The organism is Enterobacter sp. MGH 38 (assembly GCF_000492855.1).
Classification (GTDB): Bacteria; Pseudomonadota; Gammaproteobacteria; order Enterobacterales; family Enterobacteriaceae; genus Enterobacter; species Enterobacter hormaechei_C.
The window spans coordinates 1,620,759-1,678,429 of sequence record NZ_KI535608.1; the positions used below are offsets into that span (position 1 = coordinate 1,620,759).

Genomic DNA, 57,671 nt, shown 5'->3' on the forward strand with positions numbered 1-57,671 from the left:
CTCTGCGGGCGCTAACCCTATTCTCTCCAGCCAGAAATCATAGTAGCATCCCGCCTGAAGTCTTCAGTTACGAGTTTAAAAACAATGACAACAAATGACGCCCCACAGGGCGAACTGGTTTTACGCACACTGGCAATGCCTGCGGATACGAATGCCAATGGCGATATTTTTGGCGGCTGGTTGATGTCGCAGATGGATATGGGCGGTGCAATCCTGGCAAAAGAGATTGCACACGGGCGCGTGGTAACCGTCCGGGTCGATGGCATGACCTTCCTGCGTCCTGTCGCGGTGGGGGACGTGGTGTGCTGTTATGCACGCTGCGTAAAACGCGGCAATACGTCTGTCTCCATCAACATTGAAGTCTGGGTGAAAAAAGTCTCTTCTGAACCGATTGGTCAGCGCTATAAGGCGACGGAGGCATTGTTCATCTATGTGGCGGTGGATAGCGACGGTAAGCCCCGCCAGCTTCCACGGAGCTGATCCTCAGGTAAAAAAAAGCCTCCTTGCGGAGGCTTCTTTTATTCCATCTGTGCCCCGCCGTTCAGGCGGAAGACAATGTTCACAATCAACCCATTGCCGGGTTTACCGGCTTCATAGCGCCACCTGCGCATGGCCGATTTAACTTCACGTTCAAACATATTCGCCGGCTGTGCGGACAGGATTTCCACGTTATCGACACGTCCATCGGCCGTAACGTCGAATTTCACCCGTACACGCCCTTCAATACGTAACGCCTGAGCTCGTGCCGGATACTGCGGCTGGTTACGGCTCAGCGCGCGCGGGCCCGCGGGCGCCGTTACCGTCGGTTTTGTCGCGGTCGTGGTGTTATTCATCAGCGGACGTGACGGGGCGGCATTTTCAACCGGCTGCGTGGCGCGTGGCTCAACCGGACGCACTTCGCGTTTCGGCCGCTCTTCCACCTTTTTGACCGGCTTGGGTTTTGGCTTCGGCTTAGGTTTCGGCTCCGGCTTATGGATCACCACCGGCGCTTCTTTCGGCGGTTCAGGAACCGGCTCTGGCTCCGGCTCGGGTTCAACAACGGGCTGTGGTGGCGGCGGCGCAACCTGCGGCGGCTCAAGATCCGCAGGCGATACCATGGTCACAGAAATTGGCTGTGCTGGCGCCGGCATTTCAATAACCTGATGAACCGAGGTATAGAGCAGTCCCGCCACGACAGCACCGTGAATAACGACAGAAAGCAGCGTCGGCCATGGAAAGCGGCGAGGTAAATCAAGGGTCATCGAAGTCATAATCATCAACGTTAAAAAACCGAACCTCGATTTTAAATGCAAATAGCAATCATATTCAATAAGACACTTTGTCCTGGCGCAATTTAAGCATACATGAGGGCAAAAAAGGGGCATCCAGATCAGGGTTTTAACATTGTTATTATCTTTACATTGCAGTCATTTGTGCTTTCACATAACGTAATTGTCACTTTTACCGGTTAAGGAGCTTTGCCGTGCTTTACGTGATTTACGCTGAAGATGTACCTGATTCTCTGGAAAAACGTCTTTCCGTTCGCCCTGCCCATCTGGCGCGTTTACAGTTGCTACAGGATGAAGGTCGGTTGCTGACCGCAGGCCCGATGCCTGCCGTTGACAGCAACGATCCGGGCGCGGCGGGTTTTACCGGCTCCACGGTGATTGCCGAGTTTGAATCTCTTGAAGCCGCGCAGGCCTGGGCAGAAGCAGACCCGTACGTCGCAGCCGGCGTGTACGAGAAAGTCACGGTTCGTCCGTATAAAAAAGTATTCTGAAACGAAAGGCTCCCTCGGGAGCCTTTTCTTCATTCAGTGCAGCGACGCCAGCCTCGCCGCAAATCCGACAAACAGCAGACCTATCAGCCCGTTCCCCAGCTTCGCCAGTTTCTTTTTGGTTTTGAGGTAACGCGTGACAAACGCGCCTGAGAAAATCAGGAAGCTCATGTACATGAAGCTGATCAGCTCAAGCGTTGTGGCGAGGATCAGGAACGACGTGCCGGTATTCTTCGCATTGACATCAATGAACTGTACGAAGAACGACACGTAAAAGAGAATCGCTTTCGGGTTCGTCAGGCTCAGCACCAGCGAACGCTTAAGGATTGCGCTTGCCGGTTCGGCGCTACTTTCGTGCGCATTTTTTTGACGCGTCATAACGGACCAGAGCATTTTCCCGCCCAGCCACAGCAGATAAAACGCGCCCAGATAGCGGACAATATTAAATAATACCGGAGTGGTCTGGATCAACGCGGCGACGCCCGCCCAGGCCAGAAACATCAGCACGGCATCACCAATAAACACACCGGTGGCTGCCAGATAGCCTTTCTTAACGCCGTGGCCAATCCCTGTTTTCAGCACAAACAAGGTGTTCGGTCCTGGAACCAGCACGATAAAAAATGCGCCGACAACATAGGTCCAGAAATTCAGTACACCAAACTCCGCAAACACGTCTCACTCCTTTCGCTCAAAAACAGCGGGGATACCGGTAATTACGGTATCCCCTTAATCAGTTGCGCTATTGTACGCCGTTATAGCCATCAAGATAAGTCGCGGCCAGTTCGTTGCCAAATAATATGGCGTCTTTACTGTCCATGTCCGATGACCATTTATCCTTCGTGTTGCCTGCGAACAATTCCTGAGACATCGCATTTTCTTTTAGCTGATCGCGAATGCTTTGTGCGTATTCACTGGCTTCAGCCTGAGTCCGCCCTTCCGCGCGGTCAGCTTTGCCCCGGGCATAAAGCTCGCGGAACTGCGCCACGTTCAGCTGATAATTTTTCTGCACGCTGGAGGTGTAATTGCCGCCAGTAAAGCTGGACTGATGCGACACGAAATAAAACGCGTGCCGTTCGGGTGAGGTTTTGCTGCTGGCACAACCGCTTAATATCGCAATCCCAAAGAGTGCTGCCATTACTTTTCCGTTCATCCTTTTTTCCTTTAATAAAGCCAATGTATTCCCCATGCGAAAACATAATCTGCCAATGAGGAAAATGACGAAAGTCCTAAATCTTCTCTGAGCGCATCCAGCGCCAAAAGTACAATAAAAATCCAGAGATAAGGATTCATCTTTTAATATCATGACGTTATGGGGACTTAGTATATCGCGGAAAGCAAACGGAAGGAGACTGCAAAAATTGATAGCCTGGATGTTTAATGGGCACCTTTACGGTGCCCTTCATGCTTTTCAGATGTCCTGGACTGCGAACAACAGCGCGTTACGGTGTCTGTTCAGGCCACATTTTCTGATGGCGTGGATACGCATATTGCGGCGGGATTGTGCTTCCAGCCAACGAGCCTTACGACGACTCACCTGTCGCAACATGCGCCAGCGCCCAACTTCAGTTCTACTGCGCTTCATGTCTACAACTCTTTCTCTAACAGAGATGCCATTATATGCCTAAGCAGACGGCAAACCAGCGCTTTTATCTGCCGTTTTTATTTGCCAGATGAATCCTGATGCGTAAACTCATAACAATACGCTTTCAAAAGGATTTTTTATTTATGACAACCTTCTACACCGTGGTGAGTTGGCTGGTCATTTTAGGATACTGGCTGTTAATTGCCGGGGTGACGTTGCGCATTCTGATGAAACGCAGAGCGGTACCTTCCGCCATGGCCTGGCTTCTGATTATCTACATTCTGCCGCTGGTGGGCATCATCGCCTATCTCTCTTTCGGTGAACTTCATCTGGGTAAACGCCGCGCCGAACGCGCCCGCGCCATGTGGCCCTCCACGGCGAAATGGCTTGCCGACCTTAAAGCCTGCAAGCATATCTTCGCTGAAGAGAACAGTAGCGTGGCCGCATCTCTGTTCAAGCTGTGCGAACGCCGCCAGGGGATTGCTGGGGTAAAAGGTAATCAACTGCAACTGATGACCTCTTCCGATGATGTGATGCAGGCGCTGATCCGTGATATCCAGCTCGCACGGCATAATATCGAGATGGTGTTTTATATCTGGCAGCCGGGCGGCATGGCGGACCAGGTCGCCGAATCACTAATGGCCGCTGCACGTCGCGGTATCCACTGCCGCCTGATGCTGGACTCCGCCGGCAGCGTGGCCTTTTTCCGTAGCCCGTGGGCAGGCATGATGCGCAACGCCGGTATCGAGGTGGTCGAGGCGCTGAAAGTGAATCTTTTCCGCGTCTTTCTGCGCCGCATGGATCTCCGCCAGCACCGGAAAATGGTTCTGATCGATAACTATATCGCCTACACCGGCAGCATGAACATGGTTGACCCCCGCTTCTTCAAGCAGGATTCCGGCGTGGGGCAATGGATCGATCTGATGGCGCGGATGGAGGGACCGATCGCGACCTCAATGGGCATCGTCTACTCCTGCGACTGGGAAATTGAAACCGGGAAACGCATTCTTCCCCCGCCGCCGGATGGCAATATCATGCCGTTTGAGGAAGCCAGCGGGCACACTATCCACACTATCGCCTCCGGTCCTGGCTTCCCGGAAGATCTGATCCATCAGGCACTGCTGACCGCCGCGTACTCCGCGCGGGAATATCTGATCATGACCACGCCCTATTTCGTTCCCAGCGACGATCTTCTGCATGCCATCTGTACAGCGGCACAGCGCGGAGTGGATGTGAGCATTATTATGCCACGCAAGAACGATTCGCTGCTGGTCGGGTGGGCAAGCCGCGCGTTCTTTAGTGAGCTGCTGGCCGCAGGCGTTAAAATTTATCAGTTCGAAGGCGGGCTGTTACACACCAAGAGCGTGCTGGTGGACGGAGAGCTGAGCCTGGTGGGTACCGTCAACCTCGATATGCGCAGTCTGTGGCTGAATTTTGAAATTACGCTGGTCATTGATGACGCCGGGTTCGGTGGCGATCTGGCGGCGGTTCAGGACGATTATATCTCCCGCTCACGCCTGCTGGACGCCAGACTGTGGGCGAAACGTCCGCTCTGGCAGCGAATTGCCGAACGACTGTTTTACTTCTTTAGCCCGTTGCTGTAAAACGTGCCCAACGATGTTTAACAGGTAGTCATCATGGAAATGGATCTGAACAATCGCCTGACCGAAGACGAAACGCTCGAACAGGCCTACGATATTTTTCTCGAGCTGGCGGTCGATAATCTCGACCCTGCTGACGTCATTCTTTTCAACCTGCAATTTGAAGAGCGTGGCGGTGCTGAGCTGTTCGATCCGGCTGAAGACTGGGCCGAACACGTCGATTTTGATCTCAACCCGGACTTCTTCGCAGAGGTGGTGATTGGCTTGGCAGATGAAGACGGCGGAGAAATTAACGACATCTTTGCCCGCGTCCTGCTGTGCCGCGAGAAAGATCACAAACTGTGCCATATTCTCTGGCGCGATTAATAAAAAAGGCTGCCCGCGCAGCCTTTTTTATTTAATCCGGTAAGGCATTTCCACAGCGGTGACAAAACCGCGCGCCGGGTTCATGATTCCCCTGCTGACAATTCGGACATTTGCGTTGCTGCTTGCTGTTCTGGAAGGCGCTGCTCATATGGGTGGTAATTAACCCCGTTGGTATCGCTATTACTGAATAGCCGATCAGTATAAGAACCGATGCCACAATACGTCCGAGCGGCGTATGCGGGGTAATATCGCCATAGCCCACGGTGGTCACCGTGACGATAGCCCAGTAAACAGACGCATTAAGTGTGGTAAACCCGTATTTTGGCCCTTCGATTAAATACATCAGGGAGCCAAAAACGATCATCACGATAGCAATAAACGAATAGAAGAGAATCAGCTGGTGGCGGGCGCTGACAATGGCGACCCAAAAAACCCGCAGCGACGGCATAAAGCGCAGCAGTTTGAGTATTCGTAACACACGAATCGCCCGCATTGCACGCCAGGCAAACACATAATTCAGGCTGATCTCAGGCCACAGCCACATGACATACAGCGGCAGGATGGTGGCTAAATCAATAAACCCCCAGAAGCTGAAAACGTATTTCGCCGGATTTGGCCAGCTAATGACCCTCAGCACATATTCCGCGGTAAACACCAGCGTGACAATCAATTCCAGCCAGACGAAAACGTGCCACTCCTCATACGTCATATGGTACTGCGTTCCGGCGCCGGATTCGATAAAGATAATAATGACGCTAATCAGGGCAAATAAACCACAAAGGCCTTCGAAACGGCGACCGGAAACCGTCTCAGGATCAAATAAAAGGTGATACAGCCGCTGACGGGCCGACGTGAATAATCGCGACACATTAACCTCGAAAAATAAGGGCTGACATCATGTCAGCCCTTGCGATTATAACGGGTCTACTTTCAGGCAGGAAACCGCATGTCGGAAACTGCCCTCCAGAACCGGCCGTGTTTTTGCACATTCCGGCCCGGCTATTGGGCATCGCGTACGGAATACGCAGCCTGAAGGCGGGTTGATTGGCGAAGGCAGTTCACCTTCCAGAAGCTGAATGGTTTTATTTTTTTCCAGATCGGGATCCGGAACGGGAACCGCAGACATCAGCGCTTTGGTATAAGGGTGCAGCGGATTGTGGTACACCTCATCATACGTACCCAGCTCCACGGCGTGGCCCAGATACATGACCAGCACACGGTCCGAAATGTGTTTTACCACCGCCAGATCGTGGGCGATGAAGATCAGCGACAGCCCCATTTCCCGTTGCAGTTTCTGTAGCAGGTTAACCACCTGGGCCTGGATGGAGACGTCCAGCGCCGAAACCGGCTCGTCACAGATAATCAGTTTTGGTTCAAGGATCAACGCGCGTGCGATACCGATACGCTGGCACTGACCGCCGGAAAACTCATGTGGGTAGCGGTTGATGAGGTTAGGCAACAGACCCACCTTGAGCATCATCGCTTTCACCCGATCGCGAACTTCCTGGCGCGGCATCTTCGGATGATAGGTGCGCAGCGGCTCGGCAATGATTTCGCCAATGGTCATACGCGGGTTCAGGGATGCCAGCGGATCCTGGAAAATCATCTGGATGTCGCTGCGCACGTCGCGCCATTCATCCGGCTTCATCCCCAGCAGATCTTTGCCAAGCCAGGCCACTTTCCCGTCGGTGGCTTTCACCAGGCCGATGATCGCACGCGCAAATGTCGATTTGCCGCAGCCAGATTCACCCACCACGCCCAGGGTCTCCCCTTCGTACAGGCGTAGCGTGACGCCATCCACCGCTTTCAGGGTTTTGGCAGGCTGCCAGAACCACTGTTTACCGTCTTTGATATCGAAATGGACCTTCAGGTCAGCGATTTCGAGCAGCACATTTCTTTTTTCGTCGATTGCGTTCATACCAGCTCCTCCAGCGGCTTAAAGCAGGCGCGCAGACGGCCTGGGACAAACGCTTCCAGCGGCGGTGCGCTGTTACAGATTTCCATCGCATGCGGACAACGCGGCTGGAACGGACAGCCTTTTGGCAGACGCAGCAGGTTTGGCGGGTTACCCGGGATAGTCAGCAGCGACTCCCCTTCCGCATCAAGGCGCGGTACGGCATTCAGCAACCCGATAGAGTACGGATGGGCTGGCTGGTAGAACACATCGCGGGCATTACCGTATTCCATCGTGCGGCCTGCATACATGACTAACACTTTGTCGCAGATCCCGGCAACGACGCCTAAATCGTGGGTGATCATGATGATGGCGGTGTTGAACTCGCGCTTCAGCTCGTTCAGCAACGTCATGATCTGCGCCTGGACGGTCACGTCCAGAGCGGTGGTCGGTTCATCAGCGATCAGCAGTTTTGGCCGACAAAGCAATGCCATCGCGATCATGACGCGCTGGCGCATACCGCCGGAGAATTCGTGCGGATACATGCGCATGCGCTTACGTGCCTCAGGCATTTTCACCGCATCCAGCATTTTGACGGACTCTTCAAACGCTTCGGCTTTACCCAGCCCCTTGTGGAGCATCAGCACTTCCATCAGCTGTTCGCCCACACGCATATAGGGGTTCAGGGACGTCATCGGATCCTGGAAAATCATTGAAATCTGCTCCGCGCGCAGCTTATTCAGCTCATGTTCCGGCAAATTCAGGATCTCTTTTCCGTTAAACGTCGCCGAACCACCGATCACGCCGTTTGATGCCAGCAGGCCCATCAGCGCGAATGCGGTCTGGGATTTACCGGAACCGGATTCGCCCACAATGCCCAGCGTTTCACCGGCACGCAGGTCGAAGTTGAGATCGTTAACGGCAGTAACATCACCGTCGGGGGTTTTAAACGTCACGCGGAGGTCTTTAACGTCCAGCAGTGCGCTGGTCCGCTGTTGCGCCTGTGGCGCGGTTGCCGTTTCAATAATAGTCATGACGGCGCTCCTTAACGGTCTTTCGGGTCGAGGGCATCACGCAGGCCATCGCCGATAAAGTTGAAACAGAACAGGGTGACGACCAGGAAGCCCGCCGGATACAGCAGTAACCACGGTGACACTTCCATGGAGTTTGCGCCATCACTTAACAGAGCGCCCCAGCTACTCAGCGGCTCTTGCGTACCTAATCCCAGGAAGCTCAGGAAAGATTCAAACAGGATCATACTTGGCACCAACAGGGAGGCGTATACCACCACCACGCCCAGCACGTTAGGAACGATATGACGCACCACAATATTGGCGGTAGAAACGCCACCAACCTGTGCGGCTTCGATAAACTCCTTACGTTTGAGGCTCAGCGTCTGGCCGCGCACAATACGCGCCATATCCAGCCAGGACACCATCCCGATCGCCACGAAGATCAGCAGGATATTTTGACCAAAGAAGGTCACCAGCAGAATGACGAAGAACATGAACGGGAAGGAGTTCAGGATTTCTAGCAGACGCATCATCACGGAGTCTACTTTCCCGCCGAGGTATCCGGAAAGCGAACCGTAAAGCGTGCCGACGATCACCGCCACCAGCGCCGCCGCGATGCCAACCATCAGGGAGATACGGCCGCCAATCGCCACTCGCACCAGCAAATCACGCCCGGAAGAGTCGGTACCGAAATAGTGCCCGGATTCCATATCCGGCGCGCTGGACATCATGCCCCAGTCCGTATCGAAATAGGTGAACTGAGAGAGCATTGGCGCCAGGGTGACAAACAGCGCAATAAGCACCAGCACGACCAGGCTGGCAACGGCGGCGCGGTTATGCATAAAACGACGGCGGGCGTCCTGCCAAAGGCTACGACCTTCAACCTCCAGCTTTTCACTGAAGTTTTCCAGCGCCTCGCTGTTTTTCTTACTCAACATCATGGCGTGCTCCAGTTAGTAACGGATTTTAGGGTCGATAACGGCATACAGCACATCGACAACGGCATTAAACAGAATGGTCAGCGCGCCCACGAGGATCGTCAGGCTCAGCACCAGCGAATAGTCACGGTTAAGCGCCCCGTTAACAAACAGCTGCCCGATGCCCGGCAGGCCATAAATGGTTTCAATCACCATTGAACCGGTGATAATGCCGACGAAAGCAGGCCCCATATAGGAGAGTACCGGTAACAGTGAAGGCTTGAGGGCATGACGGAAAATAATCCGGCGCATCGGCAGCCCTTTCGCACGGGCGGTACGGATGAAGTTCGAATGCAGGACTTCAATCATTGAACCGCGGGTAATACGGGCGATACTGGCGATGTAGGCCAGAGATAATGCCACCATCGGCAATATCATGAACTTCAGCGCCCCGCCGTTCCAGCCGCCTCCGGGAAGCCATTTCAGGGTTATGGCGAATATCATGACCAGCAACGGCGCAACAACGAAGCTGGGGATAACCACCCCGGTCATTGCGACCCCCATTACGGCGTAATCCCATCGGGTATTTTGTTTAAGCGCGGCGATAACGCCCGCAGTGACACCGAGAACAACGGCCAGGATAAATGCAGCAGCTCCTAATTTAGCCGATACCGGGAAGCTGGACGCCACCAGGTCGTTAACGGAATAGTCTTTATATTTAAATGACGGACCAAAATCACCGTGTGCAAGCTGCTTCAGATAGTTGAAGTACTGCGTGGTGATAGGATCGTTTAAATGGTATTTCGCTTCGATGTTGGCCATAACTTCTGGCGGAAGCGTGCGTTCACCGGTAAAAGGACTGCCCGGTGCAAGACGCATCATGAAGAAGGAAATTGTAATTAGAATAAATAACGTTGGAATCGCTTCAAGACAGCGACGCAGGATAAATTTCAACATTGCCCGTACCTTCTGGCGTGTGCCTGATGAATGTTACAAAATAGACACAGTGGGGCAAGCTCGCTCGCCCCACGTATTGCCATTAATGCTTGATAATATAAAGATTCTTAACGGAAATATTATCCAACGGGTCTTTACCGGTATAACCCCCTACCCATGGTTTCACCAGGCGGGCGTTAACGTAGTAGTAAACCGGAACGATCGCAGAGTCTTTATCGAGCTGTTGTTCTGATTTCGCGTACAGATCGGCGCGCTGGGCGTCATCTGCCACCTTCAGGGTTTCGCCAATAAGCTTATCAAACGCCGGGCTCTTATAGTGTGCGGTGTTGTTCGAACTGTCGCTCAGCATGGTGTTCAGGAATGAGGTCGGTTCGTTATAGTCCGCACACCATCCTGCACGTGCCACGTCAAAGGTTCCCTGGTGGCGCGTATCGAGGAAGGTCTTCCATTCCTGGTTTTCCAGCTTCACATTCACGCCGAGGTTTTTCTTCCAGATAGACGCGACGGCAATAGCCAGTTTTTTATGCAGATCGGAGGTGTTGTACAGCAGGCTAAAGGTCAGCGGCTTGTCGGCGGTATAGCCAGCTTCAGCCAGCAGTTTTTTCGCTTCTTCGTTACGTTTTTCCTGGGACCATTTGAACCATTCAGGTTCAACCAGCTTCATACCGTCGGTGTAAGGCGGGGTGTAGCTGTAAGCCGGCAGGTCGCCCTGATTCTTCACTTTATTCACGATAATGTCGCGATCCAGAGCCAGCTTCAGTGCGGTACGAACACGTACGTCGGTGAACGGTGCTTTCTGGTTGTTAATTTCGTAATAGTAGGTGCACAGATACGGATCGACGTGAACTTCTTTCGGGATCTCTTTTTTCAGCTTCTGGAACAGTTCAATCGGCATGTTGTTATAGGTCATGTCGATTTCACCACTGCGGTAGCGGTTTACGTCCGTCACTTCAGAAGAGATTGGCAGGTAGGTGACCTGATTGATAACGGTCTTCGCATTATCCCAATACTGCGGGTTGCGCTCCAGCACCATACGTTCGTTAACGACCCAGTCCTTCAGCTTATATGCACCGTTGGTCACGATATTCGCAGGCTGCGTCCATTTTTCACCAAATTTTTCTACCGCGGATTTTGGTACCGGGGAGACGGACGGGTGAACCAGCAGCTTATAGAAGTACGGAACAGGTTCGCTCAACGTCACTTCAAAGGTATTGGCATCGATGGCTTTTACGCCCAGGTCGGTTACTGGCTTTTTACCCGTGATGATGTCATCGATATTGGCAATATGGCCATACTGGAGGTAACTCGCATACGGGGAGGCGGTATTTGGATCCGCCAGACGCTGCCAGCTATAGACGAAATCTTCGGCGGTAACCGGCGTACCGTCGGACCATTTGGCATCTTTACGCAGATGGAAGGTCCAGACTTTAAAATCTTTGTTGTCCCATTTTTCCGCCACGCCCGGAGCCGGGTGGCCGTCTACGTCAGTCACCAGCAGACCTTCAAACAGATCGCGGTTAACGTTAGACTCTGGAACACCTTCAATTTTGTGCGGATCAAGAGACTGCACTTCCGCACCGTTATTACGTACCAGCGTTTGCTTCTCAGCCAGCTGAACACCAGCAGGAACGTCCGCAGCCATTGCAGCGTTGCCCGCGATTAGCGCAGTTAAAATCCCCGCCGCTACCAGACTTTTTTTTGTGATGATGGACATTGTGTTGATACTCCACTCATTATAATGACTGGCCTTCGCCAGTTGTGTAATCCCCTGTTGGGGCCTGTACAGCGCAGGAGTTTTTTTTGCTACTGTCAGGTTCTTTTTTTACTTCTTGCTATCACCGACTTCATTATTACTGACCGCTCGAACGGCGGTCTTGCGTCGATTCTTTACACCGCTCCCCTGTCAGAGAGATGCGTTGGATATCTTACGTGAGGGCTATATGAAAATAGTTCTCATCAACTTGTTTAATGCTGCAAAATATAAGGCCGGAAAGTACCAAATGGTGCCAACTCTCGCCAATACATTTTGCAAATTTGTTAAGCATTTCTCTTTTACGATGGCTGGCATAACTAAGGCGCCAACCCTGGCTTACGCCGAAATCAACAAAAAGATATATAATTCATACAGATAAGAAATTTTGTTGCTCCAAACGCGACGACATGGCTTAGTTGAACGACTTTTCACGATAATTTAACAATTGATTATTATTTAGCACATTCGTCTGAGTCAGCATCGAAATTACTAATATCATTTCGGTTATCTGTCAGCAAGCCCCAGAGTATCATGTGAGTAAAATAACAGAGGGTTTGAGGGATTTATGCGCGGCAAGGGGAAATGAAAATAAACAACCTCTTGAAAAACAACAAAAGAGAGTTATTAGTAGAACTTATTATGACTGGCGCCTATTTCAACTTTATTTATATGATTTGCAGATAATCACGTAAAAAAAACGGAGCCGCTGGCTCCGCTCTTTCAAATGAAAGTCAGTGTACTAACCCGGGGAAAATACTTTTTATACCGGTAACGATAAATTCGATGCCCAACGCCATTAACAACAGACCCATGATACGGGTAATCACGTTGATGCCCGTTTGTCCCAGCAAGCGAACCAGCCATGGCGCCATACGAAATACGCCCCAGCAGCACAGCGCGAACAGCGCAATGGCGACGGAAAAGCCAATCAGGTGCATCAGGCTGTGGTAGCGCGTTCCCCAGACAATGGTGGAACTGATCGCCCCCGGGCCCGCCATCAGCGGCAGTGCCAGTGGCACAACCCCAATGCTCTCGCGGATAGCTGTCTCTGATTTTTCCTGTTTGTTCTGTTTATCCTCCCCCAGCTTGCCGCTGATCATCGACATGGCAATCGTCACCACCAGGATCCCGCCTGCTATACGGAACGAATCAATCGAGATGCCGAAGACCTGAAGAATGGCGTCCCCGAGATAAAGAGACGTAAGTAGGATGATCGCCACCGACAGGTTTGCCGTCAGGTTGGTTTTATTTCGTGCCGCAGCCGTCTGATAGCTGGTCATACTGATGAAGACAGGGATGATCCCTACCGGGTTAACCAGAGCAAACAAGCCGATAAAAAACTTGAAATATGTAGGGAAATCAAAGAGCGTTTGAATCACATTAAGCTCCGCAATTGAGCATGTCCAGGGAGAAACTGCATGTCATGATAAATCCGCGCTGAAGATACGCTTTTTAGCCGCACACTTCACCAGAAATCTGTTCTTAAACGTTATCAATTCATGATGTTAAACATTTGTGTAATCAATGATATCGCCGCTTCCAATAGTTACTTAATTATTTAACAGTAGAATAATTAGCACAAAATAACCCTGCTGAAAGGTATCAGCTTAGGACAAAATTGATCTCGATCATAATTTTCGTACTCAGAAGTGAGTAATCTTGGTTACGCCGCCAGGGAGATCACCTATCAAAAAGGTATGATGCTAAGGTAAGGCTCTTTTAGTAAATTAGTGAGCTGGAGCAGTGAGTAATCCTTTGTTTTACTGTGTGTTACGCAAGTGGGATCGGCTCTGACTATACTGTCAGACGTATCGAGCGCTGGTTTACTAAAAGAGTTTAAACATTATCAGGAGAGCATTATGGCTGTTACCAATATCGCTGAACTGAACGCCCTCGTCGAGCGCGTAAAAAAAGCCCAGCGTGAATATGCCAATTTCACCCAAGAACAGGTTGATAAAATCTTCCGCGCGGCCGCTCTGGCTGCTGCTGATGCTCGAATCCCTCTCGCTAAAATGGCCGTTGCCGAATCCGGCATGGGTATCGTTGAAGATAAAGTGATCAAAAACCACTTTGCTTCAGAGTATATCTACAACGCCTATAAAGATGAGAAAACCTGCGGTGTGCTGTCAGAAGACGATACTTTCGGCACCATCACCATCGCAGAACCGATCGGCATCATTTGCGGTATCGTTCCAACCACTAACCCAACCTCTACCGCCATCTTCAAATCTCTCATCAGTCTGAAGACTCGTAACGCAATCATTTTCTCTCCGCATCCACGTGCGAAGGACGCCACCAACAAAGCAGCAGATATCGTGCTTCAGGCAGCCATTGCTGCGGGTGCGCCAAAAGATCTGATCGGCTGGATCGACCAACCTTCTGTTGAACTGTCCAACGCTCTGATGCATCACCCGGACATTAACCTGATTCTGGCGACCGGTGGTCCTGGTATGGTTAAAGCAGCATACAGCTCCGGTAAACCCGCCATCGGCGTAGGCGCAGGTAATACCCCTGTTGTGATCGACGAAACGGCAGATATCAAGCGTGCAGTTGCTTCTGTGCTGATGTCTAAAACCTTCGATAACGGCGTTATCTGTGCATCTGAACAGTCTGTTGTCGTGGTTGATTCGGTATACGACGCCGTTCGTGAACGTTTCGCCAGCCACGGCGGCTACCTGTTGCAAGGTAAAGAACTGAAAGCCGTTCAGGACGTGATCCTGAAAAATGGCGCGCTGAACGCAGCTATCGTAGGTCAGCCAGCGTATAAAATTGCTGAACTCGCTGGCTTTAGCGTCCCTGCTACCACCAAGATTCTGATTGGTGAAGTGAAAGTCGTTGATGAAAGTGAGCCGTTTGCTCACGAGAAACTCTCCCCAACGCTGGCAATGTACCGTGCGAAAGATTTTGATGACGCGGTAGAAAAAGCAGAGAAACTGGTGGCAATGGGCGGTATCGGCCACACCTCTTGCCTGTACACCGATCAGGATAACCAGCCTGAGCGTGTTGCTTACTTCGGTCAGAAGATGAAGACGGCACGTATCCTGATCAACACCCCTGCTTCTCAGGGTGGTATCGGTGATCTGTACAACTTCAAACTCGCACCTTCCCTGACTCTGGGTTGTGGTTCCTGGGGTGGTAACTCCATCTCTGAAAACGTTGGTCCAAAACACCTGATCAACAAGAAAACCGTTGCTAAGCGAGCTGAAAACATGTTGTGGCACAAACTTCCGAAATCTATCTACTTCCGCCGCGGCTCTCTGCCAATCGCGCTGGATGAAGTGATTACTGATGGCCACAAACGTGCGCTCATCGTGACTGACCGTTTCCTGTTCAACAATGGCTATGCAGACCAGATCACCTCTGTTCTGAAAGCGGCTGGCGTGGAAACTGAAGTCTTCTTTGAAGTTGAAGCTGACCCAACCCTGAGCGTTGTACGTAAAGGCGCTGAACTGGCGAACTCCTTCAAACCTGATGTGATCATCGCACTGGGTGGCGGTTCCCCAATGGACGCTGCGAAAATTATGTGGGTGATGTACGAGCATCCGGAAACTCACTTCGAAGAACTGGCGCTGCGCTTTATGGATATCCGTAAACGTATCTACAAGTTCCCGAAAATGGGCGTGAAAGCGAAAATGATCGCCGTCACCACTACTTCCGGTACTGGTTCAGAAGTGACTCCATTTGCCGTTGTGACTGATGACGCAACCGGTCAGAAATACCCGCTGGCTGACTACGCACTGACGCCAGATATGGCTATCGTTGACGCCAACCTGGTCATGGAAATGCCGAAATCACTGTGTGCGTTCGGTGGTCTGGATGCGGTAACTCACGCTCTGGAAGCTTACGTTTCCGTACTGGCTTCTGAGTTCTCTGACGGTCAGGCTTTGCAGGCGCTGAAACTTCTGAAAGAAAACCTGCCAGCTTCTTACAACGAAGGTTCGAAAAACCCTGTTGCGCGTGAACGTGTACACAGTGCGGCAACAATCGCGGGCATCGCGTTTGCTAACGCCTTCCTGGGTGTCTGTCACTCTATGGCGCACAAGCTGGGTTCACAGTTCCACATTCCTCACGGTCTGGCGAACGCCCTGTTGATCAGCAACGTTATCCGCTATAACGCCAACGATAACCCAACCAAGCAAACTGCATTCAGCCAGTATGACCGTCCACAGGCGCGCCGTCGTTATGCTGAAATCGCAGATCACCTGGGTCTGAGCGCACCGGGCGACCGTACTGCCGCGAAGATCGAAAAACTGCTGGCATGGCTGGAAAGTCTGAAGGCGGAACTGGGTATTCCTAAATCTATCCGCGAAGCAGGCGTTCAGGAAGCTGACTTCCTCGCTCACGTAGATAAGCTGTCTGAAGATGCATTCGATGACCAGTGTACTGGTGCTAACCCGCGCTACCCACTGATTTCCGAACTGAAACAGATCCTGCTGGATACTTATTACGGTCGTAACTTCACTGAAAGCGATGTCGCAGCCGTAAAAGTTGAAATCCCCGCAGTTGTAAAGGCTGACAAGAAAGCGAAGAAAAACGCTTAGTTGACAGTGTGATAAAAAACCCGCCAGCGGCGGGTTTTTTTATATCTGAGGATCGGTAAAACATTCATGTTATTTTCGATTGTCGCCCTGTAACGCCGTCAGCGAGCCTACAGCCAGCGCCTCTTTATAATGCTTGCGGCAGACCGAGACATAACGTTCATTGCCTCCTATCACCACCTGCTCGCCATCAGCATAGGGTTTACCCGACTGGTCCAGGCGAAGAACCATACTTGCCTTGCGGCCACAAAAGCAGATTGTTTTCAGCTCAACCAGCTTATCCGACCAGGCGAGCAGATACTGGCTGCCGGCAAATAACTCCCCACGAAAATCGGTACGTAATCCATAGCAAAGAACGGGAATATCCAGCTCATCAACGACCTCTGAAAGCGCATGGACCTGCTCACGGGTCAGAAACTGGCTTTCATCTACCAGCACGCAATGGACAGGCTTAGAGGCATGCTCGGCACGAATGTCCTCCAGCAGGTCCGTTTCAGGGTTAAACAGCCTTGCAGGCGATGAAAGCCCTATTCTTGAGCTTACCTTCCCTGCCCCAAAGCGATCGTCGATTTCGGCGGTATAAACAACGGTACGCATCCCCCGCTCCTGATAATTGTATGAGGATTGCAGTAACGCCGTCGATTTCCCTGCATTCATTGCCGAATAGTAGAAATAAAGTTGTGCCATTGGCCGAAGAACCCTAATCAATGTGAAATATTCCCGATGGATCATTGTACCATATTTTGTACCGTCATCAGCGGCGAGCAGCACACTCCAGCCTGCCATGCACCCGTAAATCCTTCGCGAGTAGCGCAAAATAATGCGTTAAAACAGGCAGTAAAGGCATTAAACACTGACAATAAGGTGAGACCGCAACCAGAGATTACACTTCTTTTTATAGTGTCTTCTTCGTTCATTAAAATTCACTATTTATTAACTATTCCTGGCTTCGCTGCGTTTACACGGGGTAATACAAAAGGCTGATATTTATCAACCGCAACTATAATTCCTGAGGTAAAAGTCACAAAACAAACATGCAAATGACGCGCTTTTGCCGTTTGAAACGATATCTCGCAGCCCCAACAAACAATGAAATTTAAGTTAGCGTAATTAATAATAGCGTCGTTTATTTTGTATTTTTTGAATTCCTTACATTCCCACCTATTGCACAAGTGAAATTAAGGCTCTATTATTAGGACAACAAACCCACCCCCATTATAAGTTTGAGATTACTACAATGAGCGAAGCACTTAAAATTCTGAACAACATCCGTACTCTTCGTGCGCAGGCAAGAGAATGTACCCTTGAGACGCTTGAAGAAATGCTCGAAAAATTAGAAGTTGTAGTTAACGAACGTCGTGAAGAAGAAAGCGCAGCTGCGGCTGAAATCGAAGAACGTACACGTAAACTGCAACAGTATCGCGAAATGCTGATTGCCGATGGTATCGATCCAAACGAATTGCTGAACAGCATGGCTGCGGCTAAAACCGGTACCAAAGCAAAACGCGCGGCACGTCCTGCTAAATATAGCTACATCGATGAGAACGGCGAAGAGAAAACCTGGACCGGCCAGGGCCGTACTCCTGCTGTAATCAAGAAAGCAATGGACGAACAAGGTAAACAACTGGATGACTTCCTGATCAAGGATTAATCTGGAAAGATTCTGAAAAATCCCGCTTAATGCGGGATTTTTTATGCCTGTAATATTCGCCCGAACATCTCCTTACATTCTGTCATATTGTGAGGCTCCGTATTTAACGTCCTTGACAATCCCCCGCCAATTACAGAGTGACAGGCATAAAAAAACCGGTGGGCGACGCCACACCGGTCTTGTTCACAGGCTGGTGAGTTTATTACTTTATACCCACGCTACCTTTGAGCCAGGCTTTAAATTCTTCACCCAGGCTGTTATGGCGAATACCATATTCGACGAATGCCTGCATATAACCGAGCTTATTCCCGCAGTCATGGCTCTTACCTTTCATATGGTAGGCTTCCACGGTCTCTTTCTCGATCAGCATATCGATAGCATCCGTCAGCTGGATTTCATCGCCCGCACCCGGAGGCGTTTTCGCCAGCAGCGCCCAAATTTCAGCGCTCAGTACGTAACGACCAACAACAGCAAGGTTAGACGGCGCGACGTCCGCTTTAGGTTTTTCAACAACGCCAACCATCGGTACGCTTTCGCCAGGTTGCAGGTCAACGCCTTTGCAGTCAACCACGCCGTAAGCGGTCACGTCGTCGACTGGCTCAACCATAATCTGGCTGCTGCCGGTTTCGTCGAAGCGTTTAATCATTTCCGCCAGGTTTTCCTGGGAAAGATCGGACTCGTACTCATCAAGGATCACATCAGGCAGAATAACCGCGACCGGCTCATCACCCACTACAGGATGTGCGCACAATACTGCATGCCCCAGGCCCTTCGCCAGGCCCTGACGAACCTGCATAATGGTAACGTGTGGAGGACAAATAGACTGCACTTCCTCCAGCAGCTGGCGCTTAACGCGTTTTTCCAGCATTGCTTCGAGTTCGAAACTGGTATCGAAATGGTTTTCGATAGAGTTTTTAGATGAATGCGTCACCAGCACAATTTCGGTGATACCTGCTGCAATACATTCATTCACGACATACTGGATTAATGGCTTATCAACCAGAGGCAGCATCTCTTTTGGGATTGCCTTCGTCGCTGGCAACATCCTGGTACCCAATCCCGCCACCGGGATAACGGCCTTTCTGACTTTCGAATTAAGGGCAGCCATTGAAATTCTCCTGAACTGTTCAAGTTTTGAACTTTTATGCATTGAATAACGCGTTGAGTATACAGTCTCAGCCACTAATACGGGTCTGAAAAGAACGCGTTGCCGATCAATTAAGACAAATACGCATGAAACTTGCAGCGATAGTAGCACTGCCAGCAAAAACACAGGTAAAGCAATCTGAAAAATAAAATCTGACTGCTTACTCCGTGGACAACATTAAGCGTAACCGCCCTCCGGCACCCCAAATTTGGCACTGCCAGGAGGTGCAGCGATGGCTAATTTGATTAAGGTAAGTATTTCCCAGCGTACCCAACGGCACGCCGTTACTCACCTGAATATGGTGTTCGCCAGTATTCAGTGTGGCATTTAATCCCGCAGACACCAGAATAAGGTTATTCAACCCGCTGTGATAATAGCCAACCAGAAGCGGGAACTGCCCCGGTAAATTGGCCTGGCGAAAAAGTTGGTTGACCTGTTTTAGTAAACTGCCTAGCTCAGGAAGTCGTTGCCCCTGATGGGATAATTGTTCCTGTAGCAATCCATTAAACAGCGCCCGGAGTAATAAGGCCGCCAGAACGCCGTTATCTCCCGCTCGGGTAACATCCAGGCAATAAAAAGCGAGGTCGGAATCCGAGAGCGGCGCAATATCCAGCACCAGTCCAGGCTGGTCAGCCGCTACCAGCTGGCGATAATTTACTCTGCAATGAGAGATATTTTGCTGCACCGGCGGCTGAAGTTCCTGAAGCAGCTTCGCGGCCGCGAGAGGATTACTGACTAAAGCATCCCAGTCCTGGAAAAGACGTTCTTCTTCTTCCACCCGGGAATTAAACATATTGGGATACAGGCAGGCCAACACCGTTTCACGCAGACGGTTCAAATCTTTAACCGGTTTGAGCAGAATATCCTGCACACCTAAACGCAACGCCTTAGCAATATCCGCCATATTTTCGGTGGCCGAGATCACCAGTATCGGTGTCTGATAACCTTCATTACGCAGGTTTTCTACCAGCATTAATCCGTCCATGCGCGGCATCTCAAGATCGCAGATCATCAGATCCGGCGCCATGCTGGCCATTTTTTCCAGTGCCTCGACGCCATCTTCGGCAAGGGACGTGGTTGCACCCAGTGAGGATAACCACGAATCCAGTAGCGATCGGAAAACGGGCTCGTCTTCTACTATCAAAATATGTTTTCCGGCCAATGGCTGTGTCATGGTTCCTCCCCTGGCTGACAGTTACTCAATAGTGGCATGCTATTGGTACTATCGCCTGTCAGATTTTGCTGAAGTAATCAAAAAAGTGCTCAACGTGCTGTACGCACAAAAGGCAACAGTTCATCTATTTTCTTTTCGACGGCTAACGAGCCCGCTGCTATGGCGGCCTCAGCCCGGTGGAAATCAAGGGTAGAGATTTGTGGACAATAGGGTTGAATAAGAATATCCGGAGGATCGCCAGCCATACGGTTTCGCTTCAGGCGATTCTCAAGAATTTGAATAGAGGTCGTCATGATTTCAATGGCGTTCGGTGCGGTCACCGCGCGACGGGCAGCCAGGCGCCCTATTCTGCCGCGTAATCGAGCATGCCAGGCAAGTTTCTCTTCTTCCGCATCATCGCTCTGAAGATTAACCGGCATCAAATCTTGCTGCATGAGGTGAGCATCGTGCTGTAAATCCACGGCAATAACGATATCCGCCCCCATGGCGCGCGTCAGAGAGACAGGGACAGGATTCACTACACCACCGTCAACGAGCCAGTAGCCGTTGTGAGGCACAGGCGCCATTAACCCAGGCATACTACAGGATGCACGAACGGCGAGATGAATATCCCCTTCGGTGAGCCATAACTCCCTGCCCGTACTGAGGTTGGTTGCAACGGCCCCGAAAGGCATTTGGCAGTGGCTGAAGTCAGCGAGGGGCATTATCTTGCGAAACTGATTGAACACGCGTTCGCCGCGCAGCAGGCCGCCACGCTGCCAGGAGAGATCCATCAGGCGCAGCACATCCCAGTAACTGAAGGAGCGCACCCAGCTTTCAAGCTCCGGGAGCTTACCGCAGGCGTACGCAGATCCGACCAGCGACCCGATAGAACATCCTGCAACAATATCAACGTCAATCCCCATCTGGTTTAAGGTATTGATAACGCCAATATGTGACCAACCCCGGGCAGCACCTGAGCCCAACGCCAGTCCAATTTTTACCTTTCTCATTAGCCCTGTTTTACTTCCCCTGGATTCCCGACATAGCGTCAACGCACCTGCTCAGTTAACATATTGCTACCTTAAGCGTTTAACGCCTTATTTTTTGTTCCAGGAAGAGAATCGTGTCTCAACTCTGCCCCTGTGGTAGCGCTCTGGAGTATAGCCTATGTTGCCAGCGATATCTTTCTGGCAAGCAGGTTGCACCAGACCCGTCACACCTTATGCGCTCGCGGTATACTGCTTTTGTGATCAAAAACGCAGACTACCTGATTAAAACCTGGCATCCGTCCTGCCATGCTGCCGATTTTCGCCAAGAGATTGAAGCCGGATTTGCTAACACCGTCTGGCTGGGCCTCACCGTCTTTGAAGCCGCTCCCGGCCGCGATGCGAACGAGGGCTATGTCAGTTTTGTCGCCCGCTTTAGCGAACAAAACAAACCCGGCGCCATCATTGAACGGTCACGGTTCTTAAAGGACAGCGGGCAATGGTATTATATTGACGGCACACGTCCGCAATTCGGTCGTAACGATCCCTGCCCCTGTGGTTCAGGAAAAAAATTTAAAAAGTGTTGCGGCAGTAATGCCTGACAACTCAGACTTCGCAAATACATAAACAGGATTTCCCGGCGATGCAATCATTACAACGTAAAGTTCTGCGCACTATCTGTCCCGATCAAAAAGGGCTGATCGCACGAATTACCAACATTTGCTACAAGCATGAACTGAATATCGTGCAGAACAACGAGTTCGTTGACCACCGTACCGGTCGCTTCTTTATGCGTACCGAACTGGAAGGCATTTTCAACGACACAACCTTGCTTGCCGATCTGGACAGCGCCCTGCCGGAAGGCTCGGTGCGCGAGCTGAACCCGGCGGGCCGTCGCCGTATTGTCATTCTGGTCACCAAAGAGGCGCACTGCCTGGGCGATCTGCTGATGAAAGCCAACTACGGTGGCCTGGACGTCGAAATTGCCGCCGTCATTGGCAACCACGAGACGCTGCGTACACTGGTAGAACGTTTCGACATTCCGTTTGAGCTGGTCAGTCACGAAGGCCATACCCGTGAAGAGCACGACAACCTGATGGCTGCTGCGATTGAAGCGCATAACCCGGACTACGTGGTGCTGGCGAAATATATGCGCGTGCTGACGCCATCCTTCGTGGCGCGCTTCCCGAACAAGATTATCAACATCCACCACTCCTTCCTGCCAGCCTTTATTGGCGCGCGTCCGTATCACCAGGCATACGAGCGTGGGGTGAAGATCATTGGCGCAACCGCGCACTACGTGAATGATAATCTGGATGAAGGCCCAATCATCATGCAGGACGTGATTCACGTGGATCACACCTACACGGCAGAAGATATGATGCGTGCTGGCCGTGACGTTGAGAAGAACGTACTAAGCCGTGCGCTGTATCAGGTACTTGCCCAGCGCGTCTTTGTGTACGGCAACAGAACGATTATTCTTTAATCCCTCGGAAAATGAATTGATTAGCTTTACGCCTTTGCGGATAAAAAGCAGGCAAACAGCTTCATTTTCCTAAAGGAATGCTTTACAGGGGCGTCTCATTTGATATGATGCGCCCCGCTTCCAACAGGAAGCAGGCCAGTTAAAAGCATTACCCCGTGGTGGGGTTCCCGAGCGGCCAAAGGGAGCAGACTGTAAATCTGCCGTCATCGACTTCGAAGGTTCGAATCCTTCCCCCACCACCATCTCCAGCTTTACCTCAAAATATGAATTACCCCTGGTGGGGTTCCCGAGCGGCCAAAGGGAGCAGACTGTAAATCTGCCGTCATCGACTTCGAAGGTTCGAATCCTTCCCCCACCACCATCTCCAGCTTTACCTCAAAATATGAATTACCCCTGGTGGGGTTCCCGAGCGGCCAAAGGGAGCAGACTGTAAATCTGCCGTCATCGACTTCGAAGGTTCGAATCCTTCCCCCACCACCATCGCTTCCAGATGCTACAGCACTCTCTCAAAGCACAATGCCCCATGGTTCTTCAGTGCGGGGAAGGATGAGAAGCTTCGACCAAGGTTCGATTCGAGCGTAGCGAGAAAGCGTAGCCGCAGGCAACGACCCGAAGGGCGAAGCGCGAAGCGCTGAGTAATCCTTCCCCCACCACCATCACTTCCAGATGCTACAGCACTCTCTCAAAGCACAATGCCCCATGGTTCTTCAGTGCGGGGAAGGATGAGAAGCTTCGACCAAGGTTCGATTCGAGCGTAGCGAGAAAGCGTAGCCGCAGGCAACGACCCGAAGGGCGAAGCGCGAAGCGCTGAGTAATCCTTCCCCCACCACCATCACTTCCAGATGCTACAGCACTCTCTCAAAGCACAATGCCCCATGGTTCTTCAGTGCGGGGAAGGATGAGAAGCTTCGACCAAGGTTCGATTCGAGCGTAGCGAGAAAGCGTAGCCGCAGGCAACGACCCGAAGGGCGAAGCGCGAAGCGCTGAGTAATCCTTCCCCCACCACCATCACTTCCAGATGCTACAGCACTCTCTCAAAGCACAATGCCCCATGGTTCTTCAGTGCGGGGAAGGATGAGAAGCTTCGACCAAGGTTCGATTCGAGCGTAGCGAGAAAGCGTAGCCGCAGGCAACGACCCGAAGGGCGAAGCGCGAAGCGCTGAGTAATCCTTCCCCCACCACCATCACTTCCAGATGCTACAGCACTCTCTCAAAGCACAATGCCCCATGGTTCTTCAGTGCGGGGAAGGATAAGAAGCTTCGACCAGGGTTCGATTCGAGCATAGTGAATTCTGTAGGCCGGGTAAGGCGCAACCGCCACCCGGCATCCGCACGAAACCCTGGATCGGGGACAAAAAAAACCCCGCATATGCGGGGTTGTATTAATACAGCGAATCAGCGACGAGCACGCACAACCTGATATTTGCGCGTCAGGTACTCCACCGGCGCACTCCAGATGTGCACCAGGCGAGAGAACGGGAACAGCACAAACAGGGTCATACCCAACACCAGGTGAACGCGGAAGATGAACGCCACGCCGTCCAGATGCTCAGAGGCGCCCCCGCGGAAGGTCACGACAGACTGCGCCCATCCCACCAGCTTCATCATCTCGCTGCCGTCCATATGCTGCGCAGAGAATGGAATGGTCAGCAGACCAAGCGCACACTGCACCATCAGCAGGGAGAGGATCAGGATGTCCGCTCCGGTCGTGGTAGCCCGCACGCGTGGGCTGAACAGACGGCGTTTCAGCAGCAACAGACCACCCACCAGGGTCATCACGCCGCAGGCGCCACCGGCGAGCATCGCCATCTTCTGCTTCACGTCAATCGGCAGCCACGCTTCGTACATCCAGTGCGGGGTCAGCATCCCCAGGAAGTGACCGGCGAAAATCCCCAAAATCCCGATGTGGAACAGGTTTGACGCCAGGTTCATCCCTTTACGATCCAGCATCTGGCTGGAGGCAGCACGCCAGGTGTACTGGCCATAGTCATAACGCAGCCAGCTTCCCACCAGGAACACGGTGCCCGCGATATACGGGTAAATGTCAAAGAAGAACATATTCAGGAAGTGCATTAGTGCTGTCCTCCGTTAGAGATATTCAAATATTGCGGAGCCACCGCTCCGGCAAAACGACGCTGATGCGCGGAGATTTCAGATTCGCCACAGCTCTGTTCAGCAAAGAATTTCACCTGCTCTTCTTCCCAGACGGCATCCAGTGCTTGTGGGGTATCGTCCCGGGCTTCATCCGCGATTTTTTCCGCCACTTTTTGACTGTCAACCGAGGCGTTAGCCAGTTTCACCAGCAGATCAAACAGGACTGCATAGCTGCTCTCACGTTGCTGGAGACGCGCGCCGAGCAACGCCAGAATGGGAGCAATGTCCTGCAACCCGCCCAGCGCTTCCTCTTTCGGCAACTGCGCCAGATATTCCAGATACAGCGGCAGGTGATCCGGCAGCTCGCGGCTGTCGAGTTGCAAACCGTGCTGCTCGTACTGGGCCATCAGATCCACCATCGCCTGACCACGGTCGCGGGATTCACCGTGAACGTGTTCGAACAACAGCAGAGACGTGGCACGACCCCGGTCAAACAGCTGGCTGTAGTCCGCCTGCGCATCAAGAAGATCGCGCGCCAGCAGATCGCGGAGGAAAACGCCCAGCTTCTGGGCATCCTCTTTATCCAGGTTTTCAGATGACGCGAGTGCATCAAAGAGTTCCTGTTGATGCTGCACAAGCGCAGCATCAGGGTACTCGAGCAGACGCGAAACAATGACGAGTTCAATCATTGGTGCGGCTCCGTTTTGCTGGTCACATCCATCGCGTCGATGCGGCGGCTGTTGAACAGATTGAATTTGCTGTCTGACCCGTGGCAACCGTCGCCAAAGGTAAAGCCACACCCACTTTTCTCCGGGAAGGCCTCGCGAGCCAGTTCACGGTGGCTGCTCGGCACCACGAAACGATCTTCGTAGTTAGCGATTGCCAGATAGCGGTACATCTCCTGCGCCTGCGCTTCGGTCAGACCAACCTCTTCCAGCGCGCGGGTATCGTTCACGCCGTCAACAGTTTCCGCACGTTTGAAGTGACGCATCGCCAGCATACGTTTCAGCGCCAGCAGTACCGGCTGGGTATCCCCGGCGGTGAGCAGGTTGGCCAGATACTGAACCGGGATACGCAGGCTTTCCACGTCCGGCAGAATGCCGTTGCTGCCCAGTTCACCCGCATCCGCCGCAGACTGAATCGGAGACAGCGGCGGCACATACCAGACCATCGGCAGCGTGCGGTATTCCGGGTGCAGCGGCAGGGCCAGCTTCCAGTCCATCGCCATTTTGTACACTGGAGACTGCTGTGCGGCGTCAATCACGCTCTGCGGAATACCGTCTTTCAGCGCCTGCTCAATGACCTTCGGATCGTTCGGATCGAGGAAGACATCCAGCTGACGCTGATACAGATCTTTCTCGTTCTCGGTGCTTGCGGCATTTTCAATCGCGTCCGCGTCGTACAGCAGCACGCCGAGGTAGCGGATACGACCTACGCAGCTCTCTGAGCAGACGGTCGGCATACCGGCTTCGATACGCGGGTAGCAGAAGATGCACTTCTCAGACTTACCGCTCTTCCAGTTGAAGTAGATTTTTTTGTACGGGCAGCCGGTGATGCACATACGCCAGCCGCGGCACTTGTCCTGGTCGATCAACACAATGCCATCTTCTTCACGCTTGTAGATGGCGCCGCTTGGGCAGGTCGCCACGCACGCCGGGTTAAGGCAGTGTTCGCACAGGCGCGGCAGGTACATCATGAAGGTGTTTTCGAACTGGCCGTACATCGCCTTCTGCATGTTCTCGAAGTTCTGGTCTTTGGCGCGTTTTTCGAACTCGCCGCCCAGAATCTCTTCCCAGTTTGGACCGCTGGTAATTTTGTCCATGCGCTGGCCGGTGATCAGCGAGCGAGGACGGGCGATCGGCTGGTGTTTGCTTTCCGGCGCGTTGTGCAGGTTCTGGTAGTCGTAATCAAACGGCTCGTAGTAATCATCGATGACCGGCAGATGCGGGTTAGCGAAGATTTTACCCAGCAGCATGGCACGGTTACCCATGCGCGGTTGCAGTTTGCCGTTGATTTTACGGATCCAGCCGCCCTTCCACTTCTCCTGGTTTTCCCAGTCGGTCGGGAAGCCGGTGCCCGGCTTACTTTCCACGTTGTTGAACCAGGCGTACTCCATACCTTCACGGCTGGTCCAGACGTTTTTACAGGTGACTGAGCAGGTATGACAGCCGATGCATTTATCCAGATTCAGCACCATGCCGACTTGTGAACGAATTTTCATTTTACGCTCTCCTGTACCTGGTCATTACCTTCGCCATCTAACCAGTTAATATTCTTCATCTTACGTACCACCACGAACTCATCGCGGTTCGATCCTACGGTGCCGTAGTAGTTAAAGCCGTAGGCCAGCTGGGCATAACCACCGATCATGTGGGTCGGCTTCGGCGTAATACGGGTCACGGAGTTGTGAATACCGCCGCGCTGTTCGGTGATCTCAGACCCCGGCAGGTTAACGATACGTTCCTGCGCGTGGTACATCATGGTCATCCCGGCCGGTACACGCTGGCTCACCACCGCACGTGCCGTCAGGGCACCGTTGCTGTTGAACACTTCAATCCAGTCGTTATCTTCGATACCCAGATCTTTGGCGTCCGCTTCGCTCATCCAGACGATTGGCCCCCCGCGCGACAGGGTCAGCATCAGCAGGTTGTCGCTATAGGTGGAGTGGATACCCCACTTCTGGTGCGGCGTCAGGAAGTTCAGCGCCTTCTCAGGGTTACCGTTCGATTTCGCACCCATCACCGCTTTCACGGAGCGGGTGTCGATTGGCGGACGGTACACAAGCAGGCTTTCACCGAAGTCACGCATCCACTGGTGATCCTGATACAGAGACTGACGGCCAGAAAGCGTGCGCCATGGGATCAACTCGTGAACGTTGGTGTATCCGGCGTTATAGGACACATGTTCATCTTCGAGGCCAGACCAGGTCGGGCTGGAGATAATCTTGCGCGGCTGGGCCTGAATATCGCGGAAGCGGATTTTCTCTTCCTCTTTATTCTTCGCCAGGTGCGTATGGTCACGACCGGTAAACTCGCTCAGGGCCGCCCAGGCTTTCACCGCCACGTGGCCGTTGGTTTCCGGGGCCAGGGTCAGGATCATTTCCGCCGCATCAATCGCCGTGTTCAGCATCGGCTGGCCTTTCGCCGGGCCGTCCGCTTTGGTGTAATTGAGCTTGCGCAGCAGGTCCATTTCACTCTGGGTGTTCCAGGCGATCCCTTTCCCGCCGTTACCGATTTTTTCCATCAGCGGGCCGATAGAGGTAAAGCGCTCGTACGTTGCCGGGTAATCACGTTCAACCGGAATAATGTGCGGCGCGGTTACGCCTGGGATCAGGTCGCACTCGCCTTTTTTCCAGTCCTTCACGTCCAGCGGCTGCGCCAGTTCGGCAGCGGAGTCGTGCTGGATTGGCAGCGTCACCACGTCGGTCTCTTTGCCCAGGTGCCCTACACAGACTTCGGAGAATTTCTTCGCGATGTCTTTGTAGATTTCCCAGTCGCTTTTTGATTCCCATGCCGGGTCAACGGCCGCAGACAGCGGATGAATAAACGGATGCATATCCGACGTATTCATGTCGTCTTTTTCGTACCAGGTGGCGGTAGGCAGCACGATATCGGAGTACAGGCAGGTACTGGACAGACGGAAGTCCAGCGTTACCACCAGATCCAGCTTGCCGTCCAGACCGTTGTCTTTCCATTCAACTTCTTCTGGCTTCACGCCGCCCTGCTTGCCGAGATCTTTACCCTGAATACCGTTTTCGGTACCGAGCAGGTATTTCAGCATGTATTCATGGCCTTTACCGGACGAACCCAGCAGGTTAGAGCGCCAGATGAACAGGTTACGCGGATGGTTTTTACCGTTCTCCGGCTGTTCTGCCGCGAAGCGGATTGAGCCGTCTTTGAGGGATTTAACGGTGTAGTCAACCGGTGACATGCCCGCTTTCTTCGCCGCTTCCGCAATGCGCAGCGGGTTCGTGCCCAGCTGCGGCGCAGACGGCAGCCAGCCCATACGCTCAGCGCGCACGTTGAAGTCAATCAGGTGGCCGCTGTAGCGGGATTTATCCGCCATCGGCGACAGCAGTTCCTGGGCGGTAACCGTCTCGTAGCGCCACTGGCTGGAGTGGTTATAGAAGTAGGAGGTGCTGTTCATGTGGCGTGCCGGACGCTGCCAGTCAAGGGCAAACGCCAGCGGCTGCCAGCCGGTCTGCGGACGCAGTTTTTCCTGACCCACGTAGTGCGCCCAGCCGCCGCCGCTCTGGCCGACGCAGCCGCAGAAGATCAGCATGTTGATCAGACCACGGTAGTTCATATCTAGGTGATACCAGTGGTTAAGACCCGCACCGACGATGATCATGGAGCGACCGTGGGTCTTGTCGGCGTTTTCCGCAAATTCACGCGCGATACGGGTGATCTGCGCGCGTGGCACGCCGGTGATCTGCTCCGCCCAGGCCGGGGTATAAGCCTTCACGTCATCATAGCTGGTCGCGCAGTTTTCGTCGTTCAGGCCGCGCTCCAGGCCGTAGTTCGCCATGGTCAGATCGTAGACGGTAGTGACCAGAGCAGTAGTACCGTCCGCCAGTTGCAGGCGCTTAACCGGCAGTTTGTGCATCAGAACGTTTTGCAGCTCAACCTTGTTGAAGTGCTCGGAACCTTCACCACCAAAGTACGGGAAGCCGACATCGGCGATCTCATCCTGGCTGCCCAGCATGCTGAGGCGAAGTTCCGTCTCTTCACCCGTGGTGCCGTTACGCTGCTCCAGGTTCCATTTGCCTTTTTCGCCCCAGCGGAAGCCGATAGAACCGTTTGGCGCCACCAGCTCGCCGTTGCTGTTGCAGGCGACCGTTTTCCACTCCGGGTTGTTTTCCTGACCAAGCGCGTCCACCAGATCCGCGGCACGCAGCATACGGCCTGCGGCGTAATAGCCGTCACGCTCTTCGAGCATCACCAGCATTGGCATGTCGGTGTAGCGACGCACGTAATCGGTGAAATACTGGCTTGGCTTGTCGAGGTGGAATTCACGCAACATTACGTGGCCCATCGCCAGCGCCATGGCGGCATCGGTACCCTGTTTCGGCGCCAGCCACAGGTCGCACAGCTTGGCGATTTCGGCGTAGTCTGGGGTCACGGCAACGGTTTTGGTCCCTTTGTAACGTACTTCAGTAAAGAAGTGCGCATCCGGGGTACGGGTCTGCGGAACGTTAGAGCCCCAGGCGATGATGTAGCTGGAGTTGTACCAGTCAGCGGACTCCGGCACGTCGGTCTGCTCGCCCCAGGTCTGTGGCGACGCTGGCGGCAGGTCGCAGTACCAGTCGTAGAAGCTCAGGCAGGTACCGCCGATGAGTGACAGGTAGCGTGCGCCGGAGGCGTAAGAGACCATCGACATCGCCGGGATTGGCGAGAAGCCTGCCACACGGTCAGGACCGTAAGTTTTCACGGTGTAGACGTTGGAAGCCGCAATCAGCTCGTTCACCTCTTTCCAGGAAGAACGAACGAAACCACCGCGACCACGCGCCTGCTTGAAGCTTTTCGCTTTGTCGGCATCTTCAATGATGGAGGCCCAGGCATCAACCGGATCGCTGTGCTGCACTTTCGCTTCACGCCACATTTTCATCAGGCGTTTACGCATCAGCGGGTATTTCAGTCGGTTGGCGCTGTAGAGATACCAGGAGTAGCTGGCCCCACGCGGGCAGCCACGCGGCTCGTGGTTCGGCATATCCGGACGGGTACGCGGATAATCGGTCTGCTGCATTTCCCAGGTGACCAGACCGTTTTTAACGAAAATCTTCCAGCTACATGAGCCAGTGCAGTTTACGCCGTGGGTAGAACGGACAACTTTGTCATGCTGCCAGCGTTGACGGTAACCGTCTTCCCAGTCCCGGTTGGTATCCAGAACCTGGCCGTGCCCATCGGCAAAAGTTTCACCCTTCTGTTTGAAGTAGCGAAACCGGTCCAAAAATTTGCTCATCGGGTATCTCCTGTGTGGAGCCTGTGGCTCTCTAAATCGACATTGCTGATTTGCAGCGAAGGTAACGCTATGAAAGATGGTGAGAATTGATAACGATCAAGACGAAGGGGGACTCTGAGGGGGGGTATTAGATCAAATACCACCAAAGCGGTAGCTGTTATTATTTTTTAACTTTATGATTTATATGGATATATTTTATTTATCGTACAATAAGCGAGGCAAAATTTAACATCTTAGGTATTAAGGGGTAGAGACACCTGTAAAGCGATGGCGATCACAGCGTTACCTGTGGGTGACCACGGGTAACGCCATTAGTATGTTGTAACTATTTAGCGATTAAAAAAAGCGCGGCACTCAGGCCGCGCAAACGGATAATCAAGCTTACTTGTTTTTCTTGGTATTACGGCCATATACCAGCCAGGTGATGACCACGCAGGCGATATAGAAGACGAGGAATACTTTCATCGCACCCGCCGGAGAGCCGGTCAGATCCAGTGAGATACCGAACGCTTTTGGAATAAAGAAGCCGCCAATCGCGCCTATCGCAGAGATAAACCCAAGCGCCGCAGCGGTATCGGTGGCGGCTTCACGCATTGCCTGCTCGTCGCTCCCACCCTGCGCTTTCACGCGGTCCATGGTCAGCTTGCGGAAGATGACAGAGATCATCTGGAAAGTAGACGCACTGCCCAGCCCGGCGGTCAGGAACAGCACCATGAAGACGCCGAAGAAGGCAAAGAAGTTACCCCCCTCACCACCCGCAGGCAGCGTCAGGAACAGCAGCGCACAGAAGATGGCCATTACAACAAAGTTCACCAGCGTAACGCGCGTCCCGCCCAGACGGTCGGAGATCATCCCGCCCAGCGAACGTGCCAGCGCGCCGATAAACGGACCGAAGAAGGCAAACTGAAGGATCTGCACGTCCGGGAACTGGGTTTTAGACAGCATGGCAAAGCCTGCGGAGAAACCGATGAACGAGCCGAAGGTCGCCAGATACAGCAACGCCATCACCCACAGGTGGCCACGCTTCAGAACCGGCAGCTGCTCGCTCAGTGACGCTTTGGACGCGGACAGATCGTTCATGAAGAACCACGCCGCCAGGGTAAAGACCACCAGGAACGGTACCCAAATCCAGGAGGCGTTTTGCAGGAACAGCACGGAACCGTCGGGCTGCGTCACACCGCCGCCGCCAAAGGCCGCAAAGATGGAGACAGAGATCGCCAGCGGGGCAATCAGCTGCATCACGCTCACGCCCATGTTACCCAGACCGCCGTTAATGCCCAGCGCGCCACCCTGCTTCGCTTTCGGGAAGAAGAAGCTGATGTTTGCCATACTGGACGCAAAGTTCGCCCCCGCAAAACCGCACAGCAGAGAGATAATCACGAACACGCTAAACGGTGTGGAGGTATCCTGCACCGCAAAACCGAGCCACACGCACGGTATGATCATGATCCCGGTACTGAAAGCCGTCCAGCGACGACCACCAAAGACCGGCACCATAAACGCATAAGGAACGCGCAGCAGTGCGCCTGAAAGCGACGGCAACGCGGTCAACATAAACAGCTGGTCGGTGGTAAAGGTAAAGCCCACTTTTGGCAGGTTAACCGCAACCGCACTGAACAACATCCAGACGCAAAACGCCAGTAACAGACATGGAACGGAAATCCACAGATTACGACTTGCTACACGGTGGCCGCGCTGTTGCCAGAACGCCGGATCCTCTGGACGCCAGTCTGTAATAACGGCACCAGTTTCCCTTTCGGGAGCGGAAGAGTGACTCATAGACACCTCTGATTCTCGAATGATGCTGCAAACATTAGGGCTTTAGAGCGGCGGTAAGTTGATATAAATCAAAGGAAAAGTGGGAGGTTTTGCGGCAAAAAAAAAGCCATCACTCTTAATGAGTAGATGCAAAACGTAAAAAAGGTGTGGTTTTTCACGGTGCTGAGGCATCCCTGCTTCGTCCACCCACTAACCGTTACCTCTCTGGCAATTTAGAGGTAATCCTTTATTGGTATGGGTATACTCCAGGGTATGCACCAGAATAGCGCCATTCCTGCAATCAGGTCACGTCAGGAGCCCGGCAACTCTATGTTAAAAAGATGTTTATCTCCGCTGACGCTGGTTAACCAGCTGGCGCTTATTGTTCTGCTGTCCACCGCTATCGGTGTGACCGGCATGGCTATTTCTGGCTGGCTGGTACAGGGTGTGCAGGGTAACGCGCATGCCATCAACGAGGCAGGCTCGCTACGTATGCAGAGTTACCGGCTACTGGCGTCGGTGCCGCTGACGCAGGCTGACCAACCGCTTATCGACGAAATGGAGCGTACCGCATTCAGCCCTGAACTGGAAAGAGCCGCCATCCGTGACGGTCAGCAATCTCAGCTTAAGGCGCTTCAGGGCTACTGGCATACCCAGCTGGAGCCCGGCTTAAAGCGGGCGGAAGACCGGGAAACGGTCGCCCAGGATGTCGCCGGGTTTGTGTCACGCATCGATCATCTTGTCTCCTCATTCGATCGCACCACAGAGTTACGCATTGACCGTGTGGTGATGGTTCACCGCGCAATGGCGCTGTTTATGGGTTTGCTGCTGATTTTCACGGTTATCTGGCTGCGCGCGCGGTTGCTTAACCCCTGGAAACAGCTCCTGGCGATGGCCCGCGCCGTCACACAGCGCGATTTTACCCAGCGCACGCGCATCAGCGGGCGCAACGAAATGGCGATGCTTGGCGAGGCGCTCAATACCATGTCGGCAGAGCTATCAGAGAGCTACGCGGTACTGGAACAACGCGTCCAGGAGAAAACCGCCGGGCTTGAGCAAAAAAACGAGATCCTCTCTTTCCTCTGGCAGGCGAACCGTCGCCTGCATATGCAGGTACCGCTTTGCGAACGTCTCTCGCCAGTACTGAACGGCCTGCAAAACCTGACTCTGCTCCGCGATCTTGAGCTTCGGGTTTACGACGTTGAAGATGAGGAAAACCATCAGGAATTTACCTGTCAGTCGGACATCTCCTGCGACGATAAAGGGTGTCATCTGTGCCCGCGCGGCTTGCCGCCGCTTACCACCAGCGGCACGACCCTCAAGTGGCGGCTGATGGACAGCCATACCCAGTACGGTATTTTGCTGGCCACCCTGCCCGCCGGACGTCACCTGAGCCACGACCAGCAGCAGTTGGTCGATACGCTTGTTGAGCAGCTCACGGCCACGCTGGCGCTCGACCGCCACCAGGAGAAACAGCAGCAGCTGATCGTGATGGAGGAGCGTGCCACCATCGCCCGCGAGCTGCACGACTCCATCGCCCAGTCCCTCTCCTGCATGAAGATGCAGGTGAGCTGCCTGCAAATGCAGGACGAAGGCATGCCCGAGAGCAGCAAACAGCTGCTCAGCCAGATCCGCAACGAGCTTAACACCTCGTGGGTTCAGCTTCGCGAGCTGCTGACCACCTTCCGTTTGCAGCTCACCGAGCCGGGGCTGCGCCCTGCGCTGGAGTCCAGCTGTCAGGAGTTTAGTGCCCGGCTGGGCTTCCCGGTGAAGCTGGATTACCAGCTGCCACCGCGTTTTGTCCCCTCTCACCAGGCGATCCATTTGCTGCAAATTGCCCGTGAAGCCCTGAGCAACGTGCTCAAGCATGCCGAGGCGACGGCCGTTACGGTCACCGTCAGCTGCCAGGATAATCAGGTGAAGCTCAGGGTTCAGGATAACGGCCGCGGCGTGCCGGAAAATGCCGAACGAACGAACCATTATGGTTTAATTATCATGCGAGACCGCGCGCAAAGCCTGCGCGGTGATTGCCAGGTTCGCCGGGGAGAGTCAGGTGGCACCGAAGTAGTGGTCACCTTTATACCCGAAAAGCCCCTCATAACTGCTCAAGGAGAAAACCATGACTAATCAGGAACCGGCATCTATCCTGTTGATTGACGATCATCCGATGCTGCGCACTGGCGTTAAACAGCTTGTCAGCATGGCGCCAGATATCACCGTCGTCGGGGAAGCCAGCAACGGCGAACAGGGTATTGAACTTGCCGAATCGCTCGATCCTGATTTGATCTTGCTCGATCTCAACATGCCGGGCATGAATGGCCTGGAAACCCTCGACAAGCTGCGGGAGAAATCCCTCTCTGGCCGGGTGGTGGTCTTCAGCGTCTCAAACCATGAAGAAGACGTGGTCACCGCCCTCAAGCGAGGGGCAGACGGCTATCTGCTGAAAGATATGGAGCCGGAAGATCTGCTCAAGGCGCTGCAACAGGCTGCCGCAGGCGAGATGGTGCTGAGTGAAGCGTTAACGCCGGTACTGGCCGCCAGCCTGCGTGCGAACCGCGCCACGTCTGACCGCGACGTCAGCCAGTTGACACCGCGCGAGCGTGACATTCTGAAGCTGATTGCCCAGGGGCTGCCGAATAAAATGATCGCCCGCCGTCTGGACATCACCGAGAGCACGGTCAAAGTGCATGTCAAACACATGCTGAAAAAAATGAAGTTAAAATCCCGCGTCGAAGCCGCCGTCTGGGTGCATCAGGAGCGCATTTTTTAACTTACTCATCCGGCAGCAACTTCCACCGTGGATCGTCGGCAGGCATTGCGACGAGCGGTTGCACCACGGAAAGCGTGATCTCATTGGAGGAGACACGCTGCCCATCCTTATCTTCCACCACGGCCGTTAGCCGCCATGCGTTTTTCGCCCCTTCTGAATCATCCCATGCAGGCATGATCACACTCCAGCCATCGCTGCTGTTGCCGTTTGCCGGTGAGGTCAGGCTGAGCGCCTGGGTATCACCCAGCCAGTGGATCTGCCGGATACCGTGCTTGCTGCGAATTTGCAGCTTCAGCATCACGGTTTCGCCTGGCTTAAGATCCCACGGCGGCGTGGCCAGATATACCGAGAGGGTTTTGCGCTGACGGAATTCCATCACGGGCAGATTATCGCGATCGGGTGAATCATAGCGGCTGCCCCGCAGCGAGCGCGTCGCCGCCACTTCCCCGGCGGAAAGCTGTTTCGCCAGCGGCACGCCAAAACGATAGTTGAGCTTCAGCCCGAGGTTATTCTGGCTAACGCCGCTCTCCCCCTGCTTATGGGCAGCCGTCAGGGTGACCAGCGGTACGGGGGTATAGTTCAGCCCCAGGTTGACCGCAACCGGGTTGTGATACCCCGTACCGCTGTTAAACAGATCGACGTTATCGCCAAAATACTGTTCAAAGCTGACGCTGGTGTTCAGGTGATGAAACCAGGGAAGCCAGGCTTTGGCCGTTACGTCGTACCCGCGCGCCATGCGCTGCTCGCGGATGTCGGAACGCGGCTGCCAGCCAGCGAACGGCTGGTAGTAATTGGCCGACAGGCGCAGGTTTTCACCCCACGCCTCTGCGCCCAGCCCGGCACGTTGCAGGTTGTCTTCCAGCAGGTTGTCGTAAAAGGTGTTGTAGCCCAGCAGCCAGTTTCCGGCAACCCAGCGCTGCCCGATCCCGACATTGCTCACCAGCCCATCTGTCTGCTGCGTCAGGCCAAGCTGGCTCCAGCTCAGATAACGGGTGTTGTCGTTCCAGGGGATAAACCAGCTACCGCTGCTGCCGTTAAAGTTGCCGTCGTCATCCACCAGTACATTGACGCTGGCGTTTCCCCAGGGTGAAAGCCAGGATTCAATCTGCTCGTTGACTTCACCGCTGACGGCATCCCGCACTTTGCCAAACGCGAACTGTCGCGCCTGCTGCCCGGCCGTCAGGCCGTTATCGGTCATACTGGCTTCACCGAAGGCCTTTGCCATTTCAGCCAGATGCTTTTCGCCTTCGGTGGTCGGTTGCGCCATACCGAGATCCGGCAGGCTATCGCCGTTATTATCAAACGGATTCTGCGCCTGCTGCACGAAGGATTTCGGCGCACCGTGAAGGGCTCCAGCCGTAAAAAGGGGGAGTAACAGCAAAAAACGGATGCGGGACGATACAGCCTTCAACGTCGTCAATCAGAACCTGTGTTTATGAACAAACACTTATTATGTTAACGCCATAAGCCCTGAAAACCAGTCTTAACAGAAATTTCAGGAATATCCTGAAAAGATTTGTCGGGTGGCGGCTTCGCCTTACCCGACCTACAAATTCGTACCGGTGCGAAGCCGCCAACCGACGCCCTTGCACTATTATCCCAACAGCGCTTTCAGCTCCGGCACGCAGGAGCCGCAGTTCGTGCCGCAGCGCAGCTTCACGCCCAGCGCTGCGGCAGAATCACAGCCTCCGGCTATCGCCTTACATATCGTATTTTCACCCACGCTGAAGCAGCTACAGATAATTCGCCCGGGATCGGCATCTTCGCCCGGCCGTTGTCCGTGCAGCAGCGCATGGCGTTCAGCGAGTTGTACGGGTGCAGCAGCAAAGGCTTCTTCAATAAACGCATGCGCCAGCGCCGGCAGCGTATGGCCCTCCCAGTAGCCCAGCATCAGCTCGCCGTGATGCCAGGCGAGCACGCTGCTGCGTTCTCCCGTCTGTGCCACCTGTAACTGCCAGCCCCGACCGCTGGCGTACGCCCTGACCCACGACAGCAACGGCTGCTCCCCCGCCACCGTCAGACGTGAGGCTTTACGCCACCAGCAGACCGACGGCGGCAGCGCTGGCAGCTCGCGGGCATACAGTTCACCCTGCCAGGCCGGTAGCCAGGGCATGATCCTCACCGCGGTTTGTTTACTCTCCGGCTGGCCGGAACCAGCATCAATCCGCCCTTCTACCAACGCATTGACCTTCCCCTGCCGTGCAAATTGCGCGTTCCAGTGCATCGGCGCAAACAGCTCGCCCGCACGCTGCGCGGTGGAGATACGTACTCTGGCAACCATCACCCCGCGCGGGGAGCTTATCCGCGCCAGCTGGCCGTCAGTCAGCCCAGCGCGCGCCGCATCGGTTGCGTTCATCTCAACAAAAGGCTCATCAATATGCTGCATCAGGCGCGGAACATACCCCGTGCGCGTCATGGTGTGCCACTGATCGCGGATCCGCCCGGTATTCAGTATCAAGGGGTACAATTCGTCGACGCCTGCCCCATGCGAGGAAGGATCAACCGGTACAAGATTTCTTTGCGGGAAATCACCGGCATGCCACTGATAAGGCGCCAGCGCGTCCCACGCCTCTCGCGACAGCGACGCCAGTTCGCGCAGGTTTAGCGCCCGTTCGCCGTTATTTTCAAACGCCGTCAGCGCCGCATGTTCACAAAATATCTCCTGAGGGTGTTCCCAGGCGAAGGCATCGCCATAACCGAGCTGGTCTGCCATCCGGGCGATTATCCACCAGTCCGGTCTGGCCTCGCCCGGCGCAGGCAGAAAGGCACGCTGGCGGGAGATACGGCGTTCAGAATTGGTCACCGTGCCGTTTTTCTCGCCCCAGCCCAGGGCGGGAAAACGGATATGGGCAAACCGGCTGGTGTCCGTCTCCTGCATCACCTCAGATACCATGACCAGCGGGCAGGCTGCCAGAGCCTGACACACCGCGTGGCTGTCGGGAAGCGACACGGCAGGGTTGGTGCCCATGATCCACACCGCCTTCACCTCGCCGCGCGCAATGGCGTCAAACAATTCCACCGCCATCAGGCCCGGGGTCTGCGCCAGCCGTTCCGTTCCCCAGAAACGCGCCACGCGCGAAAGATCGTCCGGCTCGAAGTTCATGTGCGCCGCCAGCTGATTCGCCAGCCCGCCCACTTCCCGCCCGCCCATGGCATTTGGCTGTCCGGTCAGCGAAAACGGGCCGCAGCCAGGACGGTTGAACTTCCCGCTGGCAAGATGCACGTTAATGATGGCGTTACACTTGTCGCTGCCGGTGGAGGACTGGTTGATCCCCATGGTGTAGAGCGTGATCGCGCGTGGCGCGGTGATAAACCAGTCGTAGAAGGTGCCAATCTCGTCTGAAGGCAAATCGCAAAACGCCGCCACGCGAGGGATCGGCCACTCGCCCCGCCCCTGAATCAGATTGAGCAACCCTACAAACAGCCCGGCGTCGCTGCCGGGTCTGAGCGCGAGGTGGAGATCGGCGATATCGCAGGTGGCGGTTTTACGCGGATCGATCACGACCACTTTCATCTGCGGATTGTTGTGTTTTGCCTGCACCAGCCGCTGATACAGCACCGGATGCGTCCAGGCCGCGTTTGAGCCAACGAGTACCACCAGATCGCTGTTTTCCACGTCCTCGTAGCTGCACGGCACCACGTCTTCACCGAAGGCGCGTTTGTAGCCCACCACCGCCGATGACATGCACAGCCGCGAGTTGGTATCCATGTTCGCCGCCCCGATAAAGCCTTTCATCAGCTTGTTGGCGGCATAGTAATCCTCGGTCAACAGCTGGCCGGAGGCATAAAACGCCACCGCCTGCGGCCCCCATTCGTTGATGATGTTCCGTAACCGCTCGCCCGCTTCGCCCAGCGCCTGCGGCCATGCCACCTCCCGGCCATCGACCACCGGGCGCAGCAGGCGTCCCTGCAACCCCGTGGTTTCCCCGAGGGCAGATCCTTTTACACACAGACGACCGAAATTCGCCGGATGAGTTTCATCCCCCCGAATGCTCACCTTATCACCGTCTGCGCTGGCGACCACGCCGCAGCCCACCCCGCAGTAAGGGCACGTTGTCCGGGTTTCGGTCATGAGGCCTCCGCACGCATCACCAGCTCTTCATTTCCAACCCATACCTTGCCGTTTTCAATTTTTACCGGCCAGGCGCGCACCACGGGTTCGCCATTCTCCACCTGACAGCCGTCGCGCAGACGAATACGTTGCTTGTAGAGCGGCGAGATCACCACCGGTTCCCCCGCCGCATCGCCGAGGATGCCGCGTGAAAGCACGTTCGCGCGGCTGCCCGGCTCCCGATCGTCGAGGGCATAAACGGTTTTGCCAAAGCGGAACAGCGCAATCGGTTTGCGCCCAAGATGCGCGCCAATGCCCGCCTGCTCCGGGATCTCGTCGATATTACAAATTTCCTGCCAGCGCTTGTTCTCCTCCGCGGCGGGGACGTTCACCGCGGTGCGGAACAGCGCCAGGCGGTCAGGATCGTTAAGGGTGGTTTGCCATTCGCACTGGTAGGTCTCCACCACCCGGGCCATCTCCTGCTCCAGCTCAAGGGCGATCCCCAGGCTGTCGTTGAGGATCACCTCGCGCAGATAGTCGAGGCCGCCTTCCAGGTTATCCATCCAGGTACTGGTGCGTTGCAGACGATCTGCCGTGCGAATGTAGAACATCAGGAAACGGTCAACGGTGCGGATCAGCGTTTCGTCGTCCAGATCGCTGGCGAAGAGATCCGCGTGGCGCGGCTTCATCCCGCCGTTGCCGCACAGATAGAGGTTCCAGCCTTTGTCCGTGGCAATCACCCCTACGTCTTTGCTCTGCGCTTCTGCGCACTCACGGGTACAGCCGGAGACCGCCATTTTGATTTTGTGCGGCGCGCGCAGCCCCTTGTAGCGGTGCTCCAGCCTGACCGCGAGGCCGGTGGAATCCTGCACGCCGTAGCGGCACCAGGTCGACCCGACGCAGGATTTCACCGTGCGCAGGGATTTCCCGTAAGCATGTCCGGTCTCAAACCCGGCCTCTACCAGCGCCTGCCAGATTTCCGGCAACTGTTCGAGCGTGGCGCCAAACAGGTCAATACGCTGCCCGCCGGTAATTTTGCTGTAAAGGCTATAGCGTTTCGCGATCTGGCCGATGGCGATCAGCCCGTCGGCGGTCACTTCACCCGCAGGCATCCGCGGGACGATGGAGTAGGTTCCGTCCTTCTGAATATTGGCGAAATAGCGATCGTTGGTGTCCTGCAACGGCAGATGCGCCGGTTTCAGCAGATACTCGTTCCAGCAGGAAGCCAATACCGATCCCACCAGCGGCTTACAGATCTCGCACCCGTGCCCCTGACCGTAGCGGCTGATAAGCTGGTCGAAGGTGCGGATATGGTTGACGCGCACCAGGTGGTAAATCTCCTGACGCGAGTACGGGAAGTGTTCGCAGATATCCTTTTTCACCTCCACGCCCTGCTCTGCAAGCTGGAACTCCATCACCTGCTTCACCAGCGCGCTACAGCCTCCGCAGCCGGTCGCCGCTTTGGTGCACTGCTTAATGGCGCCGATATCCGTCGCACCCGCGCTTACCGCCTGGCAGATATCCCCTTTGCTGACGTTATGACACGAACAGATCTGCGCGCTTTCCGGCAGCGCCGCCACGCCCAGCGCTTTCGGAGCGCTGCCTGACGACGCGGGTAAGATCAGCGTTTCCGGCTCTTTTGGCAGGCTGATGCCGTTGAGCATCATCTGCACCAGCGTGGCGTATTCGCTGGCATCGCCCACCAGCACGCCACCCAGCAGGGTTTTGCTGTCGTGGCTGACCACAATCTTTTTGTAGATTTGCTGCGGCCCGTGCGTCCACTGGTAGCTCAGCGCACCCGGCGTGCGCCCGTGAGCATCGCCAAACGACGCCACATCCACGCCCAGCAACTTGAGTTTGGTACTCATATCCGCGCCGGTGAAGCGTTTCTCCTCACCCGCCAGCACAGCGGCGGCCACGCGCGCCATCTGGTAGCCCGGGGCCACCAGGCCAAAGATTTTTCCCTCCCACAGCGCGCATTCGCCGATGGCAAGCACGTCCGGATCGGAAGTCCGGCAGCCGTCGTCAATACAGATACCGCCGCGCTCGCCGATAACCAGCCCGCTGCTGCGCGCCAGCGCGTCCTGCGGACGAATACCGGCAGAGAAGACCACCATGTCCGTTTCCAGCTGTTCACCATCGGCAAAGCGCAGCACCAGCCCGTCGTCTGCGGTGGCAATCTCCGTCGTCGATTTACTGGTGTGCACCCCTACGCCCAGCGCCTCAATTTTCTTGCGCAGCATTGCCGCGCCGTCGCTGTCGAGCTGCACCGCCATCAGGTTCGGCGCAAACTCCACCACGTGAGTTTCCAGCCCGAGCTGCTTAAGTGCATTCGCCGCCTCCAGACCCAGCAGGCCGCCGCCAATTACCACGCCGCGTCGAGAGCCTGCCGCATGGGCCGCAATGTTGTCCAGATCGTCGAGGGTGCGGTAGACAAAACACCCCGGCAGATCGTTGCCCGGAACGGGTGGTACGAACGGGTACGAGCCGGTCGCCAGCACCAGCTTGTCCCAGTGAGTCTCATGGCCACTGGCGGTACGCACTACGTGTGCATCACGATCGATAGCAACGATCTGCTGCGAGAGGCGCAGCTCAATGCCGTTATCGGCAAAGAACTCCCCCGCCACCAGCGAGAGCGAGTCCGCGCTGCGTCCGCCAAAATATTCCGACAGATGCACGCGGTCATAGGCGGCATAGCGCTCTTCGCCAAAAACAATAATCTGATACTGCTGATGCAAATTGCGGTTAACGCAGTCTTCGAGGAAATGATGGCCGACCATACCGTGCCCAACCACCACCAGAGTAGGTTTTGTCATAGCGTTCTGTCCTGCAACCTGCGGTTGCGTTGTGAAACGATCGAACAGCCAGTCCGCGTGGGCGGGCGCAGCCGTTGCCAGTAAATCGGTAAAGGTTGCCGCGCTGCGGCAGTCACCCAGCAGCAGCACGCCAGCCAGCGCCCCCTGATGGATCAGTAAACGTCGATAGTGACGGGTCAGCGGATCCCATGAACTCCAGACCACATCGTCCGCCTGCACCGTCGCGCGCCCGAGGCTGAACAGCTCCACGCCGGTCACCTTAAGGCGCACGCCGTTGTCGGTCAGGGTAAACGGCGCGGTGACCTCCCCGGCCAGCCGCGCGGCAAGAATATCCGCCTGCGCCAGACAGGGGGCTACCAGGCCAAACGTCTGGCCGTCAATTTCGCAGCACTCGCCGATGGCGTAGATACCCGGCACGGAGGTTTGCATCTGCTGATCCACCACGATGCCGCGCGCGCAGCGAATGCCGCTGGCATTTGCCAGCGCAACGTTGGGCTGCACGCCGGTTGCCAGCACCACGCGCGTGGCGGCAATGCGGCGTCCGTCGAGCAACGTCACGGCATCGTCAGCGATGGCGGTGATGCCGGAGGCGAGTTCACAGCTAACGCCCCGCGCCGCCAGCGCCTCTTCCAGCAACAGTCCCGCGTGCTGATCCAGCTGCTGTTCCATCAGCCACGGACCGCGATGCACGAGCGTGACGTTGTCACCCTTGCGCGCCAGCGCTGCCGCTGCCTCCACGCCGAGTACGCCGCCGCCCAGCACTACCGCCGGCCCGGAGATATTCTGGATGGCGCGGGTTTCTGCCAGGGTGCGAAAGGTGAACACATGCGGCGCATCGCCGCCGGGGATCGGCGGCACAACAGGGGTAGAACCGGTGGCAAACACCAGCGCATCCCAGCCCAGCGTGCGAGCAGAGGTATGCACTTCACGCGCGTTGACGTCTACTGCGAGCGCCGTTTCTCCTCGCAGCACCGTCACGCCTCGTGCCGTGTACCAGTCTTCATCGTGCAGACAGATGTGCTCCGCCTGCTTTTCACCACCCAGCACCGGTGAAAGCTGGATGCGGTTGTACGCCTGCTCAGGCTCGTCACCGATGACGGTGACAGCGAAACGACCGGGAACACGCCCGGTGAGCGACGCAATCAGCCGGGTTGCCGCCATACCATTACCGATAATGACCAGTCGCATCGTGCCCCCTCATTACGCCGCTTTCGGCTGTTTTTCGTAGAGGAAATGGAGGATCTGCTGGCGCATGTGGTGATAGCGGCTGTCATCCGCCAGCTGCACCCTGTTGCGCGGGCGCGGCAGATCGACGCGCAGGATCTCACCCACGGTGGCCGCCGGGCCGTTGGTCATCATCAGTACGCGGTCAGAGAGCAGTACCGCCTCGTCCACGTCGTGGGTGATGAGCACGATGGTGGTGTTCAGCGCCTGCTGGATCTGCATCACCGAGTCCTGAAGATGGGCACGCGTCAGCGCATCGAGCGCGCCAAACGGCTCATCCATCAGCAGCACTTTCGGCTTCATTGCCAGCGCCCGGGCAATCCCGACGCGCTGCTTCATGCCGCCGGAGATCTCCCCAGGGCGCTTGTGCAGCGCGTGGCCCATCTGCACCCGGTCGAGGTTGTGCTCAATCCACGCTTTGCGCTCGACCTTACTCATGGTGTGACGGAAGACCTGATCCACCGCCAGCGCCACGTTGTCGAAGCACGTCAGCCACGGCAGCAGCGAATGGTTCTGGAACACCACCGCGCGCTCGGGCCCCGGCCCGGCGATTTCGCGGTTGTCGCAAATCAGCCCGCCTTCCGTCGGCAGCGTGATCCCGGCGATCAGGTTTAACAGCGTCGACTTGCCGCAGCCGGAGTGACCAATCAGACTGACGGTTTCGCCCTCGTGGATATCAAAAGAGACGTTTTGCAGCGCCAGAAACTCGCCGCTGGCGGTGGAAAAACGCTGGCTCACGGCCTGGACCTGAATTAACGGTTTCATCTTCACTCCTTATTTTTCCTGCCAGCTAAAGCGACGGGCGATCAGCATCAGCCCCTGCTCCAGCAGCAACCCGACCACGCCAATGATGACGATGGCGATGAGAATGTTTTCGACGTTGAGGTTGTTCCACTCATTCCAGATCCAGAAGCCAATGCCTAAACCTCCGGTGAGCATCTCGGCGGCGACAATCACCAGCCAGGCAATGCCAATGGAAAGACGTACCCCGGTCAGCACCGCAGGCAGCACGGCCGGGAAAAGAATGCGGCGCATGATGGTCCACTCTGAGAGTTGCAGCACCCGGGCCACGTTGAGGTAGTCCTGCGGAATACAGCGCACCCCTTCGGCGGTGTTAATGACCATCGGCCAGATGGAGCAGATAAAAATAGTCCAGCTCGATGCAGGCTCCGCTTTCTGGAACAGCAGCAGGCCGATAGGCAGCCAGGCCAGCGGGCTGACCGGACGCAGTAGCGCGATCAGCGGGTTGAACATGCGGGAGAAAAAGGTGAAGCGGCCAATCAAAAAGCCCAGCGGAATGCCCGCCAGCGCCGCCAGACCGAAGCCGATGGCGACGCGCTGCAACGACGCCAGCACGTTCCAGCCAATGCCCATATCGTTTGGCCCGTCGCGATAAAACGGATCGGCAAACAGGGTCATGGCCGAATCGAGCGTGCTGAGCGGCGTCGGAAATCCTTTACTGTTTATCGCCGCCAGCTGCCAGAGCACCACCAGCAGGCCGAGACCGAGCAGCGCCGGGATGACGCGCTGTAAAAAATCATTCATCCGACGCGTAAACGCGGGCGCACGACGGCGAACCTGTAACGGAGGCAGGACTATCACTTCCCCGCTCTCTGACGTCTCTTGTGGTTTTGCATTTTGCAGATGCTGCATACTCAGGCCCCTTTACGGTAAATGGCGAAGCGGTTGGCGTACCCTTCCGGATCGGTGCCGTTCCAGACGGTGCCGTCCATCAGGGTGCTGCTGCGATACGGTGATGACGGAGTGGACATGCCGCCCACGGCGGTCGCGGCATCCTGCCAGACCGCGGTCTGGTTAATACGCTGTGCAATGCCCGCGTAATCCGGCGCGGCGTTGAGCAAGCCCCAGCGGCGGAACTGGGTTAAGAACCACATGCCGTCGGAGAGATACGGGTAGCTCACGGCACCCTCGTTGAAGAAACGGATCGGGTGCGCATCCTGCCAGCGCTGACCGACCCCGTTGTCGTACTCGCCGAGCATGCGTCCGGTGAGATACTGTTCCTTGCAGTTGAGCCAGGCGCGGCGCGAGAGGATCTGCGCGGTTTCGCGTTTGTTTTCCGCTGACGCCTCGATCCAGCGCGCGGCTTCCATCACGGCGCTCACCAGCGCCCGTGCGGTGTGCGGATTTTTCGCCACCCAGTCGCGTCGGGTGCCGAGGATCTTTTCCGGGTGATCGGCCCAGATGGACTGCGACGTAGCGGCGGTAAACCCGATGCGGTCGTTAATCGCCCGCGCGTTCCACGGCTCGCCAACGCAAAACCCGACCATGTTGCCAATGCGCATGTTCATCACCATCTGCGGCGGCGGCACCACCACGGTGCGCACGTCGTCAAACGGGTTAATCCCCGCGCTGGCCAGCCAGTAGTAGAGCCACATGGCGTGCGTTCCCGTCGGGAAGGTATGCGCGAAGGTGTAGGTTCCCGGTGCCTGCTGCGCAATCAGCTTTTTCAGCCCGTCGAGGTCACGAACGCCCTTCTCCGTCAGATCGCTGGAGAGCGTAATGGCCTGACCGTTCTGGTTGAGGGTCATCAGGTTCGCCATCTGCTGCGGCTTGCCCGCAATACCCAGTTCCAGACCGTAAAGCAGGCCGTAAAGAATGTGTGCGGCGTCCAGTTCACCCGCCACCAGCTTGTCGCGCACCGCCGCCCAGCTCGCCTCTTTGGTCGGTACAATGGTAATGCCGTGTTTTTTATCGAACCCTTTCAGGGCCGCGATAACCACGGGCGCGCAGTCGGTCAGGGGGATAAACCCGATACGCACGGTATCCTGCTCAGGCTTATCTGACCCCGCCGCCCATGCGGCCTGCATGACACCCGGCAACAGCATCGCACCACTCGCCAGCATGCTGGCCTGCAATAATCGCCGTCTCGACAAATCCGCCATAATTGCTCCTGAAAAAAGGCAAAAAAAAGCGCCCGACGGTGCTGAAGCACCGCTGGACGCCTTTATCCTGAAGACGCATGCACCGCCGTTGGCGCATCGTCGAAAATGGTTAATCTGTTAATGCAAAGGTAATGCCAGCTTTTCATCCCCGGCGTTACGGGGTTTCTGCAAGGAGAGCGCTGTTTTACGCACCTCAATCAGGCATGAATTGCCCACTGACTGTGCAACTACTCCCCAGGGGGTATCTTCCACAAATTTTTCACCGTAAGCAGCGCACGGGCGATATCCACCATGCGTTGGTTTTTATCCATCGCCATTTTGCGCAGGGCACTCCACGCCTGCTCCTCGCTCATGTTCTGGTGTGTCATCAGCACGCTTTTGGCTTTGTCGATGGTCTTACGCTCCTCCAGCGTGTCGCGCAGGGAAGCAAGCTGACGGGAGAGTTGCTCAATTTCACGCGCCTGCTGGCGCACCAGCGGCAGCAGCGGTTTATCCGGAAATCGCGCCAGGATATCGTCGTGTTCATCGTCTGCGTGCAGGTTTTCGCTATAGCGGCGCTCCTCAACTGCCGTCATCAGATCGGCAATTGCCACCTCCTCCAGCGTGCGCAGGTGCTCAAGGCGCGCGGTTTGCAGGGCAAACCATTTGAGGGCGGTATCACCGTTATCTGCCGGAGGCTGGCGGGTGCACGCTTCACGCCTGAGTTTTTCAGTCTCCAGACCCGGCAGGCAGTTGAGGGTAAATGACTCCTGCACGTCTGGAGTGCAATGGGAGATAAAAACCTCAAAGCAGGCCTGCTGGCCATCAATGCGATCCACCAGCCGCTGGCGGGTTTCATCGTCAAAGAATCCCTGGGTGAAACCAATAGCCCCCAGCGCCCGCTCTTGTCCCACAAGTTCTTTGCCCTGCATCAGGCTGTAAAGGGCCACAAATCGGCCCGCGATGTGCGGATCGTCAATGCTGTCGCTGAGTTGGGGTACGATACTGAGCAAATGACGCAGTATGCGGCTGTAATGTTCCATCGCCTGCGGCGCGGTGACGCATTGACCTGTAACGCCATCACGCAGCGCCGTTAGCGTCTCAAGGCCGTGCAGTGCGCTGGCAATACGTTCGCACAGGGCGCTGCCCGGGAGCGGTTCGTTAAACTGAAGGTGCAATGCGGCGAGGTTTTCATCCACCAGGGCCCTGCTGGCCTTGCATTCAGGCGCGTACAATTTGCCCTGCGAGCAGAGCCAGACATTTGACGCACCGCGCTCGCACTGTAGCATATGCACCAGTCGACTGATGCCGTTCACCAGTGCGCCCAGCTGCGCCAGTCTGCCGAGCTGTTCCTCGCGCAACATTCTCGCACGCTGGAACCATTCGGTTGCGCCAGGGGAACTGCCAGCCACTATCGTCATCGTTTCTCTCCCCGATACGTATTCTTCGGTACGAGAAGCAATATTCGTGCCTTTTCAAAGAACAGGAGTCAACATGCAGAAGATTGTGATCGTCGCCAACGGTGCGGCCTACGGCAGTGAATCCCTTTTTAACAGCCTGCGCCTGGCAATCGCGCTGCGCGATAAGGAGAGTGAGCTGGAGCTGCGCCTCTTTTTGATGTCCGACGCCGTCACGGCCGGGCTGAAGGGGCAAAAACCCGCAGAGGGCTACAACATTCAACAAATGCTGGAGATCCTGACCGCGCAAAACGTTCCGGTCAAACTGTGCAAAACCTGTACCGACGGGCGCGGCATTACCGGGCTGCCGCTGATTGATGGCGTGGAAATTGGTACGCTGGTGGAGCTGGCTGAATGGACGCTTTCCGCCGATAAAGTATTAACTTTTTAATAATAACCCGCTAAAAATATTATTTTCTTATGGACGCGGTTTCAGCATCAAGTTTACCTGCACCGTTGCCGATAGGCATGGAAACAACACAGCAGGTATTACACTTATGTTCAGATCCATTCGCGCCCGCATCATTGCCGCGACGACAGGCTGTCTGGTCGTCGCCCTTCTTCTTAATACCATTATTAACTTTCAGGTCACGCGCCAGGATAATCAGCAGTCGCAGCGCGATATTCTGACCAGCACCAGCGCCAGCCACAACATGGCGATTGCCGACTGGGTGAACAACAAAATGACCGTCATCACCTCGGCGCAGCCAGTCGCGCTCAGCGACGATCCGGTTCCGGTGTTTAAACAGCTTGCGCTGGCGGGTGGATTCACCAACGTCTACGTGGGTTATGCCAGCAAAACGGCTAAATTTTCTGACCCAACCGGGGTACCCGCTGATTACGATCCCACCCTTCGCCCGTGGTATCAGCAGGCCGTCAGCGCTGATGGCCCGGTAGTGACTGCACCCTATGTGGACGCGGGCACCGGGAAACTGGTGGTGACGTTCGCGGTACCGGTTAAAGAGCAAGGCGCCCTGAAAGCAGTGGTGGCGGGCGATGTGGCGATGGACAGCGTGGTGGCTAACGTGCGCGGTATTCACCCGACTCCGGCCAGCAGCGGACTGCTTCTGGACAGCAACGGCACCGTTATTGCCGGCAGCGATCCTGCGCTGACGCTTAAGCCTTTTACGGAGACGATCAAAGGGACCGATTTTGCCACCCTGAAAAGCGGCAACCTGGTTGACGGAACGTTTAACGGACGCGAAAAAACGTTCCTGGCCACCGCCGTACCGGGGACGCACTGGCTGCTGGTTGTGGCGCTCGATAACGGCGATGCCACCGCCGGGATGCGGTCATTGCTAAAAGCATCTGCACTGTCTCTGGCGATCCTCGCCCTGCTGAGCGGAGCCCTCATGCACCTCCTGATTGCCCGCCTGCTTAAGCGGCTGTCCGGTATCCGTGACGCGATGAACAGCATTGCCAACGGTACTAACGATCTGTCGCAGCGTCTGCCGGATAAGGGGGGCGATGAAGTGGCGCAAATTGCGCAGGCGTTTAACGCCTTCAGCGATAAGCTTTCTGTGGTGATGGTCCAGCTGCGTGATGCCAGCGCCTCAGTGAAAAACGCAGCGCATGAGATTGCGGCAGGTAATCAGGATCTTTCCGGGCGTACCGAGCAGGCGGCATCAAGCCTTCGCGAAACCGCCAGCGCCGTGGAAGAGATCACGGCCTCCGTTACGCAGTCAAACGAGTCGGCAGCAGAAGCGAATGAACAGGCTAGCAAGGCCTCTGCCGCCGCATCCCGCGGCGGCGACGTCGTCGCTCAGGCCATCAGCACCATGCAGTCCATCGAACTGGCTTCCGCGAAAATCGGCGATATCACCAGCGTCATTGACGGCATCGCCTTCCAGACCAATATTCTGGCGCTTAACGCCTCGGTGGAAGCGGCACGTGCCGGGGAGCAAGGCCGTGGGTTCGCGGTCGTTGCGGGGGAAGTACGTAACCTGGCCAGCCGCAGCGCTCAGGCGGCGAAAGAGATCAAATCCCTTATTGATTCCACCACCGAAAGCGTTGCAACCGGCTCCCGGTTTGTGCACCTTGCGGGCGACAGCATGGATGAGATCCGCGCCAGCGTCGGGAGCGTGTCTGGCATTATGCGTGAAATATCTATTGCCACCCGCGAGCAGATGAAAGGGATCCATGAGATTAACCACGCGGTGACTCACCTGGATCGCATGGTGCAGCAGAACGCCGAGCTTGTTGTACAGTCTGCTGCGGCGGCCAGCGCGCTGCAAAGCCAGGCGGGCGACCTTGCTGAGACCGCTGGCCATTTCCGCATATAATTTTTCCCGGGCGCGCGTTAAGCAGGGTAAACGCGCGTCCGCTGAAAGGTTTCAGGGATTTTGTCATTTTTGTTTAATCGTTGCGCCATTTTTTGATCGAAATCAGCATCCCACCCCTGCCCCTTTGGTGTTATGCAATGAGTAAATTGTGAACAACATCACGCTCGGGATGGGCAAAAACGACGGGGTATAAAATGGCACGAGTTAAAACGAGTCTGAAACTGTTTGGCGGGGATACGGTAGTGGTGCGTTGCTCAGAGCGTTGCCGCATCCATCTGATAAGTTCGAAAGGACAGAAACAATCGCAGGCAGATATCCTTACCGTCCAGGACGATAAGGCCTGGCTGACGGTGCCTTACACCGGCACCTGGGATGTGCTGATCGACAGCCACAGCCAGTCGCTCGAACATTCCGTAAGTTACGTGGCGGCATAACCATAAACGCCCGGCCAGCCGGGCGTATTATCAGGCAAAACCTGGCCGCAGCGTATTGCTGAGCGGGTTCCCTTCCAGCAGCGCTTTCACCTTCACCACCAGCTCACTCAGACAGTCGTCCTGCATACCGAGACGCGTCAGCTCCTGATCGAGCGAGAAAAGGTACTGGGCGTTAGTACCCAGCGGTCCACTGGCGGCGGCAATCAGCGGGGCAATCACCTGGGTTCGGGTGTCGGCTTCATACAGCGGGTGGCGCGGATCCATAATGAACACCAGCGCGTTGACGGTGCGGCCGTCATCCAGTTCCAGCTTGCACCAGCTGGGCATATAGCAGCCGGTGATCATCTCGCGCTTCCACAGCAGCGTCAGCTCATCTTCCAGCGTGGTATCCGGCAGCCGGTATGCCACGCCCGTGGTGCGCCCGCCCTCTTTTAGTGCAAGCATGCGTCCTGGCTGACACGCGCTGCCGCGTCCGGCGGTCAGGCGCAAACAGAAGGCGCGGTGCCAGCCAGGCAGCGTTCCGGTTGCCGATTCAACAAATTCGAGCGCCGGGTTCCACATCAGCGAGCCGTAACCAAAAATCCAGACCGGGCCATCATCCGGGCGGCAGGCAAGCGTTGCCGCAAGCGACGCCGCACGTTGTTCAGCCGACCACAGAAGCGATTCCTCAATAGCACCAAATGCCGTCTTACAATCTGCCTTCATCAAGAAATCACGCGTTAACACATTCCACCTCCGCCACTGCATGCTTCCTTGCGACATCTGTAATTCGCCTTCCCGGCATTCTGTGCTGTTCATTTTAACAGCAGTTGAGCAACGATAAGCAATTCGCGGGCCAGATGCAATACAGCGGCAGGTCAACCGCCTGAAATGTCAAAAGGGAGGCAGCGTATTATTCGCGGCTATTTCTTTTTGTGCCATTTATCATCGTCCCCTTTCTCATAGTCATTTTTTACGGCGGCCCAGGCCACCTTATGGGCCGTCTCTTCGCGGCTGGCATCGTCCCGGCGATCTTTTTTATCTTTGTACTGATCCCAGGCGCTGTTAAAGGCTTCTTTGTAGATATCCTGGGCGTGGGCAGGCAATACGTTTTGCACGTTATCTGGTAATTCGCTTTTCGATTTGTATGGCATCGTTAACCTCTCTTTTGGCTAAAAGATAAGTGTGGACGACGATACGCGAGGGTGCCAGCCAACAGAAAGAAATGAACAATATAAAAATGCAAGTCATTGTTATTAAATTAATATTTAACAGAGATAGGCCATTATAAGCCTCAGGAATAAAAATTATAATAAAGGGTAAAACTAAGTAAAAAATACAGGGTATTTAACAGATTTCTGTTAGTTTAATACCTTTAAAATCTATCTATAATTACAAGCACCTGCATTGTTGGAGAAACACATGACAGCAACACACGAGGCGGTGAAAACCCGCCACAAGGAGACCTCTCTCATTTTCCCGGTTCTGGCACTGGCTGTGCTGCTCTTCTGGGGAAGCAGTCAGTCATTGCCAGTGGTTGTGGGGATCAATATTCTGGCTCTGGTGGGTATTTTAACCAGTGCATTTAGCGTGGTACGCCATGCGGATGTTTTAGCCCACCGTCTTGGAGAGCCGTATGGGTCATTAATTTTAAGCCTTTCGGTTGTGATTCTTGAAGTCAGTCTCATTTCCGCATTAATGGCCACCGGCGACGCCGCGCCAACGCTAATGCGCGATACGCTCTATTCCATCATTATGATTGTTACCGGCGGCCTGGTCGGTTTTTCACTTTTATTAGGTGGTCGCAAATTTGCCACCCAGTACATGAACCTTTTTGGCATTAAACAGTACCTGATCGCCCTGTTCCCGCTGGCGATTATTGTGCTGGTATTCCCGATGGCGCTGCCGGGTGCAAATTTCACCACCGGCCAGGCGCTGCTGGTGGCGCTGATTTCCGCGGCGATGTACGGCGTGTTCCTGCTGATCCAGACCAAAACGCACCAGAGCCTGTTTGTTTACGAGCATGAAGACGACGGTGACGACGATGACCCGCATCACGGTAAGCCGTCGGCTCACAGCAGCGCGTGGCACACGGTATGGCTGATCGTGCATCTGATTGCCGTTATTGCGGTCACCAAGATGAATGCGAACCCGCTGGAGGCGCTGTTAACTGAACTGAACGCGCCGGTCGCCTTTACCGGTTTCCTGGTGGCCCTGTTGATCCTGTCGCCAGAAGGCCTGGGAGCGCTGAAAGCGGTGCTCAATAATCAGGTGCAGCGTGCGATGAATCTGTTCTTTGGCTCTGTTCTGGCGACCATCTCCCTTACCGTTCCGGTGGTGACGTTGATTGCCTTTATGACGGGAAATGAATTGCAGTTTGCGCTGGGTGCGCCAGAGATGATTGTGATGGTGGCATCCTTGCTGCTGTGCCAGATTTCCTTCTCCACCGGCCGCACCAATGTGCTGAACGGCGCGGCGCATATGGCGCTGTTTATTGCGTATCTGATGACGATATTTGCGTAATTTTTTTGCGGGGTGGCGCTGCGCTTACCCGGCCTACAAAACCCGTAGGCCCGCGCAAGCGTAGCGCCGCCGGGCAAAGAAAAACCCGCCGAAGCGGGTTTTTTTATTAGTTGCTGGTATCCAGCTCGTCGAAGCTCTTCACCAGATCGTCAATCGCTTTGATCTGTTTCAGGAACGGCTCCAGCTTATCCAGCGGCAGCGCGGATGGACCGTCGCATTTCGCGTTAGCCGGATCCGGGTGCGCTTCAATGAACAGACCCGCCAGGCCGGTTGCCATACCGGCGCGCGCCAGTTCGGTCACCTGCGCACGACGCCCGCCAGACGCGGCGCCAAACGGGTCGCGGCATTGCAGGGAGTGGGTCACGTCGAAAATCACCGGAGACTGGTTAGAGACGTTCTTCATCACGCTGAAGCCCAGCATATCCACAACCAGGTTGTCATAACCGAAGTTTGAACCACGGTCGCACAGGATAACCTGGTCGTTACCGCCTTCGATAAACTTGTCGACGATGTTACCCATCTGGCCTGGGCTCACGAACTGCGGTTTTTTCACGTTAATCACGGCACCGGTTTTCGCCATCGCTTCTACCAGGTCAGTCTGGCGAGCGAGGAACGCCGGAAGCTGAATCACGTCTACCACATCAGCCACCGGCTGTGCCTGAGACGCCTCGTGCACGTCGGTGATCACTTTCACGCCAAACGTCTGTTTCAGCTCCTGGAAAATCTTCATCCCCTCTTCCAGGCCCGGGCCACGGTATGAGTGAATGGAGGAGCGGTTGGCTTTGTCAAAAGAGGCTTTAAACACGTACGGGATGCCCAGTTTTTGGGTCACGGTCACGTAGTGTTCGCAGATGCGCATAGCGAGATCGCGGGATTCCAGCACGTTCATACCGCCAAACAGCACGAACGGCAGGTCGTTTGCCACGTTGATATCACCAATGCTAACCACTTTTTGTTTCATAGGATCGCCTTATTCAGGTGTGAATCGGAATTAAGATTAATGCAGTGTAATGTGTTTATGCGCGATCGCGTTGATCTGCGCGCGGATCATCTCGCTGATCGGGTCTTCCGGACATTGTTCGACGAAATAATTTAAATCATTCAGCGCCACGTGCTCGCAGTCGAGCTGCGCATAAATCAGGCCGCGGTCGCGGATTTCGTACGGATCTTCCGGATTGAACTGCAACAGCACTTCGCTTGCGCGCAGGGCCAGCTCCATCTGACGCTCTTCCATCAGCGCAGACTTCAGCGTATCCAGGAGCTTGCGGATCACTTCGGCGTTATCGGCTTCATCGAGATCTTCATTGAACAGCTCAGCTATCGGGCTGATGTTGCCTTTCAGCCAGACATCCAGCGTATGCTCATCCAGCGTGTCGCCGTTAAACGGATTGATTAACCACATCTCACCGTCCAGCCACTCCGCCCGCAAAATCATCTGCGTCGGGAAAATGACCGGCACCAGTGGAATCTCCAGCTCGTGCGCAACCCACAGTAAAATGGCGCCCAACGCGACGGCGCTGCCCTGACGATTTTTCAACACCTGGTCCAGCCACAGTGCGTCAGACAGGCGGTACACGCCTCGCGTGTCGCAGAAACCCCATTCGCCGTAGAAAAGCTCAATCAGCTTCTCTAATTGCCAGTCCTGCGGACGTGCCTGATTGATCTCTTCGCGCGCCAGGCTGACCAGATTCTCCAGTTCAGCGTAAACGTACTGTGACGTAAAATCGTCGCGGATCATCTCTGAAATCAGGATCATACCATCGCAGAGCGGCACTTTGTTAAATTCGAAATCGGCTAAGGACCTCATGACTTACCCCAGTAACGGTATTCTTGTGGTGGCGAGTTTAATGATGATGTACAGCACCACCAGACCCAGCAAAAAGGCGATAAACCCTGTCTGCTGGCTGCGCGGACGATGACGCCCAAGCGCGATAAAACCCAAAACGATGTAGATGATAACGCCAAACAGCTTTTCAGTCAGCCATGCGCCTTTATCAGTCAATGGCAGATAGCCGGTCTTCCACATTAACCCGGCTCCGGAAAGGAACAGCACCGTGTCGATACAGTGCGGGGCGATGCGTACCCAGCGGGCGTTAATCAGCGGATTGTTGTTGTAGCGCCACCAGTAGCGGGCAATAAAAAAGCCAATGGTCAGGGCAACGGAAACCAGGTGAACGGAGATCAGCAGCGTAAACAGGCTCATGACCGCTGCCCCAGCGTCAAACGTTCATTGCCGCCGTAATCCCGGCAGGTTTCCACGGCAGCGTATCCGGCATGCGTAAACAGCGCTCGCACCGCCTCTCCCTGCGTCCAGCCATGTTCCACCAGCAGCCAGCCACCGGGAAGCAAATGTTGCCGTGACGTTGTCACAATGTGATCGAGATCCGCAAGTCCCTGATTCGCAGCGACCAGCGCGGTCAAGGGTTCAAAACGCACGTCGCCCTGCACGAGATGCGGATCGTCTTCGTCGATGTAGGGCGGATTGCTGACAACCATTTCAAACATGCGGCTTTCAAGCGCGGCAAACCAGCTGCTTTGCAGAACGGAAACATTGTTCAGCCCCAGCCGTTCAACGTTGCGCCGCGCGAGGGCGACCGCATCAGGCATCACGTCTACCGCCGTCACGGTGCAGTCTGGCCGCTCGCTGGCAAGCGCCAGCGCAATCGCCCCGGTGCCGGTGCCGAGATCGAGGATCTGACACGGCTGCGCTGGTAACCGCGCCAGCGCCTGCTCCACCAGACACTCGGTGTCCGGGCGCGGGATCAGCGTGGCCGCTGAGACGTACAGTGGAAGGGACCAGAACTCGCGCTCGCCAACCAGATGCGCCACCGGCTCGCCGGTTTTACGGCGGGCAAGCAGCGTCTCCAGCTGCGATTGCTGTTCAGCGGTCAGCGCGGTTTCGCCGAAAGCCAGCAGATACGTGCGGGCTTTACCCGTCACATGCTCAAGCAGAATTTCGGCGTCACGCTTCGGGCTTTCACTTGTGGAAAGCTCACTGGCGGCATGGCGTAACCAGCGCTGAAAATCCATTAATCCTGCTCGGACAGTGCCGCCAGCTGGTCGGCCTGGTATTCCTGCACGATAGGCTCAATCAGCATATCGAGCTTGCCTTCCATTGCCTCATCCAGACGGTACAGCGTCAGGTTGATGCGGTGGTCGGTTACGCGCCCCTGCGGGAAGTTATAGGTGCGGTTACGATCGCTACGGTCGCCGCTGCCCAGCAGGTTACGGCGGGTAGAGGCTTCCGCCTGCTGGCGTTTCGCCATTTCCGCCGCGTGGATACGGGCGCCCAGCACGGATAACGCCTTAGCTTTGTTCTTGTGCTGGGAACGTTCATCCTGACACTCAACCACAATCCCGGTGGGCAGGTGAGTAATACGGATAGCGGAGTCGGTGGTGTTAACGTGCTGACCACCTGCCCCTGAAGAGCGGAAGGTGTCGATGCGCAGATCCGCCGGGTTGATATCCGGCAGTTCCGCTTCCGGCAGCTCCGGCATCACCGCCACCGTACAGGCCGAGGTATGAATGCGCCCCTGCGATTCCGTCGCAGGCACGCGCTGCACGCGGTGACCGCCGGATTCAAATTTCAGTCGACCGTACACGCCGTCACCGCTGATTTTGGCGATAACCTCTTTGTAGCCGCCATGCTCGCCTTCGTTGGCGCTCATGATCTCCACGCGCCAGCGACGGGATTCGGCATAACGGCTGTACATACGGAACAGATCCCCGGCGAACAGCGCCGCTTCGTCGCCGCCGGTACCGGCGCGGACTTCCACAAAGGCGTTACGCTCATCGTCCGGATCTTTCGGCAGCAGAAGCACCTGAAGCTGCTGCTCCATCTCTTCTGAACGCGCTTTCGCATCCTGTAACTCTTCCTGCGCCATCTCGCGCATCTCAGGATCGTCGAGCATCATCTGCGCGGTTTCGATATCTTCCTGGACCTGTCGCCAGTCGGTAAAGCATTTTGAAACATCACTTAACTGCGCGTATTCACGCGACAGCGCGCGAAAACGTTCCTGGTCGGCAATGGTCCCGGCATCGCCGAGCAGCGCCTGGACTTCTTCATGGCGCTCGTGCAGAGCTTCCAGTTTAGCGACGATAGAAGGCTTCATAGGCGTAAATGCACCTTGTCTTAGAAAATGGGTATAGGGCGCTATTCCAGCCCGAGGCTGTTGCGCAGAATTGTCAGGCGTTCATCGTCCCCGTCACGGGCAGCCTGCTGAAGAGATTTGGTTGGGGCATGGATCAGGCGGTTGGTCAGTTTCCAGGCCAGATCCTGCATAATCGCCTGCGCGTCGCCGCCCTGTTCAAGGGCCGCTAACGCTTTGGCCGTCAGGTCATCACGCACCTGCTCCGCCTGACCGCGGTATTCGCGGATGGTCTCGCTGACGCTTTGCGCGCGCAGCCAGGCCATAAATTCGCTGGTTTCCTGTTCAACGATGGTTTCAGCCTGCACAGCCGCCGCCTTACGCTGGGCAAGGTTGTGCGAAATGATGCTTTGCAGGTCATCCACGCTGTACAGGTAGGCGTTCGCCAGTTTGCCCACTTCCGGTTCGACATCACGCGGAACGGCGATATCCACCAGCAGCATCGGCTGATTGCGGCGGGATTTCAGCGCACGCTCGACCATCCCTTTC

Annotated in this window: 49 protein-coding genes, 3 tRNA genes, 4 other RNA genes and 1 pseudogene (1 of these 57 only partly in view); 21 read left to right on the plus strand and 36 right to left on the minus strand. The window is 55.3% G+C overall.

Annotation, left to right across the window (positions count from 1 at the left end):
• Positions 1-84: 84 nt before the first annotated feature.
• Positions 85-480, plus strand: coding sequence for an acyl-CoA thioester hydrolase YciA (gene yciA / locus L384_RS03800; RefSeq protein ID WP_003856759.1), 396 nt, complete (start codon positions 85-87; stop codon positions 478-480).
• A 38-nt stretch (positions 481-518) separates the two neighbouring features.
• Here yciA and tonB read toward each other — a convergent pair whose 3' ends face one another.
• The gene (tonB, locus tag L384_RS03795) at positions 519-1,241 is read right to left on the minus strand and encodes a TonB system transport protein TonB (RefSeq protein ID WP_032619568.1); all 723 of its coding nucleotides are present in this window, start codon (positions 1,239-1,241) and stop codon (positions 519-521) included.
• A gap of 221 nt (positions 1,242-1,462) precedes the next feature.
• Here tonB and L384_RS03790 point away from each other — a divergent pair, with 221 nt between their 5' ends.
• Entirely contained in the window at positions 1,463-1,759 is a 297-nt protein-coding gene (locus tag L384_RS03790) for a YciI family protein (protein ID WP_003856755.1), read from the plus strand.
• A 33-nt stretch (positions 1,760-1,792) separates the two neighbouring features.
• On the opposite strand, the gene leuE is transcribed toward L384_RS03790, so the two are convergent.
• The 4 genes from leuE to L384_RS22555 all read right to left on the minus strand — a co-directional run bounded on the left by leuE (position 1,793) and on the right by L384_RS22555 (position 3,338).
• Positions 1,793-2,428 (minus strand): leucine efflux protein LeuE, encoded by a 636-nt coding sequence (gene leuE / locus L384_RS03785; protein WP_006810877.1) that lies wholly within the window; start codon positions 2,426-2,428, stop codon positions 1,793-1,795.
• Between the two features lie 67 nt (positions 2,429-2,495).
• Positions 2,496-2,906, minus strand: a complete 411-nt coding sequence (locus L384_RS03780; protein WP_023324805.1) for an Exc2 family lipoprotein — start codon at positions 2,904-2,906, stop codon at positions 2,496-2,498.
• Positions 2,907-2,917: 11 nt separating this feature from the next.
• Positions 2,918-3,046, minus strand: a complete 129-nt coding sequence (locus tag L384_RS22945; RefSeq protein ID WP_208985927.1) for a KPN_01571 family protein — start codon at positions 3,044-3,046, stop codon at positions 2,918-2,920.
• Positions 3,047-3,164: 118 nt separating this feature from the next.
• Positions 3,165-3,338 carry a YciY family protein gene (locus L384_RS22555; protein WP_017384232.1) on the minus strand — a complete coding sequence of 58 codons (174 nt, stop codon included), beginning with the start codon at positions 3,336-3,338 and terminating at the stop codon, positions 3,165-3,167.
• A 143-nt stretch (positions 3,339-3,481) separates the two neighbouring features.
• On the opposite strand from L384_RS22555, the gene cls reads away from it, so the two are divergent.
• On the plus strand, positions 3,482-4,942 hold the full coding sequence (cls, locus tag L384_RS03775; protein ID WP_003856750.1) for a cardiolipin synthase: 1,461 nt from the start codon (positions 3,482-3,484) through the stop codon (positions 4,940-4,942).
• Between the two features lie 33 nt (positions 4,943-4,975).
• The gene (locus L384_RS03770) at positions 4,976-5,305 is read left to right on the plus strand and encodes an HI1450 family dsDNA-mimic protein (protein WP_023324806.1); all 330 of its coding nucleotides are present in this window, start codon (positions 4,976-4,978) and stop codon (positions 5,303-5,305) included.
• Between the two features lie 31 nt (positions 5,306-5,336).
• On the opposite strand, the pseudogene L384_RS03765 reads toward L384_RS03770, so the two are convergent.
• From L384_RS03765 to L384_RS03730, 7 genes and pseudogenes are all read right to left on the minus strand, one after another.
• Positions 5,337-6,204, minus strand: a pseudogene (locus L384_RS03765) (ion transporter).
• A gap of 14 nt (positions 6,205-6,218) precedes the next feature.
• On the minus strand, positions 6,219-7,223 hold the full coding sequence (gene oppF / locus L384_RS03760) for a murein tripeptide/oligopeptide ABC transporter ATP-binding protein OppF (RefSeq protein WP_003856743.1): 1,005 nt from the start codon (positions 7,221-7,223) through the stop codon (positions 6,219-6,221).
• Positions 7,220-8,233 carry an ABC transporter ATP-binding protein gene (locus L384_RS03755; protein WP_003856742.1) on the minus strand — a complete coding sequence of 338 codons (1,014 nt, stop codon included), beginning with the start codon at positions 8,231-8,233 and terminating at the stop codon, positions 7,220-7,222. Before L384_RS03755 ends, oppF begins: the two co-directional genes overlap by 4 nt.
• An 11-nt stretch (positions 8,234-8,244) precedes the next feature.
• Positions 8,245-9,153 carry an oligopeptide ABC transporter permease OppC gene (gene oppC, locus L384_RS03750; protein ID WP_003856740.1) on the minus strand — a complete coding sequence of 303 codons (909 nt, stop codon included), beginning with the start codon at positions 9,151-9,153 and terminating at the stop codon, positions 8,245-8,247.
• Positions 9,154-9,165: 12 nt separating this feature from the next.
• Positions 9,166-10,086: an oligopeptide ABC transporter permease OppB gene (gene oppB / locus L384_RS03745; protein WP_022651360.1), complete on the minus strand. Its 921-nt coding sequence runs from the start codon at positions 10,084-10,086 to the stop codon at positions 9,166-9,168.
• 82 nt (positions 10,087-10,168) lie between these two features.
• On the minus strand, positions 10,169-11,800 hold the full coding sequence (gene oppA / locus L384_RS03740; protein WP_003856736.1) for an oligopeptide ABC transporter substrate-binding protein OppA: 1,632 nt from the start codon (positions 11,798-11,800) through the stop codon (positions 10,169-10,171).
• A 770-nt stretch (positions 11,801-12,570) separates the two neighbouring features.
• Positions 12,571-13,218: a YchE family NAAT transporter gene (locus L384_RS03730; RefSeq protein ID WP_017384236.1), complete on the minus strand. Its 648-nt coding sequence runs from the start codon at positions 13,216-13,218 to the stop codon at positions 12,571-12,573.
• A 480-nt stretch (positions 13,219-13,698) separates the two neighbouring features.
• Between L384_RS03730 and adhE the strand changes: the two genes are divergently transcribed.
• Positions 13,699-16,380, plus strand: a complete 2,682-nt coding sequence (adhE, locus tag L384_RS03725; protein WP_003856730.1) for a bifunctional acetaldehyde-CoA/alcohol dehydrogenase — start codon at positions 13,699-13,701, stop codon at positions 16,378-16,380.
• A 69-nt stretch (positions 16,381-16,449) separates the two neighbouring features.
• On the opposite strand, the gene tdk is transcribed toward adhE, so the two are convergent.
• A complete protein-coding gene (tdk, locus tag L384_RS03720; protein WP_003856726.1) occupies positions 16,450-17,064 on the minus strand; it encodes a thymidine kinase in 615 nt (204 codons plus the stop codon).
• A 550-nt stretch (positions 17,065-17,614) separates the two neighbouring features.
• Here tdk and hns point away from each other — a divergent pair.
• Complete coding sequence (hns, locus tag L384_RS03715) at positions 17,615-18,028, plus strand: histone-like nucleoid-structuring protein H-NS (RefSeq protein ID WP_003856724.1); 414 nt, start codon at positions 17,615-17,617, stop codon at positions 18,026-18,028.
• 202 nt (positions 18,029-18,230) lie between these two features.
• On the opposite strand, the gene galU is transcribed toward hns, so the two are convergent.
• From galU to rssA, 3 genes are all read right to left on the minus strand, one after another.
• A complete protein-coding gene (galU, locus tag L384_RS03710) occupies positions 18,231-19,136 on the minus strand; it encodes a UTP--glucose-1-phosphate uridylyltransferase GalU (protein ID WP_003856723.1) in 906 nt (301 codons plus the stop codon).
• Positions 19,137-19,335: 199 nt separating this feature from the next.
• On the minus strand, positions 19,336-20,349 hold the full coding sequence (gene rssB, locus L384_RS03705) for a two-component system response regulator RssB (protein WP_003856721.1): 1,014 nt from the start codon (positions 20,347-20,349) through the stop codon (positions 19,336-19,338).
• Positions 20,350-20,438: 89 nt separating this feature from the next.
• The gene (gene rssA / locus L384_RS03700) at positions 20,439-21,341 is read right to left on the minus strand and encodes a patatin-like phospholipase RssA (protein ID WP_003856719.1); all 903 of its coding nucleotides are present in this window, start codon (positions 21,339-21,341) and stop codon (positions 20,439-20,441) included.
• A gap of 113 nt (positions 21,342-21,454) precedes the next feature.
• Here rssA and L384_RS03695 point away from each other — a divergent pair, with 113 nt between their 5' ends.
• The 9 genes from L384_RS03695 (at position 21,455) to L384_RS22155 (ending at position 23,987) form a co-directional block, all read left to right on the plus strand.
• The gene (locus L384_RS03695) at positions 21,455-21,919 is read left to right on the plus strand and encodes a YchJ family protein (protein WP_003856717.1); all 465 of its coding nucleotides are present in this window, start codon (positions 21,455-21,457) and stop codon (positions 21,917-21,919) included.
• Between the two features lie 41 nt (positions 21,920-21,960).
• Positions 21,961-22,803, plus strand: a complete 843-nt coding sequence (gene purU / locus L384_RS03690; protein WP_003856715.1) for a formyltetrahydrofolate deformylase — start codon at positions 21,961-21,963, stop codon at positions 22,801-22,803.
• Positions 22,804-22,960: 157 nt separating this feature from the next.
• Positions 22,961-23,045, plus strand: a tRNA-Tyr gene (locus L384_RS03685).
• Positions 23,046-23,079: 34 nt separating this feature from the next.
• Positions 23,080-23,164 (plus strand) — tRNA-Tyr (locus L384_RS03680).
• Positions 23,165-23,198: 34 nt separating this feature from the next.
• A tRNA-Tyr gene (locus L384_RS03675) sits at positions 23,199-23,283 on the plus strand.
• 45 nt (positions 23,284-23,328) lie between these two features.
• Positions 23,329-23,459: non-coding RNA, RtT sRNA (locus L384_RS22140), on the plus strand.
• 45 nt (positions 23,460-23,504) lie between these two features.
• Positions 23,505-23,635, plus strand: a non-coding RNA gene (locus tag L384_RS22145) — RtT sRNA.
• A gap of 45 nt (positions 23,636-23,680) precedes the next feature.
• A non-coding RNA gene (locus tag L384_RS22150) (RtT sRNA) lies at positions 23,681-23,811 on the plus strand.
• Between the two features lie 45 nt (positions 23,812-23,856).
• A non-coding RNA gene (locus tag L384_RS22155) (RtT sRNA) lies at positions 23,857-23,987 on the plus strand.
• Positions 23,988-24,198: 211 nt separating this feature from the next.
• On the opposite strand, the gene narI is transcribed toward L384_RS22155, so the two are convergent.
• The 5 genes from narI to L384_RS03650 all read right to left on the minus strand — a co-directional run bounded on the left by narI (position 24,199) and on the right by L384_RS03650 (position 32,637).
• Positions 24,199-24,876, minus strand: a complete 678-nt coding sequence (gene narI, locus L384_RS03670) for a respiratory nitrate reductase subunit gamma (RefSeq protein ID WP_003856712.1) — start codon at positions 24,874-24,876, stop codon at positions 24,199-24,201.
• The gene (gene narJ, locus L384_RS03665; protein ID WP_023324808.1) at positions 24,876-25,586 is read right to left on the minus strand and encodes a nitrate reductase molybdenum cofactor assembly chaperone; all 711 of its coding nucleotides are present in this window, start codon (positions 25,584-25,586) and stop codon (positions 24,876-24,878) included. Before narJ ends, narI begins: the two co-directional genes overlap by 1 nt.
• On the minus strand, positions 25,583-27,118 hold the full coding sequence (narH, locus tag L384_RS03660) for a nitrate reductase subunit beta (RefSeq protein WP_023324809.1): 1,536 nt from the start codon (positions 27,116-27,118) through the stop codon (positions 25,583-25,585). Before narH ends, narJ begins: the two co-directional genes overlap by 4 nt.
• Positions 27,115-30,858, minus strand: a complete 3,744-nt coding sequence (locus L384_RS03655) for a nitrate reductase subunit alpha (RefSeq protein ID WP_023314263.1) — start codon at positions 30,856-30,858, stop codon at positions 27,115-27,117. Before L384_RS03655 ends, narH begins: the two co-directional genes overlap by 4 nt.
• A gap of 381 nt (positions 30,859-31,239) precedes the next feature.
• Positions 31,240-32,637, minus strand: a complete 1,398-nt coding sequence (locus tag L384_RS03650) for a NarK family nitrate/nitrite MFS transporter (protein WP_003856705.1) — start codon at positions 32,635-32,637, stop codon at positions 31,240-31,242.
• Between the two features lie 309 nt (positions 32,638-32,946).
• Between L384_RS03650 and narX the strand changes: the two genes are divergently transcribed.
• Positions 32,947-34,743 carry a nitrate/nitrite two-component system sensor histidine kinase NarX gene (gene narX / locus L384_RS03645; RefSeq protein WP_023324810.1) on the plus strand — a complete coding sequence of 599 codons (1,797 nt, stop codon included), beginning with the start codon at positions 32,947-32,949 and terminating at the stop codon, positions 34,741-34,743.
• Positions 34,736-35,386, plus strand: coding sequence for a two-component system response regulator NarL (gene narL / locus L384_RS03640; protein WP_003856701.1), 651 nt, complete (start codon positions 34,736-34,738; stop codon positions 35,384-35,386). Before narX ends, narL begins: the two co-directional genes overlap by 8 nt.
• Before the next feature lies 1 nt (position 35,387).
• Here the strand turns inward: narL and L384_RS03635 are convergent, their stop codons facing one another.
• The 7 genes from L384_RS03635 to nasR all read right to left on the minus strand — a co-directional run bounded on the left by L384_RS03635 (position 35,388) and on the right by nasR (position 47,780).
• Positions 35,388-36,806 carry a YchO/YchP family invasin gene (locus L384_RS03635; protein ID WP_023324811.1) on the minus strand — a complete coding sequence of 473 codons (1,419 nt, stop codon included), beginning with the start codon at positions 36,804-36,806 and terminating at the stop codon, positions 35,388-35,390.
• A gap of 174 nt (positions 36,807-36,980) precedes the next feature.
• A complete protein-coding gene (locus L384_RS03630) occupies positions 36,981-39,458 on the minus strand; it encodes a nitrate reductase (RefSeq protein WP_023324812.1) in 2,478 nt (825 codons plus the stop codon).
• A complete protein-coding gene (nirB, locus tag L384_RS0121320) occupies positions 39,455-43,441 on the minus strand; it encodes a nitrite reductase large subunit NirB (RefSeq protein ID WP_023324813.1) in 3,987 nt (1,328 codons plus the stop codon). Before nirB ends, L384_RS03630 begins: the two co-directional genes overlap by 4 nt.
• A 12-nt stretch (positions 43,442-43,453) precedes the next feature.
• Entirely contained in the window at positions 43,454-44,242 is a 789-nt protein-coding gene (locus L384_RS03625) for an ABC transporter ATP-binding protein (protein ID WP_017693299.1), read from the minus strand.
• A gap of 9 nt (positions 44,243-44,251) precedes the next feature.
• A complete protein-coding gene (ntrB, locus tag L384_RS03620; protein ID WP_023324814.1) occupies positions 44,252-45,130 on the minus strand; it encodes a nitrate ABC transporter permease in 879 nt (292 codons plus the stop codon).
• 2 nt (positions 45,131-45,132) lie between these two features.
• Entirely contained in the window at positions 45,133-46,380 is a 1,248-nt protein-coding gene (locus L384_RS03615; RefSeq protein ID WP_023324815.1) for a CmpA/NrtA family ABC transporter substrate-binding protein, read from the minus strand.
• Between the two features lie 227 nt (positions 46,381-46,607).
• A complete protein-coding gene (nasR, locus tag L384_RS03610; protein WP_023324816.1) occupies positions 46,608-47,780 on the minus strand; it encodes a nitrate regulatory protein NasR in 1,173 nt (390 codons plus the stop codon).
• Positions 47,781-47,853: 73 nt separating this feature from the next.
• Between nasR and L384_RS03605 the strand changes: the two genes are divergently transcribed.
• From L384_RS03605 to L384_RS03595, 3 genes are all read left to right on the plus strand, one after another.
• Entirely contained in the window at positions 47,854-48,207 is a 354-nt protein-coding gene (locus L384_RS03605) for a DsrE/DsrF/TusD sulfur relay family protein (RefSeq protein WP_015570354.1), read from the plus strand.
• A gap of 106 nt (positions 48,208-48,313) precedes the next feature.
• Positions 48,314-50,098: a methyl-accepting chemotaxis protein gene (locus L384_RS03600; protein ID WP_023324817.1), complete on the plus strand. Its 1,785-nt coding sequence runs from the start codon at positions 48,314-48,316 to the stop codon at positions 50,096-50,098.
• 194 nt (positions 50,099-50,292) lie between these two features.
• Positions 50,293-50,532: a hypothetical protein gene (locus tag L384_RS03595; RefSeq protein WP_003856678.1), complete on the plus strand. Its 240-nt coding sequence runs from the start codon at positions 50,293-50,295 to the stop codon at positions 50,530-50,532.
• Positions 50,533-50,562: 30 nt separating this feature from the next.
• Here the strand turns inward: L384_RS03595 and L384_RS03590 are convergent, their stop codons facing one another.
• On the minus strand, positions 50,563-51,258 hold the full coding sequence (locus L384_RS03590) for a gamma-glutamylcyclotransferase (protein ID WP_017384255.1): 696 nt from the start codon (positions 51,256-51,258) through the stop codon (positions 50,563-50,565).
• 176 nt (positions 51,259-51,434) lie between these two features.
• Positions 51,435-51,665: a putative cation transport regulator ChaB gene (gene chaB, locus L384_RS03585; RefSeq protein ID WP_023314272.1), complete on the minus strand. Its 231-nt coding sequence runs from the start codon at positions 51,663-51,665 to the stop codon at positions 51,435-51,437.
• A gap of 268 nt (positions 51,666-51,933) precedes the next feature.
• Here chaB and chaA point away from each other — a divergent pair, with 268 nt between their 5' ends.
• Positions 51,934-53,034 (plus strand): sodium-potassium/proton antiporter ChaA, encoded by a 1,101-nt coding sequence (chaA, locus tag L384_RS03580; RefSeq protein WP_003856672.1) that lies wholly within the window; start codon positions 51,934-51,936, stop codon positions 53,032-53,034.
• 106 nt (positions 53,035-53,140) lie between these two features.
• On the opposite strand, the gene kdsA is transcribed toward chaA, so the two are convergent.
• The 6 genes in view from kdsA to hemA are tightly spaced (at most 41 nt apart) and all read right to left on the minus strand, a layout consistent with a single transcriptional unit that may run on beyond the window.
• Entirely contained in the window at positions 53,141-53,995 is an 855-nt protein-coding gene (gene kdsA / locus L384_RS03575; protein WP_003856671.1) for a 3-deoxy-8-phosphooctulonate synthase, read from the minus strand.
• A 36-nt stretch (positions 53,996-54,031) separates the two neighbouring features.
• Entirely contained in the window at positions 54,032-54,841 is an 810-nt protein-coding gene (gene sirB1, locus L384_RS03570; RefSeq protein ID WP_003856670.1) for an invasion regulator SirB1, read from the minus strand.
• A 3-nt stretch (positions 54,842-54,844) separates the two neighbouring features.
• Positions 54,845-55,237, minus strand: a complete 393-nt coding sequence (gene sirB2, locus L384_RS03565; RefSeq protein WP_023324818.1) for an invasion regulator SirB2 — start codon at positions 55,235-55,237, stop codon at positions 54,845-54,847.
• Positions 55,234-56,064 (minus strand): peptide chain release factor N(5)-glutamine methyltransferase, encoded by an 831-nt coding sequence (gene prmC, locus L384_RS03560; protein WP_023324819.1) that lies wholly within the window; start codon positions 56,062-56,064, stop codon positions 55,234-55,236. Before prmC ends, sirB2 begins: the two co-directional genes overlap by 4 nt.
• Positions 56,064-57,146 (minus strand): peptide chain release factor 1, encoded by a 1,083-nt coding sequence (gene prfA / locus L384_RS03555; protein WP_003856667.1) that lies wholly within the window; start codon positions 57,144-57,146, stop codon positions 56,064-56,066. The genes prmC and prfA overlap by 1 nt, the downstream gene beginning before the upstream one ends.
• 41 nt (positions 57,147-57,187) lie before the next feature.
• A protein-coding gene (gene hemA, locus L384_RS03550) for a glutamyl-tRNA reductase (RefSeq protein ID WP_003856666.1) crosses the window boundary here: on the minus strand, positions 57,188-57,671 show its 3' portion. It continues 773 nt past the right edge of the window; only the last 484 of its 1,257 coding nucleotides appear in the window; its start codon lies off the right edge, out of view; the stop codon is at positions 57,188-57,190.

Bases quoted from the DNA above. Each gene is read 5' to 3' on its own strand.
- yciA (WP_003856759.1), top strand. From the start codon at position 85: ATGACAACAAATGACGCCCCACAGGGCGAACTGGTTTTACGCACACTG.
- tonB (WP_032619568.1), bottom strand. From the start codon at position 1,241: ATGACCCTTGATTTACCTCGCCGCTTTCCATGGCCGACGCTGCTTTCT.
- L384_RS03780 (WP_023324805.1), bottom strand. From the start codon at position 2,906: ATGAACGGAAAAGTAATGGCAGCACTCTTTGGGATTGCGATATTAAGC.
- L384_RS22945 (WP_208985927.1), bottom strand. From the start codon at position 3,046: ATGAATCCTTATCTCTGGATTTTTATTGTACTTTTGGCGCTGGATGCG.
- L384_RS22555 (WP_017384232.1), bottom strand. From the start codon at position 3,338: ATGAAGCGCAGTAGAACTGAAGTTGGGCGCTGGCGCATGTTGCGACAG.
- cls (WP_003856750.1), top strand. From the start codon at position 3,482: ATGACAACCTTCTACACCGTGGTGAGTTGGCTGGTCATTTTAGGATAC.
- L384_RS03770 (WP_023324806.1), top strand. From the start codon at position 4,976: ATGGAAATGGATCTGAACAATCGCCTGACCGAAGACGAAACGCTCGAA.
- oppF (WP_003856743.1), bottom strand. From the start codon at position 7,223: ATGAACGCAATCGACGAAAAAAGAAATGTGCTGCTCGAAATCGCTGAC.
- L384_RS03755 (WP_003856742.1), bottom strand. From the start codon at position 8,233: ATGACTATTATTGAAACGGCAACCGCGCCACAGGCGCAACAGCGGACC.
- oppC (WP_003856740.1), bottom strand. From the start codon at position 9,153: ATGATGTTGAGTAAGAAAAACAGCGAGGCGCTGGAAAACTTCAGTGAA.
- oppB (WP_022651360.1), bottom strand. From the start codon at position 10,086: ATGTTGAAATTTATCCTGCGTCGCTGTCTTGAAGCGATTCCAACGTTA.
- oppA (WP_003856736.1), bottom strand. From the start codon at position 11,800: ATGTCCATCATCACAAAAAAAAGTCTGGTAGCGGCGGGGATTTTAACT.
- adhE (WP_003856730.1), top strand. From the start codon at position 13,699: ATGGCTGTTACCAATATCGCTGAACTGAACGCCCTCGTCGAGCGCGTA.
- tdk (WP_003856726.1), bottom strand. From the start codon at position 17,064: ATGGCACAACTTTATTTCTACTATTCGGCAATGAATGCAGGGAAATCG.
- hns (WP_003856724.1), top strand. From the start codon at position 17,615: ATGAGCGAAGCACTTAAAATTCTGAACAACATCCGTACTCTTCGTGCG.
- galU (WP_003856723.1), bottom strand. From the start codon at position 19,136: ATGGCTGCCCTTAATTCGAAAGTCAGAAAGGCCGTTATCCCGGTGGCG.
- rssB (WP_003856721.1), bottom strand. From the start codon at position 20,349: ATGACACAGCCATTGGCCGGAAAACATATTTTGATAGTAGAAGACGAG.
- rssA (WP_003856719.1), bottom strand. From the start codon at position 21,341: ATGAGAAAGGTAAAAATTGGACTGGCGTTGGGCTCAGGTGCTGCCCGG.
- purU (WP_003856715.1), top strand. From the start codon at position 21,961: ATGCAATCATTACAACGTAAAGTTCTGCGCACTATCTGTCCCGATCAA.
- narI (WP_003856712.1), bottom strand. From the start codon at position 24,876: ATGCACTTCCTGAATATGTTCTTCTTTGACATTTACCCGTATATCGCG.
- narJ (WP_023324808.1), bottom strand. From the start codon at position 25,586: ATGATTGAACTCGTCATTGTTTCGCGTCTGCTCGAGTACCCTGATGCT.
- narH (WP_023324809.1), bottom strand. From the start codon at position 27,118: ATGAAAATTCGTTCACAAGTCGGCATGGTGCTGAATCTGGATAAATGC.
- L384_RS03655 (WP_023314263.1), bottom strand. From the start codon at position 30,858: ATGAGCAAATTTTTGGACCGGTTTCGCTACTTCAAACAGAAGGGTGAA.
- L384_RS03650 (WP_003856705.1), bottom strand. From the start codon at position 32,637: ATGAGTCACTCTTCCGCTCCCGAAAGGGAAACTGGTGCCGTTATTACA.
- narX (WP_023324810.1), top strand. From the start codon at position 32,947: ATGTTAAAAAGATGTTTATCTCCGCTGACGCTGGTTAACCAGCTGGCG.
- narL (WP_003856701.1), top strand. From the start codon at position 34,736: ATGACTAATCAGGAACCGGCATCTATCCTGTTGATTGACGATCATCCG.
- L384_RS03630 (WP_023324812.1), bottom strand. From the start codon at position 39,458: ATGACCGAAACCCGGACAACGTGCCCTTACTGCGGGGTGGGCTGCGGC.
- nirB (WP_023324813.1), bottom strand. From the start codon at position 43,441: ATGCGACTGGTCATTATCGGTAATGGTATGGCGGCAACCCGGCTGATT.
- L384_RS03625 (WP_017693299.1), bottom strand. From the start codon at position 44,242: ATGAAACCGTTAATTCAGGTCCAGGCCGTGAGCCAGCGTTTTTCCACC.
- ntrB (WP_023324814.1), bottom strand. From the start codon at position 45,130: ATGCAGCATCTGCAAAATGCAAAACCACAAGAGACGTCAGAGAGCGGG.
- L384_RS03615 (WP_023324815.1), bottom strand. From the start codon at position 46,380: ATGGCGGATTTGTCGAGACGGCGATTATTGCAGGCCAGCATGCTGGCG.
- nasR (WP_023324816.1), bottom strand. From the start codon at position 47,780: ATGACGATAGTGGCTGGCAGTTCCCCTGGCGCAACCGAATGGTTCCAG.
- L384_RS03605 (WP_015570354.1), top strand. From the start codon at position 47,854: ATGCAGAAGATTGTGATCGTCGCCAACGGTGCGGCCTACGGCAGTGAA.
- L384_RS03600 (WP_023324817.1), top strand. From the start codon at position 48,314: ATGTTCAGATCCATTCGCGCCCGCATCATTGCCGCGACGACAGGCTGT.
- L384_RS03595 (WP_003856678.1), top strand. From the start codon at position 50,293: ATGGCACGAGTTAAAACGAGTCTGAAACTGTTTGGCGGGGATACGGTA.
- chaB (WP_023314272.1), bottom strand. From the start codon at position 51,665: ATGCCATACAAATCGAAAAGCGAATTACCAGATAACGTGCAAAACGTA.
- chaA (WP_003856672.1), top strand. From the start codon at position 51,934: ATGACAGCAACACACGAGGCGGTGAAAACCCGCCACAAGGAGACCTCT.
- kdsA (WP_003856671.1), bottom strand. From the start codon at position 53,995: ATGAAACAAAAAGTGGTTAGCATTGGTGATATCAACGTGGCAAACGAC.
- sirB1 (WP_003856670.1), bottom strand. From the start codon at position 54,841: ATGAGGTCCTTAGCCGATTTCGAATTTAACAAAGTGCCGCTCTGCGAT.
- sirB2 (WP_023324818.1), bottom strand. From the start codon at position 55,237: ATGAGCCTGTTTACGCTGCTGATCTCCGTTCACCTGGTTTCCGTTGCC.
- prmC (WP_023324819.1), bottom strand. From the start codon at position 56,064: ATGGATTTTCAGCGCTGGTTACGCCATGCCGCCAGTGAGCTTTCCACA.
- prfA (WP_003856667.1), bottom strand. From the start codon at position 57,146: ATGAAGCCTTCTATCGTCGCTAAACTGGAAGCTCTGCACGAGCGCCAT.